The organism is Chitinophagales bacterium, assembly GCA_019694975.1.
In the GTDB taxonomy this organism is placed as follows: domain Bacteria; phylum Bacteroidota; class Bacteroidia; order Chitinophagales; family UBA10324; genus JACCZZ01.
The window spans coordinates 1-57,671 of the sequence record JAIBAY010000004.1 but is presented as its reverse complement, the minus strand read 5'-3'; the positions used below and the strand labels follow the sequence as shown (position 1 = coordinate 57,671).

Genomic DNA, 57,671 nt, shown 5'->3' with positions numbered 1-57,671 from the left:
GTTGAACCTTTTCCCGTTTCCGTTACATCAAATCCGGGTGGTGAAATGGTCCAGGCGCCTAAAATATATCCGCCGTCAGCCGTTTGCTGCACTGCATTCAACCGGTCATCATCAGTGCCGCCATAAGATGCATCCCACTGTTTATTGCCAAGGGCATCGGTCTTCACCACCCAGACATCGTATACACCATGATTGTTCTGAGATTTTTCACTCCCTATGGATGACCGTGATTCACCTGCAAGCAGGAATCCGCCGTCAGCCGTTTGTATCATGGCCCGCATCTCATCATCATCAGGTCCGCCGAATCGCTTGTCCCATAATTTAATTCCATTCGCATCTGTTCTTACAATCCAGTAATCACGTCCGCCGCGGCTGGCCTGCGTCTGATCGCCGTTGACATTTGATTGTGTCCATCCTCCCAGCAGGAAGCCATTGTCCGGCGTTTGTAATATGCTGTATAGCTCTTCATTAGAGTTACCCCCAAATCGCCGGTCCCATTGCTTATTGCCCAACGCATCCGTCTTCACGATCCAATAATCATTCAATCCCTGGGAACCCTGTGATTTATCTCCGCCAAGCGGCGAATCAGAGTCACCACCCAGCAGGTAGCCGCCGTCGTTGGTCAGGATGAGCATATACATGTCATCGCTCCTGATATTGCCATAGCTTTTATCCCATTCTTTAACCGGTGCTGTCTGGCTAAAAGCTGATGCAACGCAAATGCATAGCAGGCAACTGATAACCGAATTTGAAAAATGACGATGATGTATCACAAGCTGGCAGGTGTGGTATTGTTCCGGAAGTCATGCAGGCAGGCGGTAAGCAATCAGCAGTTGCCTGTGTTAAAAATAACTGCTTTTTTATATTAAAAATGAAAATTTCATATTGCCTTCATCAGGCATGAAATTGACAGCGAAGCGTCTGATATTTTATAGCCTTAGGATTATTCCGTTTTGAAAGGCGGGAATTGATCCGTGATACGCTTACCATGTGGCATCGGTGCCTTTAAGACAGAAGCTCCTTACCTCAGCCGGCAATTGAATCTTTCTTCCATATTTCCAGATGACGAATTATAGCTTATATTTGCAGCCTGTTTGATTAGAGGGGACCAACGTCCCCTCTTTTATTTTCGATACATGAACCATGATTGACCTGGAAGAACGGATCAGGGAATTGCTGGCAACACTGCTGCCTGAAAAGGACAGCTACCTCGTAGAACTGAAAGTACGAAAAGGGCAGCTCGTGCAGGTATTTGTTGACCGCGACCCGCATATCACCATTGAAGATTGTGCCTGGATCAGCCGCGGGTTGCAAAAGGAGCTCGACAAAGACTTTCCTTTTTCAGCACAACATACACTGGAGGTATCATCGCCCGGCATGGGCGAACCGCTGAAGGTACTGCGGCAATACAAGAAGTGTGTGGGACGGGAAGTTGACGTGCTGTTACTTTCAGGTAGCAAGAAAACAGGTACCCTGCTGTATGCTGATGAAGACAAAATCATCGTGGAAGAAATCAGCGGCAAACTGAAAGACAAGACGCTTTTGCAGACGGAGATTCCCTTTTTACAAATCAAATCAACCAACGTAATCATCAAATTTTAAATTTTAAACCGCTTGCCATGAACAGCCAAGGACTAGTTGAATCATTCTCAGAATTCAAGGATTTTAAAAACATCGACCGGCCCACCATGATGAAGGTGCTGGAAGATGTGTTTCGTACCCTGCTCCGGAAAAAATATGGTTCCGACGATAACTTCGATGTAATTGTAAACACCGAAAAAGGAGATCTTGAAATCTGGCGCCGCCGCACTATTGTGGAAGACGGCACCGTGGAAGATCCTAACATGCAAATTGAACTGAGCGAAGCCATACGCCTCGAGCCCGACTATTCCGTTGGTGAAGAAGCCATTGAAGAAATCACCCTGGAATCATTTGGCCGCCGCGCCATTCTTACTGCCAAACAAACACTGGCATCAAGGGTGTCTGAACTGGAAAAGGAAGAGCTCTATAAAAAATACCAGGATCGTGTGGGCGAAATCATCACCGGTGAGGTATACCAGGTATGGAAAAAAGAAACACTGCTGCTCGATGATGAAGGCAATGAGCTGGTGCTTCCGAAAAACGAACAGATACCCTCCGACTTCTTCAAAAAAGGAGATAACGTGCGGGCTGTGGTGAAAGGGGTTGATATGAAGAACAACACGCCATTGGTTATGCTGTCACGCAGCGACAATGCCTTCCTCGCAAAACTGCTGGAACAGGAAGTGCCGGAAATATTTGACGGACTGATCATGATCAAACGCATCGCGCGTGAGCCGGGCGAACGCGCAAAGGTGGCTGTTGAATCATACGATGACCGTATTGATCCGGTAGGTGCCTGCGTAGGTATGAAGGGTTCCCGCATTCATGGCATCGTGCGCGAACTGCATAATGAGAATATCGACATCATCAACTATACCAACAATACACAGCTTTTCATTACGCGCGCGCTGACACCATCGAAAATTTCCTCCATGGAAATCGATGAAGAAAATAAACGCGCCTATGTGTATCTGAAGCCCGACCAGGTTTCACTGGCTATCGGCAAAGGCGGCCTGAATATCAAACTCGCGAGCAGGATCACCGGCTACAACATCGACGTGTTCCGTGATGTGCAGGATGAAGAGTATGATATTGATCTCGATGAATTCTCAGATGAAATCGATGGCTGGATCATTGATACGCTGAAGGGCATCGGTTGCGACACTGCCAAGAGCGTACTCGAACTGAGCCGCGATGAACTGGTACGCCGCAGCGATCTGGAAGAAGAAACGATCAATGAACTATTACGAATCCTGCGTTCTGAGTTTGACACGGAAGGCAAGAAATAGCATGAAGTAAAGAAGATAAATAATGAATAGCGTGCGTAGCATTTAACCCGCGTAAAGTGGTTTTTTAATTCCATCTTTACCAACAAAATTTTGAGAGGAACAGCAACATAAATGGCTGAAGTAACAACATCAGAAGTACGCATACAGGCCGTCGCCAAAGAACTGAACGTTAGTTGGACACACCTGATTGAGCATCTCCAGAAAAAGGGTTTTACGGTGGAAAGCAAACCCACTATAAAAATCAGCAAGGAAATGCACAACCTGCTATTGCGCGATTTTTCGCAGGACCGTGCAGATAAGCTGCAGGCTGACAAGATCAGCCTCGGCTCCAAAATTTTCGAAAAGGAGAAAGAGAAAGAAGCTGTTGTTACGCCTAGAAAGAAGACGGAACCGGATGCGGAAGTGCTGATTAAAAACCTTCCTCCGGCCGACAAAAAAGCACCGGCTAAGGAATCCACCGAAACTATCACGCCTGCCACAGAGAAGCCGAAGGAACCCGCACCGGAAAAACAAGTGGCGGAACTTTCAAAAACGAAGGTAGAGCAGCTCGAAGGACCTAAAGTGGTGGGCAGCATCGACCTGGAGAAGTTAGATCAGAAAACAAAACCGGAGAAAAAGCGAGCCACGAAAAAGGGAAAAGAAAAGGCAGCGGAAGAAACCGATGCCACCGTTGCTCCCATAGAACAGTTGCCGGCTGCTGAAACACCTGTTGCCGACACGACGACACCTGATCTGCCTGCCGCAGATGCTGAAAAAGAAGCTGTATCACCGGCTGCTGAAACTAAAACGGATACGCCTTCCGTGGAAGTGAGAAAGACGGAATATGGTAAGCTCGACGGGCCCAAGGTAATCGGCAAGTTAGATCTGGATGCTATTAAGAGCAAACCGGCCGATTATTCCGATATCATTAAGGCAGGAAAAGAAAAACGTAAACGCAAGCGTATCTATACATCCGACAAACCGGATGCAGCAAAACCCGGCTCGTCAGCTACACCGCTGGCACCTCGCGGCGACAGGCCGATGATTAAAAGAGACGATCGCCGTCCGCCATTGCGCCGTGATGCAGGCAAGCGTACACCACTCACACCGAATGAACCGCAGGAGGTATCCACCAAAGAGATACAGGAGAAGATACGGGAAACCATGGCACGCCTCAGTGGCACCACGAAGGGTAAGAGTGCAAAAGCAAAGTATCGCCGTCTGAAGCGGGAAGAAGCCGCAACAGGCACCGAAGAAGTGCTCGATGGAAAAAAAGTGATTCATGTCACCGAATTTATTCCGGTGGCGGAACTGGCCAACCTCCTGAATGTGCCGGTTACGGAAGTCATCAAAACCTGCCTTAACCTTGGTATCATCGTATCCATCAATCAGCGTCTTGACGCTGAAATAATCGAACTGGTTTCGCATGAATTCGGAACAGATGTACAGTTTATCAGTATTGAAGAACAGGATGAATTTGATGAAGAGGAGGAAGATGATCCGGAAGATCTGCGGCCGCGTGCACCTATCGTAACGATTATGGGACACGTTGATCATGGCAAAACCTCTTTGCTCGATTATATCCGGCAAACCAATGTGGTAGCCGGTGAAAAAGGTGGTATCACGCAGCATATCGGCGCTTATGAAGTAATTCTTCCTAACGGGAAACGTATCACGTTTCTCGATACACCCGGCCATGAAGCTTTTACCGCGATGCGTGCGCGCGGTGCCAAGATCACTGATGTTGCGGTGATAGTTATATCAGCCGATGACAGTGTGATGCCGCAGACGAAAGAAGCCATCAGTCATGCACAGGCTGCCGGCGTGCCGATGATTTTTGCTTTCAACAAGATGGATAAACCGGGTGCCAACGCTGAAAAAATAAGGGAACAGCTTGCAGGAATGAATATACTGGTAGAAGAGTGGGGCGGTAAATTCCAGTCACAGGAAATATCAGCCAAGCAGGGAACCGGCGTTGACAGCCTGCTCGAAAAAATCTTGCTAGAGGCGGAACTGCTCGATGTGAAAGCCAATCCTGATAAGTTTTCCAGCGGAACGGTTATAGAAGCAACACTCGACAAAGGCCGCGGTTATGTGGCCACCTTGCTTGTACAGGAAGGAACCTTAAATACCGGCGACCTGATTGTTGCGGGCAGTCACTTTGGTAAAATCAAAGCGATGTTCAATGAGCGCGGGCTACGCATGAAGACTGCAGGGCCATCCTCTCCGGTGCTCGTGCTCGGACTTGATGGCGCTCCGCAGGCAGGCGAAAAGTTTAAGGAATTTGATGATGAGCAGGAAGCCAAACAAGTAGCCTATAAACGCCAGCAGATCCTTCGCGAACAAGGCATCCGTACCAAGAAACATATCACCCTGGATGAAATAGGGCGCCGTCTGGCACTCGGTAACTTCAAGGAATTGAATGTAATCGTGAAGGCAGACTTCGATGGTTCCGTAGAAGCACTCACGGATTCATTGCAGAAACTGTCGACCGCGGAAATTGTGGTGAATGTAGTACACAAAGCCGTAGGGCAGATCACGGAATCTGATGTGTTGCTGGCTTCCGCATCTGATGCCATCATCATCGGCTTCCAGGTACGCCCTTCACAAAGTGCCCGTAAGATTGCAGAGAAGGAAAATATTGAAATCCGCCTTTACTCGATCATCTACGATGCCATTGATGAACTGAAGAGTGCAATGGAAGGTATGCTGGAGCCAAAGATCGAAGAGAAGATCGTCGGTTATGCCGATGTGCGCGATGTGTTTAAAGTGACCAAGGTGGGAACGGTTGCCGGCTGCTTCATGACGGAAGGGAAAATCACACGGCATACAAAGGTGCGCCTCATCCGCGACGGTATTGTAATTTATTCCGGCGAACTGGCATCACTTAAACGCTTTAAAGATGACGTGAAAGATGTCACCAGCGGGCAGGAATGTGGTATTGCCATCAAGAACTTCAATGATATCAAAGCAGGTGATGTGATTGAAGGGTATGAAGAAACAGAGGTTAAGCGGACATTGTAGCGGAAAAAGATGCTGTAGGCTTTTACCGTTGCCCCTGCCGCGCGATTTGTTCTCTGTTTATTTCCGTTGATGGTACCAGGTTCAGATTCACCTTCGTTGCACCCTATTTGCTTTGCTTCGCCAGTTGCCCCGGGCAGTATCCAAAATGCTGTTCCTGAGAAAAAAGTTAGTCACTTTTCCTAGGCGTTTAAACGGGTATCCGTCATTCAAAAATCACCTTTCTCAAAATCACTTCTCCCTGCTTTGACTGGCCTGGTTCAGTTATCACCACTTTCAGAAAATAAAATCCGGCACTCAACCCATCGCGCTCCAACAGGATGTTGTGCGTGCCGGCATTAAGCTTACCGTCTAAGATGGTCTGCTTTTTACTGCCTGTGCCATCATACAGTGTTATCAGTATGCTGGCATCACGGATCATGGTAACGGACACCGTGGCCGATGTTTGCACCGGATTCGGATTTACCATCACGGATGTTTGCATTTGCCCGGCCTCAGTGCTCATCTTGCAACTGGTGTACACTACGGTAGCCTTCGAGGTATTCGAACATCCCGCACTATTCGTCACCTTCACTTTATATTCACCTGTTACAGTAGCATGATAGGTCTGAGCTGTTGCACCAGCGATGTTTGTTCCGTTAAGTTTCCACTGATATGTCTGGTTCGCGCCCGGGCTCGCCTGCAGATCAACAAATCCGGAAGTGCAGATGTCGAGGTTACCCAAGGCTGAGATCTTTGCCTTGGGAGAAGGATTTACCGTCACGGTAACAGGCGAACAAGTTGCTGCAATGGCACAGCCGCCTTCACCGAGTACGTAGTATTTAGTTGTTACATCAGGGGCAACTGAGACAGAAGTTCCGCTGCCGGCTACTGTTCCGCCACAGCTTTCAACATACCATGTCCAACTTGTTGCATCATTAAGCGTGCCTTCTACCTGCAGCGTGGTGGTGATGCCTTTACAGATAGGTGTGGCTGATGCACTGACGGAAGTAATCACCGGCATGTTGCATCCTGAAGTAAAATATACGGAAGCAGCATAACCGGACGAATCTGTTTTAGCAGGGTTACAATATGTCTGTGCCTGCACTTCATACAAAGTATTGGAAATATTATTGGTGAACTTTTTAAAATTTACGGGAGCGGTTGCAGATACATAACTCCAGGTTGAAGTGCCTACCGGTCGTTTCCTGATGCGATAGCTGTATGCATTGCTGCTGCCGGTCCAATGCAATATCGCTGTGGTGGATGAAATGTCGGTGATGTATAAATAGAGCGGCATAGCGCATTGGCTGCCGGCAGATAAAGCCGGCGTAAAATCCCAGCAGTCATTTTCTGCAGCGGCTGCGCTCCGTCCGGTAGTAATGTATCCTTTGCCTGTTATCGAAAATGCCGCTGCATTGACGCGGCCGGCTCCGCCAAAATCAGTTTGTTGTAACCAGCTGTCTGATTGAGCATCATACTCCCAGATATCGCTGCAATAGCCAGTGGTTCCATAACCGGTTGCAATGTATCCTTTGATGACGGAAAAAGCTACCGCTCCATAGCGCGCTGTGCCGGCGAAATCCGCCTTCATCTGCCAGATATCAGCGACAGGATCATATTCCCAAAAATCCTTCTTATACAATGATCCTTCCAGGCCAGTTCCTGCATATCCCTTTCCATCCATGGAAAATGCCGCAGCCGAATAGCGGCCACTTCCTCCAAAATCCGCCTTTTGCAACCAGCTGTCGGTAAGCGGATCATACTGCCAGAAATCTTTTCTGTAAGCCGCGCCATCCGTACCTGCACCTATATAGCCTTTGCCACCGGCAGCAAAGCCAAATGCGGCGCCCCTGGCTGTTCCGCCGAAATCGGCTTTCTGTAACCACTTGTTAAATGCAGGATCATATTCCCAAAAGTCTTTTCTGAAAACAATATCAGCACCGGTACCGATATACCCTTTGCTTCCAATGCAAAAGCCAACAGCAAGATGCCTGGCTGTACCCCCGAAATCGGCTTTTTGTGTCCATACATCTGTTGCCGGGTCATATTCCCAGAAATCATTAAAATAATGTTCGGTTCCATCATATAGGAAACCGGTGCCGAGATAACCCTTGTTGCTGATAGAAAATGCAACGGCACCAAGCCGTGCTGTACCTGCAAAATCATTTTTCGGTAAGGAAGTAGTTTGTCCCTGAGCCAAGATGGTGAAGAAGCCCAGTAAAACTGTTAAAACTTTTTTCATGATACTGCTTTTGTTGGGTGAGTGAGTTGCCGCGGCAACTACCGCAACTTTTCACCACAAAAGTCATTCAGTCATGCTGCGTAATCAATCCCATAAAAGTGGACGTTGAGCCGTACGATAAGGATTAAATGGATTGGCGATTGAATGGTTTCAATGGCAATAGACCGCTGATTTGCCGTTGAATAACCTCAACGGCAATGGATAACGGTATGATCAATTTCACCTCTTATCATTATACCCGGATTAATTGCTGCCGAAATGCTTTTGATACAACATCCATATGTGTTCATCCATTAAAAATTAGTCACAATGTTATCCCTTGCCGCCGGTTTCAACCGGTGGCAACATGCAACATCAGGCCACAACAATGACAATTCAATTAATATACCTTTGTTCATACATAAACCTTACGTCATGTTTCAGCATTCCATATTCAGCCCCGGCAGATTTCCGTCGCAATGTGCTCTTGTTTTGCTTTTGTTGTTTGCAGCCTGTAATACAGCAGAGAAAAAAACGACCCTGGAAAATTCCGAAGCGGCATTCAGCGCCTTCAGTGAAAGATTCCTGGATGCCTATTGGAAACAGAATCCCGCAGCAGCCATCAGTGTCGGTTATGGGAAATATTACGACTTGCTGAAGGTGCCCGACAGTACAGCATTTGCCGGTGATGTGGCGTTTTCGCGGCAGTATCTTGATTCTTTGAAGCAGTTTAATTACGACCTCCTTGCCGACAAGAACAAGATTGACTACAAAATAATGGAGAACCAGTTGCACAGCACTATCTGGTACATTGACACTTTTAAAATACAGGAATGGGATCCTTCAGCCTATAATCTCAGCAATGAATGCTATGAAATCATCCACCAGGATTATGCTCCGCTGAACGAACGGTTGCAAATGCTTTCCAGCCACCTGAAAGAGGCTGGTAAATATTTTGCCGTTGCCCTTCGCATGATTCACCAGCCAACTAAAGAATATACAGCGCTCGCCATCCATCAGAATACCGGTGGCCTGGATATTTTCGGACCATCCTTGTCGGACTCCATCAGGGCATCCACACTTAGCCAGGCAGACAAAGACACTTTGCAAAAACGGGTTGACCTCGCTGTCGCTGCTATTAAAAATTATGTGAGTGCATTGAATGTTATGCTGGCAGATAAAAAAACAACGTTCAGGAGTTTCCGCATCGGCGAAGCGCTGTACGACAGTAAATTCAAATATGATATAGTTACGGATTACCGGCCGAAGGAAATTTATGCGCTGGCCGTGGCAGCCAAACAGCAATATCACCACGAAATGTTTGCGATTGCCAATCAGCTCTGGCCAAAATACTGTGGCACGAAAACAAAGCCGGCAGACAGCCTGCTGCTGATCAGGACCGTGATTGACGCCGTCTCCTTACACCATGCAGCACCGGAAGATTTTGTTGATACCATTAAAAAGCAAATCGCCGCGCTCGAGCGGTTCATCATCAGGCAGGATCTTTTCAACTACGACACCGCTTATCCGCTGCAGGTGCGTATCATGCCTGCCTATATGAGCGGCGTTTCCCTGGCCAGTGCCAGCCAGGCACCGCCCTATCAAAAAAACGCCGTGACCTATTACAACATTGCCGACCTAACCGCCGTGCCCCGTGAACGTGCGGAAAGCCAGTTGCGCGAAAACAATTACTGGATGCTCAGTATCCTTTCCATTCACGAAGGCATTCCCGGTCATTGCCTGCAAGGTGTGTACAACAGTAAATCGCCGGATGTGTTAAAGGCCGTTTTTGCCAATGGCGCTATGGTGGAAGGATGGGCCGTATATACCGAACGCATGATGCTGGAGAACGGATGGAAGAAAAATGAACCGGAAATGTGGCTCATGTTTTACAAGTGGAGCCTGCGCGAATGCTGTAACGTGATTATTGATTACAACATGCAATGCACTGACTATTCAAAAGATGATTTTGTGAACCTGCTGACCAAAGAAGCTTTCCAGGAAAGTGCACAGGTAGAAGAGAAATATCACCGTGCCATGGTGTCGCAGGTGCAACTGTGTTCCTATTTTACCGGCAGCACAGAGATCAATGCATTGCGTGAACGATACCGGCAACAGCAGGGCAGCGCTTACTCGCTGAAAGATTTTCATGAAAAATTTCTCAGCTACGGAAGTGCTCCGGTAAAATTTATTGCCGAGCTGATGACCGGAGAGTGACAAGAAGCAACGGTGTGCCGTGCAGCATTCATTTTTTCATCCACCATTTCCAGTTTAAACAACCACTTGTGAAACATTGCTGTGTAACCCTGCTGTTTATCCTTTACAGTTCGCTCTCATCTGCGCAATACTGGACACAAAAAACAGATTTCGGCGGTGCTGCCAGAAGGTCTTCCATGGCATTTTCCATTGGCAATAAGGGTTATCTTGGTTGTGGCTATAACAGTAACTTTTATAAAGATCTTTGGGAATATGATCCCATGACAGATATATGGACTCAAAAGGCCGACTTTGGCGGAACAGCACGGTTTGCCGGTGTTGCCTTTGCTGTCGGAGGCAAAGGGTATATGGGCACCGGATATGATGTAAACAACAACTTCAACACCGCAGATTTCTGGTGTTATGATCCGCAAAGCAATGCATGGTCGCAGGTGTCAGCCATGCCCGTTGCCAGGAGATATGCCGTTGCATTCGCTGTCGGCAATACCGGTTATGTGGGCACAGGTGTGGGAGATGCCGGTTATCTCAACGATTTCTGGGCTTATGATCCCTCCACTGATACATGGACACAAAAACCGGATTTCCCCGGCGCACCACGATATGAATGTGTGGCCTTCGCAGTTTCCGGATACGGATATATTGGCGTTGGTGCATTTGCCGGAACACTATACAACGACTTCTATGAATACGCTCCCGAATCATCCACCTGGACACAGAGAGCAGATTATCCGGGTAATGGAAAAGATGCCTGTTTTGGTTTCGGATTAAAAGATAAAGGATATATCGGCGGGGGCAGCAATCAACAGTCATGGTTCAATGACTTCTGGGAATGGGACCAATCTTCCGATAGCTGGACAACGTTAGCAGATTTTCCGGGATCGTTGCGCGCTTTCGGAACCGGAATGGAAATACAATCGAAAGGCTATATGGGAATGGGTGAAGGGAATGGTTATTATCATGACTGGTGGGAATATACGCCAGACAGCACTTTCGGAACAGCCACTAATGATATAGTGCAAAATGAATTTATAGAGATGCCTGTTTTGATACATGAAGGTTCTATCGAAATTACTTTTCAGCTACAACAAACGTCGCGGCTATTGCTTGCCGGCATGAATGGCATGATGTACTATTCCACTGACCTGGTAAAAGGAAAAAACCGGTGCAGCATTTCCATTAAAGATTTAGATACCGGCATTTATTGCTATTGTGTTTATCGTTCGGGAAAAATGATTGCTTCCGGGAAAATGATCGTGGCCAGGTGAGGTCATATAAAAAAAATGTGCAAACATTCCTCGCAGACAAACCATGAAGGCATTGACGCTGAAGATCGTTTTTCCGCTTACGGTTATTTCCTTCGCCGTGTTTACGAAGTGGTGGTATGCTTTGCCTGTTGATGCGCGCGATACACTGTTCTGGGGTTTTCCGTTCGCGTATGTCGGCGAAGGATGGCATACTTCCATGTCGTTGCAGTTTTTTCTGCTTGAATTATTCATCGACCTGTTTATTTACTTTTTGTGTTGGTGCACGATAGTATTCTGTTTGAACATCCTGGCACCGAAAATCAAACCGCATAAAGTGCTTACACAATTATTGTGGCTGTTAGCGATAGTCACCATTGCCGGTTACGCTATCATCATCCGGAGTTCCGACAGTGTTTTCCACTTAAGGAGACCATACGACATGGAAATAATGGACAGCGGCTGCAAATTTATCTGGCAATCCACCAAACGGCCAGAGTACTATCAGTATCATCCTGATCCAAACAAGCTATGAAGCAAGCTATGTTTTTCTAAGGATGAAACAGTACTCTTCTGAGCTGTAACCTTCTTCAAAAATGAATATCGCGCCAGCATAAAATCATCCTGTAAAAAATTCAACGCCTGAATCATGCTGCCAGCGATCTCAAAACAGGCAATCAATGCGGTTATGCCGGATTTATTTCGGCATCTGTCAATGACTTGAAGAGAGCCAGATCAACCGGACAGGATGACTACAAGTATTTTATGATAGCTTCTTGTGATGCTTACCTGTAACATGATCTGCCTGCAACATCATTTATTCCACCAGTACATACTGCTTTGTGCACAATTGTAAAACGGCCTTAGCCTTCCTTTACATGGCACATTCCGCTCCTGATGTAATGGCCGCGTTTACGGAATGCTTGCCTGAATTTTATTAAGTTGCAGCATAGAGTACAAAACACATGCGCACTGTTTTTCAATTCGCCTTCATTACGGTTTGCCTGCTGCTGCCCGCAGCGGGCTTTTCACCAACCGTTGCGCAGGAACTGACCGATGCAGAAAAATACCGTATGGAATATCAAAGCGCAACCGACGATACGATGCGCATCAATGCCCTCAGGAAGCTGGGGACCACCTATGCAAACACGCATCCCGACAGTGCTATTCTGCTAACCCGCCAAGCGCTTGCCGCCGCAAAGCAAGCAGCATGGACGAAAGGGATCGCACAATGCGGCCTGAACCTTGGTGTCTACTTTCAAAATATCACCGCCTACGACAGTTCTCTCGCCTATACCAACCTTGCGCTGGAAGCTGCGCTGAAGCTGAATGATAATAACCGGCTGGCACTGATTTATATCAACAGGGCAACCATGCTGACCATCACCGCCCGGTATGAAGCTGCCTTTGCCGATTTGATGCAGGCAATTAAATTAAGTGAAGCCGAAAAGAATAAAGACCGGCTGGCACGTGCAAGCATCACGATGTCGCAGCTTTACATGTACCAGGAAAACTGGACAGCTGCATTGCCCTGGACGGAAAAAGCGCTTGCGTTGCAAACGGAGTTAGGCAATGAACAACAAATCGGTGTATGCAAGCTCAACCTGGGCGGCATATACCTGAAGCTGGGAGACAAAGATGCGGCTGAAACAACACTGCTCGATGCGCTTCGTATCGCCGAGCATAACAGTGACTTCGAAGGAATCGCCAACACCGCCATATCACTCTCTGAAGTTTACCATGAAACAGGCAACCGGCCACTGGCCATCAGCTACCTTAAAAAGTCGGTGGCAGCTTCAGCACAAATCGGCAATATGAACCTGCTGTCCACCGCGTCGTATAACCTTGGTAACCTCTATTTTGAAACAGGTGATCATAAGCAGGCGCTGCAGTCATTTTCAGCGGGCCTTGAATCCGTGAAGGGAATAAAAGAACAGGAATACGAACAACTCAACTGCCTTGAAGGAATCGCCAGGGCACAGTCTGCGGCAGGTGATTACAAAAGTGCTTATGCTGCACTGGCACAGGCCATGTTATTGAAAGACTCGGTAAATCAACGGCTGCAAAACAGGAAGTTGCTCGAGTTGCAGGCACAGTTTGAAACAGAACAGAAAGACAAAGCCATTGTATTACTGAACAAAGACAAGCTGCTTCAGGCGGAAGAAGTGCGCCGTCAGCGCGAACTGAAAAATATATTTATTGCCGGTGCACTACTGCTGCTGCTGATTGCTGCCCTGCTTTGGAACCGCTTCGTCATCAAACAACGCAGTGCCCGGGAACTTGCCGCTAAAAATATCCTGATAGAACAGGCCCGGCAACGTGCCGAAAAAAGTGAACAGTTCAAGTCGCAGTTCCTGGCCAACATGAGTCATGAGATCCGCACACCGATGAATGCCGTGATAGGCATGACGAACCTGCTGCTCGATGAACCGCAGGATGAAAAGAACCGCCACTATCTCTCCGTTATCAAACATGCTTCGGAAAACCTGCTGGTCATCATTAATGATATACTTGATCTCTCCAAGCTGGAAGCCGGCAGGATGGTAGCGGAAAAAATTCCATTCGTATTGCAGGAGATGGTTACCAGTGTAAGCGACACCTTGCAGCTGAAAGCGGATGAAAAAGGGCTGCTGTTCAGCACCGCAATAGCCGGCGATGTTCCTCCCGTACTGCTCGGTGACCCTTCGAGGCTTTCACAGGTTTTGTTAAACCTTGCAGGCAATGCAATCAAATTTACGGAAGCCGGCAGTGTAACGATTACCATTGAGAGGCCGGAGAAAAATGCAGCGCCGGTTTCCGGAAGCGGGCTTGTTGCCCTGCGCTTTTCGGTGACAGACACCGGTATCGGCATAGAACCGGAGAAGCGCCTGAAAATATTTGAAAGCTTCACGCAAGCCAATACAACTGATACACGCAGATACGGCGGCACAGGTCTCGGGCTCACCATCTCAAAAAACCTGGTGGAAATACTCGGTGGAAAACTGGAATTGGAGAGTGAGCCCGGGGCCGGTTCTGTTTTTTCGTTTGTGTTGCACATGGAACCGGCATCAGACGCGCAGCTGCATTCCTTTCAGCACCCGCAAGAAGGATATTCTGCAGATGATCTGTTCGGATTAAAAATTCTGCTGGCGGAAGACAATGAACATAATCAGATGGTGGCGGTGGATACCCTGAAAAAAATGATTCCGGAAGTGGAAATTAAAGTGGTGAATAATGGAAAGGAAGTGTTAGGCCTGCTAAGAAAGTACCAGGCGGAAAATGAGACAACTCCGGAGAAGCCGGCATTCTTCGACCTCATACTCATGGATATTCAGATGCCGGAAATGAACGGCTATGAAACAACAGAAATCATCAGGTCTGCCTTTCCTCCACCGCTTTCACAGGTGCCCATCATCGCCCTTACGGCCAGTGTTATCCGCAGCGACTTGAAGAAATGCCTGGAGGCCGGCATGAATAGTTATGTGGCCAAGCCATTCAGGAAAGAAGAGTTGCTGCAGGAGATTGGAAAAGTAATGCACCGCAATGCGATACAAATGACGCATGAAACGCAACCATCAATACTGGAGCATGAAACAAAAGGCAAGGACACCTTGCCACATGCATTCGCTGCGGCCGGAAGCATTGACCTCACACGCCTGCGTGATATATGTGATAATGATCCGGTGAAGCAGCAGGAATATTTCAGTCAGTTTCTGCGACTCGTACCGGAAAGGATACAACAATTGAAAACAGTATCCGCTGCGCAGGACCGTGAAAGCATCTGTGAGGCGGCACACCGGCTGAAACCACAGTTAAGTTTTTTCGAAATGAAAAAAGAAGTGCTGATCTTGCATGAAATTGAAACCAGGGCAATGGCGCTTACCGCGCAGGAACTGGAAGGCCTGATCACACAACTCAGCGAAGGTTGTAACTTGGCAGTAAGCAGGATTGAAAAGGAGCTTGAGAAAATTTTATGATCGGAAGAAAATAATCCCGGCATTAACTGTTGTCATAAAAAAAATGTCATCCGCGTAACATCAGCACTTACCGCGTAACTGATACGATATGAGCATTTACAAAGCCATTATTATTGATGATGATGAATTTACGCGCAAATCGCTGCAAGACTACCTGCAGCTTTTCTTTACCGATCTGCAGCTGGTAGCCAACTGCAGCGATGCCGCTTCAGGATTGCAGGCTATTGCACGCCATCAGCCCAATTTGGTATTTCTCGATATTGAGATGCCAGGCGGCAGCGGCTTCGATATGCTCAACAGGATTGATCCGGTTTCCTTTGAAATTATTTTTATCACCTCCTTTGATCATTATGCCATCAGGGCTATCCGCTACAGCGCACTTGACTACCTGCTGAAACCCATCAACCCGGATGAACTGAAGAATGCCGTGCAACGATTCAGGGATAAGAAAGGGAGTGCCCATACACCCGTTCCTGTTTTGCAGAATTTTATCAGCAACCTCCGCGCGAAAACAACCGATGACTTTAAGCTGGCCATCGCCACCACGGAAGGCACCCTCTTTCTTCCGATACAGGAGATAATACGGCTCGAAGCCGATGGCAGCTATACCCTGTTTCACTTGCGCGGGCATAAAAAGCTTTTGGCATCACGCACGCTGAAAGACTTTGCCGACCTGCTCGATGAACACCGTTTTCTGCGCGTGCACAAATCGCATCTCGTAAACAGGCGCTATGTGCGCAGCATCCTGAATACACACCGGCTCCTGATGGAAGATGACATGGAAGTGGACGTATCAAGGAGAAAATGGGAAGAAGTGAAAAACAAGCTGAAGGAATCGGCTTAATGATATCTTAGCGCTCAGTCCGTACGCACTGCTTTTACGCTAACGCTTTACCATTTAACTGGCTGATATCATGCATCAACTCTTTCATACCATTATAGCCGTCCTGCTGCTTTCTTTATCTGCCTGTCATGTTGCCAATAATGAACCACAACATAAACCGGAAAACACCTCCGGCACGCTTTTCATCATCGGCGGCGGCGACCGTGATGATACGCTGATGCAGCAAATGATCATACTGTCGGGATGGAAACAGGGAGACCTCATGACAGCCATTACACTGCCAAGTACCTATGACAGTTCCTACTTCTGGATCAATGATCAGCTGCAGCGCATGACCGGGCAACGATGCGTGAAGTTTGACTCCGCGGCCATACAGGATGTTGCGAAACTTGATTCGCTGAAGCGTTCCAAAATCATCTTTATCGGCGGCGGTGATCAGCTGCGGATGATGCAGCTGATTGCGGGCAGCACGGTGAAAGCAACCATACAGCAGGCGTACCGGATGGGAGCAACTGTTGGTGGCACGAGCGCCGGTGCTGCTATTATGAGCAGCCTGATGATTACCGGCAATCAGCTGATGGATACCGCATATGCGCCTACCTTTCCGGTGCTGCTCGATTCCAACATCGAGCTGAAAGAAGGCCTGGGCCTGCTCGACAGCGTAATCGTTGATATGCACTTCATTGCGCGAAGCCGTTATAACCGTTTGTTTTCCGCTGTGATCAGCCATCCGCATTATCAGTGTATCGGCATTGATGAAGCTACAGCCATCATTGTACACGATGACTCTGCGACGGTAACCGGCCTCAGTGAAGTGCTGGTGATAGAAACACCCGATCAGATCCGTAAAGGAAAAAATCACCTCGTTGGCGCCAATGATATTGATGTATCCGTTTATCTGCCGGGTGAAAAATTCAGCATTAAGAAGTGAGGTGGTTGTGTTGCAGATCAATTTTCAGTGAATCCGGCCGTTCATGAAATCAATGTATTCTTCATCATTGATATTTTTCCCGTTTTGCCGAAACATCCGCTCTTCATCTCAATCGATAATCACCACCGAACCAATGTATAAAATTTGATCTGCCGTGACTTTAATCAGGTAGGTTCCGGCCGGCATCACTGCATGCGCTAAAATGGGTTGATGCAGCATTCCGTCTTTAATGGTTGCCTCCGCAGCATATACCGTCTGTCCGTAGTAATTGATCACACTGATGCTGACTGCACCTTCATACTGTTGCGGAAGCTGCAGGTCCGCATAAAAAATTCCGTCAGCCGGATTGGGGTAAATATTAATTCCGGCTATCGCTGTCGCTTCAACGCCATCAAGCCGGCATCCTGCAACGGTTTTTTTGCCGGAAAAATCAGAACAGCCATTTGCCGTGGTGGCAAGGTATTTATACTTTCCTGCAACAGCAGCGGTAAAGCTCTCGCCGGTAGCACCGGCTATTACCGCATTATTTAAGTACCACTGATAGGTATAGCCGGCATTCACTTTCGCATTAAGCTGTACAGAACCGGTGCTGCATATATTCAGATCGCCTGTAACGGTAATCTTTGCGTTTGCGCCTGCATAATTCTGTAACGTAGTTACAGGAGATGCTTTGGTGCAGCCTGCGTTATTAGTGACCATCACCACATAACCGCCTGCTGACACAGCATTATATTCACTGCCTGTAGCACCTGTGACCGGTAGGCCTTCATACATCCATTGATAGGTGAAATCATTACCCGTGTTCGCTTTCAGCAATAGCGGCAAACCAGGACAAAGCTTAATGGTTCCGGCAGGTGTTATGGTTGATTTGGGTAATGCCTTACTGTTGACCGTTGTGCCTGGTGATAGCTGGCTGCAGCTGCCCGATGTGATCAGTACGGAATAGGTGCCGTCTTCGGTGGCAATGTAAGCAGCATCGGTTGCGCCATTTATAGCAGTGCCGTCTTTGATCCATTGATAACCGACGCTTGTGCTGACTTCCGCCTGCAACAATTGTCCAGATCCGGCACATATCGTGATGTTTCCCGTAGGGGAGATAACCGCCGGCACCACCTCCTCATCAACCTGTGTATCACAATCATCGTCAAGGCTGTTGCAGACTTCGGTGGCGCCCGGGAAAATTGTGGCCGCTCCATCATTGCAGTCTGCTGTGTTGGTGGCATAGCCTGATGGCGGGGTGGACTGGCAGGTGCTGATGAATCCTTCTTCTCTGCCATAGCCATCGGCATCATCATCCGGGTAATAAATAATCTGCACAAGTCCGTCATCGGATTGCATATTGCAATCATCATCGGCGTCATTGCAGGTTTCTGATGCGCCGGGATGTATGCCGGCATCGGCATCATTGCAATCGGTAGTATCCATAGAATAACCGGCAGGCAGCACACAGGAATAGGTTGTTTCATTCTTATTGCCATAGCCGTCAGCATCTGCATCCGCATAAAAAGTTATGCGCACATTCTCATCAATTGTCCCATCACAGTTATCATCCGCATCGTTGCACAGCTCCTCAGCGCCGGGATGCATGCTGGACACATTATCGTTGCAATCCGAAGCGTCAGCCACATAGCCTGCCATGGCATCACAAGCTCGCACCGTATCTATTACATTGCCAAATCCATCACCGTCTGCATCGGCATATAAACGGTATCCTGTTCCTTCATCCGTGAGGTTATTGCAGTTGTCATCGGCGCTGTTGCAGTTTTCGGTCGCACCGGGATGTATGCCGGCATCATTGTCGTTGCAATCATCACGATTGGTGACATAGCCCGCATAGGATGAACTTCCCATCAGCCATGATCCGGCATTGCCAAAACTGTCTTCATCTAAGTCTTCATACAGTGTATCCGTGGTCGAATACTGAAGCTGCAGCTGTATGGTGTCTTTATAAATCCTGATGCTGTCGAGGGTGATCAGGCCGCCACGGTAGAGTATTGATCCCGACTGACTGACCTGCTGCCGGTGAAATACTTTCCAGGTGACAATAGTATTTTCCGGGGGATGAAACTGCTGCAGCCGCCGCGGAGTTACAGACACTAATGCGGATTCGGGATAAACGACTAACTGACTGTCTGCACCGTAGAGATTCCGGACAAAACAACGCACCGTCCACGAGTTGATGCTGTCGCTAACATCTGCCGTCCAATCAAGCGAGCCGTTTACACTACCATACAGCTCGCCGCTTGTACGGCTGCCATTGCCCGGATCTTCGTCCAGCGAATTTTTGCTGAAAGCAGGGTATGAACAATTGCGCCGGTACCTGAACAGATCAAAATTCTCTATTGTCCAAAATCCTTCTGCTGCTCCATGGCTTCGCTGATCCCAGAAATAATAACCTCCTGCAGCATTCGCAGTAACGGAGTCATAGTAAACTGTTTTTTCCGTCCAGCCGACGGTTGAATCCATTTTGCCGTTGATGGCATAAATGGGAGGCAGGTCGCGCGTTTTATATTTATGCAGCAGCCATGCGCAGTTTACCACATCAAATGTATTGTCACCGAGGTTGGTGGGCAGATTCGTACTCACCTGCCCCAGGAGCCTGTCGACATCAATTCGGTTTTTGCCCCCTGCGTTAAACGAATTCGTTGTAACGGAATCATTCATAAATCCAACATTAAAGCAGGGAACAGAAATCGTTACTGCGGCAATCTTTTCCGGATATGTAACAGCTGATAATATGGCGCCGCATGCACCGGCAGAGGAACCATGGTAATAAATCCTGTTGGAATCGATATCCAAAGTTCGGATCGCCCAATCGATGGTGGATCTATATCGCGCCTGGTAATAATTATAGTTGATGCCGGAAACGGGAACAAACATCTCCTTCGTGTAAATATTATACCCGGAATTACCGCCCCAGTATCCTGATATTGCCCCGCTGGGGAACAATTGTTCAATATTCAGATTCATCTCATCCGAGGTGACCTGCGCGATATTGGCGAAAAAATCAGTGCCGCCGCCATGCCAGTATACTACAAGCGGCTGATGGCCGGTGCTGTTGTTTCTGTATAGCAGGAAATCAGTCGCAAGGAATCCTGCCGCATTAACCGGCGGTTCAGTCACGGAAATTTTAAAACTGATGAAATTTGCATACGCCTCCACCATGCTTCCGCCAATCACCAATGTTCGTTGAAAAACAGGCAGCGGTGTTGCTACTGTTTCTGTTACTGGTGTAGCGAGGGAATTAATGCCATACGTTATGGTGGTGTCTTCTGAGCCATTGAAAAGAATGGTAACAGCATAGTAATAAGTACCGGTGACCAGTGTAGTGGCTACCATCAGCCCTTTCGTCGGTGCGAGCGGTGTGCCACCCGAATCAATAGCCAGGTAATAATTTTGTTTGAAATGGGCAGTGAGATCAAAATCAATGGCACTCTTTTGAGATACCCATCCTAGATATTCGCAGCCTGCCAGCTGAGACCCATGCAATATGGGTGACAGGGAACGATACACCTTGTAGTAATTATTATTATTGGGATGGTTGTTCCAGGTGAGGAAAACCTGTCCGTGACGGTGTACTGCCGTCAGCGTACTTACCTGCTTCGCAGTCAGCTGCGGCGAAAGCAACAAGATCAATATACATGCTGCAGTGGCCATCCGCCATACCTGCTGAATAAACATTCTCTTTTGTTGCAGACATTGAAGCAACAGCATGTCATTCTTTGCCTGCTGCTGTTTATACTCCGGTACTGATTCTTCCTGCATCCCGATATTTATTTGGCCTGGTGGCTGCACCGTAATAAATGGTGGTGCCTGCAACAAGGTATGAATTTAAGTATAGTAACAGTTGACAGATGGTGGCTGATATCCGGTCATACGTTTGGATCATTATTTTGTTCCGTCAGCCCTTTTCCGCACAGACACCTTGAAGTCTGCCGTCCGAAGCAATCCGTTACCGATTGCAAAATAATGGCCGCTGTTATCATTTGATTTTACTTACTTCGCTATCACGCATGCCATTCAGCCATGCCTGCATTTCATGTACTGCCTTATAGATGCCTTCCGCTAGAAACATTCTCGGCCACCTGTTTTCATTCTTTGTTATCGCCATTGCTTTTCTATTGCCGGCATTTCCGCGGACTACCGGCTTTCTGATAGCAGCACTTACCATCATCTGGTTGGCGGATGGCAATATCATATTAAAGCTGAAGATCATTTTCCGGCAACCGCTGGCGCTGCTTTTTACCGGAGTATATGCTGCATACCTGCTAGGCATGATCGCGACGGTTCATTTGTCAGCAGGCACCGAAAACCTGCTCTTGAAGATATCCATGTTGCTGTTCCCTCTATTTTTTTTCGCACCAGGCAAATTGGTACTTCCGCCGATAAGGGTGGTCTTCCGTTTTTTTATGCTGGGTTGTTTGTTTTGCTGCCTCCTGCTTCTCTCCATCGCCACCGTCTCCTTTTTTTCAAACGGGACGAACCATTTTACCTACACCAACCTGACTGCCCCGCTGGCCATTCATCCCTCGTATTGCTCCATGTATCTGCTCTTCAGCATCATCACGCTGATGCTTCCTTTCCTGGAAAGAAAAAATAATCACCTGTTCGGCAATGCCGTAATTTCAGGAACCGCCATTGTTTTTTTCATACTCATGATCTTTTTACTTTCCGCACGGCAGGAAATGATTGCCCTGCTGTTGCTCTTACCTGCTTTGCTGCTGTATTATTTTGCACGGAGAACAAATCTGCTGACAGGCATTGCCATCAGTGCAGGGATGGTTGGCAGCTTATTACTGGTGATATTTTTTGTGCCGGAAGCAAAAATGCGGCTGGAGAAAATGCAGTCGCAACTGGAAGAGCCTTACACCAATAATGCCCCGAATAGCGTAACCATGCGAAAAGTTATCTGGCAAAGCTCGCTGCAGGTCATTCAGGAGCATCCCTTCGGCGTGGGCACCGGCGATGTTACCGATGCACTGCTGCAGCAATACAAAGAGAATAATCTCTTATCGCCGCTGAACGATAAACTGAATGCACACAATCAGTTCCTGCAGATGGCCCTCGCTATTGGCATTCCCGGGTTACTCCTGTTTATCATTTCCATTATTGCCGCACTCAGGGCCGCTGTGCCGGCGCGGCAACCGGTGTACACATTGTTTCTGCTGTTATTCCTTTTTTGCATGGTTACCGAAAGCATGTTAGAATCGGAAGCCGGTGTAGTTTTCTTCTCTTACTTCAATGCCCTGCTGGCAAGAGCAGCGCTGATGGCTGAAAACAATGAAAGCATTGGCAAGACGCTGCTGCTATGAGCGTCCGTCACTGTTCAGTTTTCTTAGTTTGGCATATTTCTGAAAAGTATAACCGGCACTGATGGTACAGACTTTCCAGCCCGTATTGCCATCGAGGAAGCCCAGCCGCAAAACATAATTCCGCAAAAAAGCTGCAGCTGTTTTTAGATAAAGCATTGGCAGGCTGATGGTTTTGTTTTGACGGTGCATTGCGGCTGCAGCAATGTCTGCATACCGTTCCATCTTGGCACGGTAGCCCGCTTCGGAGTCGGCTGTATAATGCAGCAGGTTGCCGCGTATCCTTCCTGAAGATGAACCGGCCTGCAACTCAAACCTGTCGTGCGGATTGGTGCCGCTGAATGTTCCTTTATTCCGGTCGAACAACCGCAGCTTTCTGTCGGGATACCAGCCACTGTGCCGCACCCAGTGCCCGCAGAAGCTGGTGAGCCGGTTGATAAAATATCCGTCATGCTGCCAGTTGCTTTTGAGGTGAACTATGGATTGTATTAATTCATCCGATAAACACTCATCGGCATCGAGTGATAGGATATGCGGATATGAAGCCAGTGAAACAGCAAGATTTTTTTGTGCAATGTGTCCGCCGAATTCCTTTTGAATAACCCTGGCGCCGTACTGCCCGGCAATCTGCCTGGTGTGATCCGTAGAGAAGGAATCCACCACCACTATTTCATCTGCCACCGCTTTCACCGACTGAAGGCAGTTCCCGATATTTTGCTCTTCATTAAACGTAATGATGACCACGGATAGCGGCGTCATGATTTTTCTGATTGAAGAAACACAACCATCAGTAGCAGAAACTGCAGGTAGAATGCAGTGCCCATTTGTTCTTCCACCGTTGCTTCCGTGAGGAAAGAAGAAAGCAGGATAATATTAAAGCATACAAACAGAATATTGCTGATCCTGTTTTTATTGAAGAGCGGAAGAAAAACGCCGAGGCAGAAAATAAATAATCCAATCAGCCCCGTGCCGGCGGCCACAAACACAAACTGATTGTGTGGCAGCAGATAGTCGCGCGGATGTTCCGGCGCTTCGCAAAGCTTCCTTGTCATCTCCTGTTTCAGGTCACCTATACCAACGCCGGTAAGCGGATGTTCCCGGATGAGTTGCATTCCTTTTTCAATGGATAAGATCCGTCCGCCATCTGAAAGCCCGGATGCATTATTGAACTGCCACAGCTGTCGCAGGTCGTATTCCATGTAATTCACCTTCGCTTTCACGGAAGGCAGCACGAGGTAAGCCAGCACGGGCAAAAGAATCAATGCGGCAGACAGCAGCAACGCTGATTTCAATTGTCTGCCCCGAAAAATAAAGTTAAAAATCAGGTAAATAACACAGGCATAAAATGCGGCGAGGCCACTTCTTACTGCCAACAGGTGAATGAAGAAAATCAGGTAGATGGTGAAGGCGCCGGTCAGCCAGCGTTCCCAGGCAAACAGGATGGTAGCCCTGCGAATGAACAGGTAATAGCCTGTAAAAATCGCAAACGAAACCATGAGTGAATACCGGATATGGCTGAAAGGTGTATCAATGACGCGTCCTTGTTTATACGCATTATTGATTTCCTCAAAATCCGCAGCATAGTTCACCGTGATGATCAGTGTTGTAATCACCACGATATAAAAGAAGAAACTGAGCAAAAGGCTGAACTGCCTTGCCGTTATATTGTTTTTGAAAACAGTGAAAGCAACAGGGAGGGCGAGAAAAGGCAATTTGAGCCGCAGGCGTTCAAGATAAAAAACCGGGTCTTCTGTTGAATTGAAATAGCTTGCTGCATAGAGAAAAAAAATCAGCGTGAGGGATACCAGCACAGGGTCACCGAAAAACAACCGGAACGTCTTACGCGGATCGGTGAGTATTACCGCATAACCTGCCATCACCATCATGCTGATGCTTACCATGGCACGTGCGATAAACATTCCCGCAATACCGGCGGCAAGTGCCAGAAAAGGGATGGCTTGCAGGAAGGTATTGAGCGCGGAATATGGCTTTCGCTGGTCCAATGGTTCAAAGGTAAACGCTAATAACTTTTATAGAACTATTTATTCACTTATTTTTAAAGCGTGGCAGAAGAGCTGAATACCATCGTAAACAGCAACAGTGAGCTGTTTGAAAAAGAATTCCTCCCGCATGCGGAGGCGCTCTATAATTTCGCCTATCACCTTACGTATAACGAAGAAGATGCGAACGATCTCGTTCAGGACACCTTTTTAAAGGCATATCGTTTCATTGATTCGTATGAACGCGGAACGAACAGCAAAGCATGGTTGTTCAAAATTCTCAAGAATGGCTTCATTAATGAATACCGGCGTAAATCACGGCAACCGAATGAAGTGGATTATGAAGACTTTGTTACCTACCAGGAGAGTGACACCGCCGCCGGCATCGGCAACATGGATTTGCGGGAAGATCTTTTCAAGGGACTGATCGGTGATGAAGTAACAAGGGCCGTGAATGGATTGCCGGTAGATTTCAGAACCGTGATTCTGCTGAGCGATGTGGAAGGATTCACCTATGAAGAAATTGCCAAAATAATTGACATACCAATCGGCACCGTTCGTTCACGCCTGCATCGTGCACGCAACCTCATGAAAGAAAAATTACGGGACTATGCAAAAAAAATGGGGTATAAAGAAAATCGCTGAAAGACTGGGGCTGAAATCCCGGGCTAAAAAAAACGTGTACGATTGCAAAGAGACCATGAAGCACGTGATGATGGCGCTTGACGGCGAACTGTCTGCAGATGAAGAAATAGCTTTTCTTTCCCACATCAATCATTGCTCTCGTTGCCTGGAAAAATATGAGATTGAAAAATCATTCAAGCAATTCCTGAATGAAAGAATATCCCGTCACCAGATTCCCGGCCAATTGGTTGAGCAGATCCGTTCGCGTATCTTGGGCAAAGCCGACCGCTGATGCCTGACATGACTGTCGTTTCCACCCTTTTACAAAAAATTGAAGCCGGAGATATCAAATCACTGGCAAGAGCCATTACACTGGTTGAAAATGATTTACAAGGCAGTGAGGAACTGCTCGAAAAAATTAATGCTCGGGTAATACCGGTGATCGGCATCACGGGGCCTCCCGGCGCAGGAAAGAGTTCATTGGTGAACGCAATTGTTCATCACCTGCTCAGGAATAAATGCATGATCGGAATCGTCGCGATCGACCCATCTTCCCCTTTTAATTTCGGCTCATTGCTCGGCGACCGCATCCGGCTGGCGGAACATTTCAATCATCCCAATGTCTTCATTCGTTCCATGGCAACGCGCGGTTCGCTTGGTGGTTTATCCGACAAGATCATGGAAGTAACCGATGTAATGCATGCCTTTCCCTTCGATTATATTTTTATTGAAACAGTCGGCGTTGGGCAGTCGGAAGTGGAAATTGCAGGATTAGCGGATACCACCATTGTGGTGATGGTGCCGGAAGCAGGTGATGAGATTCAAACCATGAAAGCAGGCCTGATGGAAATCGCCGACATTTTTGTGGTGAACAAAGCCGACCGTGCCGATGCTGATCTGTTTGCCAAAAACCTGCGCACCCTCGCCGCTTCGGTCATGCAACGGGAATGGATAATTCCCGTTTTGAAAACTGTGGCCACCAGCAATAACGGCATCGATGCATTGCTTGAGCAAATACAACAGCACAGGCATGCCGGTGTTTCCAATACCCGCCGGTTAATGCTGCTGGCGGAGAAAGCATGGCGTATCATTCAGAAAGAAAAAATGAAATCGGTCGACAAAAAAAAGCTCCAGGCCGAACTGGAAAAAGCAAGCTCCCGCGACGGGTTTAATGTGTATCGCTTCGCCAAAAATTTTTGACGGTGATATTAGCAGCTATCTCAAAACAGGCAATCGATGCGGTCATGCCGGATTTATTTCGGCATCTGTCAATGAATGGAAAAGATCCTGATCCCGATTAATCTGAACTGGATGACTCCAGGTATTTTGAGATAGCTTCTATCGTAGCATGCATATCCATCAGCCCTTTTGCCTGAGTTTGATATCCTCAAGAAACAGTGACAACGTTATTCGCAGACATTCAACAGTCACCTACATTACTTACGACTCAGGACTCACTACTTTCCCCCTCACTTCACCACCACCTTCCCCGCTCCCCAATAACTGTGATACTCTCCATTGTACATGGCATCAGCACTGACAGGCCCCATCTGAAACAATCCCTTTGAAACCGCACGCACCACATAATAATAATTCTTCTCAGCGCCGGTTGCCGTTGTAAAAAATGAAATGCGGTCGTCACGCACATCCATATAATCGTATGCCGCGGCATCTTTGATCCACGATAATTCGGGGATGGAACCAATGCGCGGATTTTCAATCTCCAGCCCCGCCGGCAGGATATCGGTGACGGCCACATTCTCAATGCTGTTCTTATAATCCAATGCCTGTAATGAAATCTTCACCACTACCAGGTCGTTCTGCCGGATAGAGGCAGTGTTTATCAGATGGCCGGAACGGTCATAAAATGATTTTCTCACTTTCAGATAGCTGTCTTCCTGCGTGTATGAGCCATCAAACGGAATGCCTTCCTGCTCCCAGAAATAGTACACATTGCCGCTGCCGTTAGCCTGTATGCTGACGGACTGATCTGCGATGCCCTGTGTAATCAAGACATCCGTTCCGTTGAAAGCAGCAAGCTCTTTTCCGTTCACCATCACTTTGGCCGTTACATTACTCTGTTGTGCCCGCCTGGCAACTTTTCCCAATGCAAGAAATGCAAATGAACGGTCCTGCGTAGAAAGCCAGCCTGCCGTCTTCAGTTTTTCCGACAGGTGTTTACTCATGATACCCACTTGCGGATGATCCGGATCAGCTTCCAGCAATACATACAATGCCAGCGCTTCATCCCGCACAGGCGAATAAAAACTGCCGCCCGAAGCGCGCTTTGATACCTCGCCGCTGAAAGCACCCGGCAGCAGACTGGTAAACGCTGCCTGATTGCCGGCAAGTGCAAAAGCACATGACAACATATATCTGCTGTCTAATGACAACAGTTCCATGTGTGCCTTATAATAATTCATGGCCGTCTGATCATATTTAGCGGCAAGGGCAAGCACAAAAATGGAATACGGAATTTCCCTTCTTACAATAACCTTCGAGCGGGCAATATTGTCTTCATCCCAATAATAGTAATCCTCCGTCTCTCTTGTTTTCATTTTCGTTTGCAGGTAATCATACATCTTGCCCAGGATATTTTCATTTACTTCAAATCCGGCCTTCTTCGCTTCTGACAAGAAATGTGCGGCATAAGCTGTTCCCCACCAGCTTTCGTAATCGCCGCCGGGCCAGTAGCTGACTGCTCCATTATACAATTGCATGCTCTCCACTTTTTTAATGGCCTGGTTTACGTTGTAATCCGGATTGTAACGGATCGCTTTGTTTTGCTGCCCGACAGCCTGTGCGACTTCGCGGTAATACAATTGCGGAAATGCAGCCGATACCGTTTGCTCAATACAACCGTAAGGATATTGCAAAAGGTATCTCAGGTCTTTTGAAAACTGAACGAGTGGCGATTTGCTTAACAACAGCCTGGCGGCAACGGTAGATGGAATCATCTTCGATTTTAAAACAATAGTCTCCGCTGCGCCGTCTTTCACCAGCCCGCTGCCGGTAACCTTGGTAAGCGTAGCCGGCGGACGAATGGATATCTCTGTTTTGTCATTGAACTTCTCACCAAGGCCGCTCACATTTACCGACACGGTGCCCGTGCCAACAGCCGGTTCAGTGACTACCGTGAATTCAACTATTGCCTCACTGTTTGCGGGAATGCTAACGGATTGTTCGCCCGCGCCGGCAATCTTTATCGCACCAGTAACCGACAATTGTGCATTCACCTGTGCCGCTTTTGAAGTGGTATTGGTAAGCGTCACCGGAACGCTGATGGTATCTTTTGGAGAAAGAAACCGCGGGAGTGATGTGCTGATTACAATCGGGTCGGCGACTTTGATTATTTTCTCAGATGAACCGAATGCCTTGTCTTTGTAGGCAACAGCCATAACCCGCAGCGCGCCTGAAAACTGTGGCACATTCACTGTAAAGGAAGCATTGCCGCTTCCATCCGTTTTTATAATACCGCTCCATAACGACACGAGGTTGAATCGTTTCGCCGTAAACGGATTCACGCGTTTCCCCATTTCCGCCAGGTCACCGCCCAGTGATGAATAGGATGTTTGCCATTCGGGAAACAGGAATGGATACAAATCATACGATTGCACCTGCAAGGCACGCTGCTGATAGAAATATTGATAAGGATCCGGTGTCTGGAAATTTTTCAGCTGAAGAATGCCTTCATCCACCACGGCAACCGTCAGTTCAGCATTGGGTGCCGTTTTCACACTGATGGTCTGCCTGGTGTTAGAACGTGCTTTTTCATTCGCGGAAACGGATACAGGCAGCTTATTCTCCGTTTGTTCCACGCGTAGTGGAATATAGCCGCGTGCTACAGAAAGCGGAACCTGATTGTCTGCAATTTTCCGGATCGCCGTGGCAGTGATGTACACGTTGGGCAGATACTCCGCTTTAACCGGTATGGAAATAGCCGCGGCTTTTTTATCTGTATTAACATAAAAATAGTCGAGCACACGGTCGCGCTCTACCGTTACAAGAATTTTTCCATTGAACGGAGACTTCAGTAAGATCTCCGCCTTATCACCCGGCTGATAATTTTCTTTGTCGGCCTGCATCTCCACTTCTCCTTCCGTACTTACTTCAAATGAAGTGTTTTGTGTGTCGCCCCATCCGTATGCATAAAAATTCTGCTGCACATAGGTGGCAGCACCGTTCCGGTGAATTCTTATTTCATATTCGCCTGAATTAATGGGCGTGAAGCTAACCCTGCCGCCATCCGCAGTCAGAGTGATGGTTTGCCTTGACATCAACTGATCTTTCCGTTGTGCATCATACACATATCTTCCGCCTTGCTTTGTCACTACATTTTCCCAGGTGTAACGGTATATCTCCACTTGCGCCGTTGTGTTCACCGGCACGCCCGATGTATTCACCGCGATAAACTGAAAAGCAAGCTGTTGCTTCGTGCTCAGCCAGTGATCAAAATTCCTGATGCCATAAAATATGTCCTGCGTATTCACCGAAAAATCTGATAGCCTGTTCACCGGCCTGCCTGACTCATCAAAAACCGTGGTGATCACTTTGCCCGACAGCACACCAACATCATGATAATCCGGAATGGTAAATTGTTCAACGGCATTTCCCTCATTGTCTGTCTTGCCCTGCCGCAGCACATCTTCAAAAGGTATTTCACCGGCAGTAGTGATATTGAAATTATAGTCAGTGAATTTTTTTGCATAGAAGGAATTCCGCCTCAATGTCATCTGCAGCTCGTAATTTCTGTTCGCTGCCGGCGGACCAAAAAGGTTAGCCGCATTTACTGCTGCCTTTACCATATCATTCGGTTTAACAACCGTTTTATCGAGGCTCGTGACAACTTTAATACGGTCAGGCACAAACTCTTCCACGCTGATACTGCGTGATTGAATAAGCACATCGTTGCCGGTATACAATTCAATAGTGTACAATCCTGTCACTACTGATGGCGGCAGGTAAAACGATGTTTCAAATGCACCCTGCTCACCCGGTGATTTTTTATACGACTGGTATTCTTTTCCCGAAGGCAACAACAATTTAATTTTCATCGGCACATCTCTTTGAATTTTCCATTCCGCAGTCCTGATCACCGCATTCACATGCACACTGTCGCCGGGCCGGTAGATATCGCGGTCACCATACAGGAAAGCATCGAGGTGTGCTTCATTGTCGTATTTGCCGCCCACTTCAAACCGTGAAGTCTGCACAGATGTGTTCTCCAGCAACAGGAAGTTGAAGTCATCGCCCATCGTGCACGTGATCATGCCAATATGAAACCGCCCGAGTGCCGCTTTCGCATTCCTGAATGCAGCAACGCCTTTATTGTCGGTGGTTGCGGATAGAATGGTCTGATTATTCGTGCTGATAAAATTCACTTTCACATTCGGCAACGGGTCGGCCGTCAGAATAGAATTGGCAAACACCAGCATCTCATCTTCCGACCCGCGCACAATAAGACCGATATCGGACAGTGAGATGAACTTTGATTCCTGGATGTACTGATGATCCACATCTTCCACTTTCACAACATACAGTCCTTTGAATTTTTCAGTGTATCCCACCTCTTCAAGGTTCAAGTTGAGCAGCCGCAAGTTGCCCTGTTTCGGCAGCGATTGTACGTCAATTACTTTTTCCTTCACCAGGTCACCATATTGATCATAATTATAGTATTGGTAGTTGTAATATTCATAGTCATCGCCGTTCTCTTCATAATAATAACCCCAGTTATTCCCTCCGCGGATAAAGTCAAGGATGTTGTTTTCATAGATTCTTATCACCGACACTTTAATTTTTTTAATAGCTGCGATGTTGATGGCCACATTGCGTGCACCGCGCGATGAAAGATAGAGCGACTTGCTGCCGGCAAATGCCAAAGCCGGTTCCAGCTCTCCGAAAGAAACAGGCTGTGTATAGTTTTCTTCCATTGTATAGCCGAAGATGCCCTTCAGTTCTTTCGTGATCGTAACGTCATAATTCTTTCCGGGCTCAAAGTCGCCTTTGAGATTAAAGCCATTGTCAATCAGTTCTGCCGAATAGGCTATCGCCGGAGAAATGGTGATGATGCTCTTGATGTTTTCATTGACAACAGGCTGATTGGTGAATACCGTGATGACACCCAGTCCATCAACAAACGACGCCGTCATTTCCGTGATCATGATTTTTTCCTTAACAGGAATCTCTGAGAGGAATTCCATTTTTTCCTTGCTTACATAAGCACTGCCAACGCAGGGAAGCCCTGCTTCCACCTGGATTTTTAAGGGCATGCTTTCCCTTGAGTCGCCGCGCACATCGGCAATGGCCACGCCGATGGAATAGTCAGCCTCGCCGCTCAGCAGGTTAAAGGGCACTTCTTTTTCATTTACAAAAAGATGCAGGTGACTATTGAGCTCAGCCGGTTGCACCTTGCAGTTAAAATTCAGGTTAACCCTCACTTCAATATTGCCGGCCATCTGTTGCGAGCGCGTATAAAACACCTGCGCTGTTGATAACAGCAGGTAAGGAGTATGAAACTTCACGCTTCTGTCCTTAGGCAAGGATGGTTTATCCTTCAGGTGCCTGGTAAGGTTTTCCGTAAGGGTTGCCTCAAAGTCGGTGCTGGCGGCAAATGGTGCCAAAGGCGAAAAGGTAAGTTCATTCGGGGCGCTCCATTTATATTTTCCGTGCACGGCAGGACTGAATGTGAGATAGGCCGTGGTATCCCATGTGTTGAGCAGGGAATCGGGAACGAGATTTTCAGCAAAAGTGAAAATAAGGTTCTGATCGGTGGCGATTTCTCCGGTAAAGTTGCTGTGCTCCAATTGCAGCACCTTGCCATTATTGACACATCCGGATAATACAAAAGCAATCAGTACATGGAATGGAACCTGTTTTATAAGTCCGCCCGTTATATGTTTCATGGTAAAAGGTTGTTAATAGAATAGAAATATAATGTGAATTCGCTACAAAGATTGCTTTCACTACTTAAATTATTTTGGTGCTGATTAATCTGTCGGAAATGAAAGATGCATTATGGTAAAGCAGGAAAAGTGATTGATCAGTTATCAGTTGCTGAAAGGAATCATATAAACATACACATGGCTGATACTTCTTACCTTTGACATCATGCATAAGATTGATATTCACACGCACATCATACCGGAACAACTGCCGGAGTGGGCCAGGCAGTTCGGCTATGGAGGATTTGTTCGCCTCGAGCACCACAAGCCCTGTTGCGCGAGAATGATGGTGGATGATAAGTTTTTCAGGGAGATACAGGATAACTGCTGGGATCCGGAAGTACGCATGAAGGAATGCGATCATCATCATGTTAATGTGCAGGTGCTCAGCACGATTCCTGTTATGTTTTGTTACTGGTCGCAGCCAAAGCACGGATGGGATGTGTCAAAATTTTTGAATGATCACATTGCCGGTATCACAAAAAAATATCCGCAACGATTTGTAGGCATAGGAACTGTTCCGATGCAGGATCCGGACCTTGCCATTCTTGAATTACAGCGTTGTGTAAAAGAGCTGGGCATGGCCGGTGTGCAGATCGGATCGAATGTTAACCAGAAAAACCTCAGTGACCCGTCATTCTTTCCTTTTTTTGAAGCAGCCGAGCAACTCGGCGCCTGCGTCTTTGTTCACCCGTGGGAGATGATGGGCCGCGAACACATGCAGCAATACTGGCTGCCATGGCTTGTGGGCATGCCTGCGGAAACTTCCCGCGCCATTTGCTCCATGATTTTCGGTGGTGTGCTGCAGCGGCTGCCGAAGCTGCGGGTGGCATTTGCACATGGCGGCGGCTCATTTCCTGCCACCATCGGCCGCATTGAGCATGGCTTTCAGGAACGCCCCGACCTTGTTGCCGTTGACAACCATGTAAATCCTAAAAATTACCTCGGAAAGTTCTGGCTCGATTCACTGGTGCACGATGCCGACATGCTGCAGTTTATTGTAAAGCTGACCGGCGAAGACAAAATTTGCCTCGGAAGTGATTATCCTTTTCCGTTAGGAGAGTTACAACCGGGAAAACTGATTGAGGAAGGAAACTTCCCTGCAGCCATAAAAGATAAAATATTGTGGGGCAATGCATGGGATTGGCTTGGAATGCCTCCGGCAATATAAACGAGAATCTGTTTTCGGTTGGTTAATCACCTGCAGCTGACGTTATACGAAGCGTATGATGATTCCTGCTGATCCGTTACTCTTTAGCATCGAGATAATGCAGTATCACCTTCGTCACAGAATCCTGCTGCGTCCACGGTATAAAATGATTCTCCTTCGGGAAAGCGGTGATCTGTAACGGCGCATTCACCAGCATCTTTTTCGCAAATTCAACATTTACCGGTGGCACAAGGCCGTCCTTCAAGCCATACATATACGTGCACGGTACCTTAATCTGCGACCATATTGGCAACAGCTTCCGCAGTTCCTCCACATGTGACAGCTTCTCATCATTTGCCACCCTCCATGAAGTGGGCACCATCCAGCGAAAGATCGTCCAGTCAGCCGGATAACTTATAGCAAAGATTTTCTCATGATCAGGGTCAATGGCAGGCGCCAGGAATATCAATGCGCCAATCTTTTCCGGATAGTCGGCAGCAAGACGGGCGATCACCGGGCCACCAAAGGAATGGCCAACGAGTATGGCCGGCCGGCCGGATTTGTTGGCGTCGAGTATGGGTTTTATCATGGCGGCCTGCGCTGCTATCGATGTTACCGAATTGCCGAAATCCGATTGCCCGTATCCGGGCCGGTCAACGCTTGCCAGCTGCGCCCGACGAAGCAGGGCAGTGTCGCCAAAGTATTTCATATAGTTATCCCACGAACCCGGAGCGCCATGAATAAACAAGACCAGCTGATTAGTGTCGCTTCCGGCAGCGGCATAAAACATGCTATGGTTCATGGCCGTGTAGGTACGGTAAACCGGCTGCTCTGGCTTATCCTTAAAAAAAGCATTCATTTCCGCCGGTGAAATTTCAAACCCTGCTTCCATAATCTTAAATGCCGCAACAGGTAATATGATCACCGCAAGCGTGATGATAATCCAGGTGCGGCGGCGCATAAATATTTTCAGCATGAATAAAAAACTTTCTCAAAAAAAGATAAAGTTACGTTTCAACGTCATACGTGCAAATACCGGTTGCTGATTCATCATCGTATGAGTTGCCTGCTGTCTTACTCCATCGTTGTGGTTTACTATGAATAGTCCGCGGTTTTGCAGGTACGATGTGTACGCTCCGCTTCCTGTTATTGATAGCATGACGCACGTTTTCATTTATTATTTTATTTTTAGCAGTACAGAATCACACACATGATTGAATTTATCAGGGACCTGTTTGGATTTGCCAAAGACTCCCGCGGTCTGGTTAAAGACGTACAGGATGAAAAGTCAAAGGCGCGGGGCGTTAAAAACAGGATCCTCTCGGAGATTGAATTCAACATAGACCTGATTTTCGATCATTATCTTCAGAAAGAAGTGCCGGTGGAAAAAGTGATTGAGAAGCTGAAGATTGAACAGCTCGCCAAAGCCATTGATGATGGTTTTGATTTCAAGAAAATGAAAAAAGGAAAGATTGACCTGGAAATGACGGGCGATAATCCATTTCTGAAAAAATACATCGGCTACGACTGCGAAACCTATATGCGAAAAATCCGCCATCATATCGAACAGATTAAACTGCTGCCGGAATTGTATAACCTCACCGATGAGAAAAAAGTGAATGCGAAACAACGGCTCGAAAATCTGGGCAAGCGATATATCCTGTTTACCCGTTACCTGAAATCCGGAACATGAACACTGACCTGCATATTACTTTTATTCAAAGTGCACTGCATTGGGAAAATCGTGCAGCGAATCTTGAGATGTTTGCCGGAAAAATCAATTCCATCAGTGAAGCAACCGATCTGATCCTGCTGCCTGAGATGTTCACTACCGGCTTTTCGATGCAGCCGGAGAAGTTCGCCGAGACCATGGATGGCGAAGCAGTGCAATGGATGGCTGCGATGGCCGCCGGAAAAAAAGCAGTGATTTGCGGCAGCCTGATGATGAAAGACGGAGAATACTATTTCAACCGCCTGGTATGGATGAGGCCGGACGGAACATGCAGTTATTATGATAAACGGCACCTGTTTGGTTTGGGAGAAGAAAATCAGCATTACACTGCCGGCAGCAAACGCATCATCGTTGAATGGAAAGGATGGAAATTTCTTCCGTTGATTTGTTACGATCTTCGTTTTCCTGTTTGGGCCAGGAATACAGAAAATTATGATGTGCTGTTGTATCTGGCAAACTGGCCCGAACGCAGAATCAATGCCTGGAAAACACTGCTGGAAGCCAGAGCAATAGAGAATCAGTGTTATGTGGTGGGCGTAAACAGGGTGGGAGATGAGGATTCCGGTATTCATTACACCGGAGAGAGTTCGGTGATTGATCCGAAGGGTGAAGTGCTGATCCGTGAGCACCGGCAGGAAGTGGTGAAAACCTTTGCCTTATCCGGCCGTCAACTTGCTAAGATCAGGGAGTCATTACCCTTTCTCAAAGACCGCGACAATTTTGAAATAGTGCAGGAATAACTTTGCGATAGTATGGCTTTTATCATTCGTTATCGCAGCAGAAAACGCAGTGACATGCTTCTGCAGCCTGATGATTTATTGTTATTGACCGGCCCTTGGCCATCAATTTACGGATATGGAAAGTGATGAAAAGGAATTGTTGCTGGCACGCGAACAAAAATGGCTGGCCCTTCGCAGGAAACTCAAAGAACAGTTTGGTAAAGCGCCCGACCTGAATGCTATCCTCTTCCTCATTGGCATCAGGGAATTAGGACGTTATCAAAAAAAATTCAATAAAGAGGAAAAGCAGGACCTGATGCATATCGCTACCTGCAGCGTACTGAGCCGTTCCGGTTATTATGCAATTCAAGGGCTTGATCAGGATGGCTGGCCACATTGGGTGGCTAAAAAGAAGCTGCCCATCATGAACCTCACAGAACAGGAAGACTTCCTGAAAGATCATATACTCCTTTACTTTGAGGAAATGGAGTATTAATCATTTCCTCCACGGGCATACCGCCTGACATGCCTTTCCATCGTATCCGCTTGCAAGATTAAGCCGGCCATTACCCGGAACCATCGCACAACACAGCATCACCTTCCGCAATTGCAGCCCTCACAACGAGGTTTGACAAACTGCGGGGCTGATCTTTCACATCTAAACTACCTGATTCCGGAATTTGGCCGCAAAAGCGGTCTTCATTGACATAACTCAATATGCATCATGATTTTCATCATAAAATGTGCGGAAAGCGGAATGTTAGTTTTGTCGGCATCATGAGACTCATCAACAGCCTGACGAACGCTTTTGATGCTTTATCAACTGCCAAAACCGGAGTAACAGCAATGGAAATGTTTATTAATGATGAAAGGAAGATCAGTGAATTGCAGCAGGAGTTCAGCCGTTGCTTTCCTTTTCTGAAGATCGAATTCTTTACGGTGGCACATACCAAAAATCAATTATCGTCGCTGAAAGATATGGTGCCAAAAGACCGTACGCTTGGTTCCTTCAGGGCCAAACACAACAGTGGCACTATTCAACTGGAGGAAAGCAAAACTGTGTCGGAACTGGAAGAAGAGTTCGATAAAAAATTCGGCATGAATGCACAGGTCTTCCGGAAAAGCGGATCGCTTTGGATCGAAACCAGCCTGACCGATAAATGGACACTTGCCCTGCAGAACAGTGAAGGTTACGAGATCAGCAAAGGGCTCGGGAAATCCTTTTCCATATTTGATAACGATATCAATACAACCGAATAGTCAACTCTTTTACCCTTTCATCCGGCTATCTTTTTATATCGGCAGCGGACACCGCCGTTTCTTCCGCATCAGTTAACCATCTTCCTCAGTTTCTCTTCATTCAGGATGGATATTTTTCCTTCCTTTATTTCTATCAGTTTCTCACTCTTAAATTCACTCAGGGTGCGTATGAGCGATTCGGTGGCGGTGCCCACTACATTGGCGAGGTCTTCGCGGGTGAAATGCAACACAGGGTTGCCCTGCTGTCCTGCTTTCTTGTAACTACTCTGCACGCGAAGAAGGCTGTCGGCCACACGCTTGCGGACAGAATTATATGCCAGCTGCAATAGCTGTTCTTCGCGTTCTGACAGGTTATCCGCCAGCATTTTAATAAACCGGCCTGACACTGTAGGATCATTACTCACCAGCTCAAAGAATTCCTCTTTGGGAATCAGCATGATTTCACAATCCTCCAATGCTTCTACAGTGTCTTCATACGGTCTTTCCTCAAACAACGGCGCGTAGCCGAAGTAATCTCCTTCCTTAAAAATGGCAGTAATCAGTTCTTTGCCATCATCATTGGTCCTGAAATTCTTCAGCTTTCCTTTCACAGTGAAAAACATACTCATCGGCCTTCCGCCGGCTTCATAGATCAGCTGTTTCTTCTTGTAGTGCCGCACTTCATGTTCATCCGAAAGGAGGTTGAGCTGCTGCACCTTTTTAGCGGCCGAAATAAATTCATTAAACCCTTCAATGCTTGTGGCAAAGTCCTTCTTCAGTGCATCCACCTTATTCAGCCTTGCCTCCACTGCATTCAGCAATTCAATGTCATCAAACGGCTTGGTGATATAATCATCGGCACCCATTTCCATGCCCTTACGCAAATCGCTGCGCTCTGTTTTGGCAGTGAGAAAAATAAACGGGATGGAAGCCGTATCCTTATTTCTGCTGAGTGTGTGCAACGCGCTGTAGCCATCCATTACAGGCATCATGATGTCGCATATAATGAGATCAGGGTGCTCCTGAATCGCCAGCTCAACACCTGCCTTGCCGTTCTCGGCGGTAATGACGTTGAAGTTTGAAAGTGTCAGAATCTCCGCTGTATTCTCGCGGACATCCTTATTGTCTTCTATTAATAAGATCGTTTTCATGATCCGGCAATTTTAAGATGATGATAAATTCTGTGCCTTCATTCAGGCGGCTTCTGCAGGTAATCTTTCCATTCAGCAATTCAAGGTACTTGGAAACTATATGTAATCCAAGGCCTGTGCCTTTTATGTTGGCCGCATTCCGGCCACGGAAGAAACGGTCAAACAGGTGTTCCTGGTCTTCTGCGGAGATACCAATGCCCTGATCTTTTACAGAAAAGCGAAAATGTTCCCACGTCAGTGACGACATGATGGTAACTATGCTTTCATTATCGGAAAATTTAATGGCATTGGAAAGCAGGTTGATTAAAATGTTCTTCAGCAGATGCTTGTCGGTGCTCAGCATATGATCGCCTTCGTGGGTATAGATAATCTTCTGTCCCATTCTTTTGATGTTGTCAAAATCGTGGATGACCTCAGCGAAGAATGCCGGCACATCAATCGTTTCCGGCTTGGTAAGCACTACGCCTTCTTCAATTTTTCCCAGCGACAGGAAGTCTTCGAGTATATCCGTCAGGTTTCTGACATTCTCCTTAATCCTGTTCACATGTTTCGTCCTGTTTTCCTGTTCTTCAGCGTGGGCATATCGCTCAATCAGCGCCGCGGAACTGAGAATGGTACTGAGCGGAGTACGGAACTCATGCGAAGCCATCGAAACGAATCTTGATTTCAGATCGCCCAGCTCACGCTCCTTCTCCAATGCCAGGCGAAGCTCTTCGCGGCTCAGCTCCAGCTGCCGGAGTGTCTCTCTCAATGCCAGCGTGCGCTCTTCCACTCTCCGCTCCAGCTGCACATTGAGTTGCCTTATCTCATTGGCCGACCGTACCAGCTCATCCCGTTGCATCTTAATGGCATCTTCATTCTGCTTGCGCACAGTTATATCTATCACGAAGGCAATCACAAAAACTTCTTCCTCAATCTTATAGCTGCTCAGGCTGATCTCTACCGGGAATTTTGTTCCGTCCTTTCGTTGTGCAAACAGGTTCCTGTCTTCGCCCATTGGCCTCGGCGTGGTATCCTTCATAAAGGAATGGCGGTGATGCACATGGTGCGCCCTGTAATCGGAAGGCATCAGCTGCTCTACTTTTTTACCCGCTAATTCTTCACTGGTAAACCCGAATATTTTCTCTGCCATAGCATTGGCCATGGTGATCTCGCCGCTGGCGCGTGCAACCACCACACCTACCGTGGCATGATTAAACAACGCTTCAAATTTCTGCTTTTCGCGCAAATTGGATTCGCGGTTGCGCACCAGTTGATCTACATTGGAGATACAAATAAGATACATGTCAGCCGCACCACCTTTTATATGTTTGATCTTTGATTCGCCCCAGAAAGGATTTCCCTTCGCGCTGGTAAATTCACGGATGACGCTTTGTGGATGCGGCGTCGGCTGATCCGGCGCCTTTGCCATTGTTTCTAAGAGTGGTTCGATGTCCTTCAGCAAGGCCGGAGAAAAATCATAAAATTCCTGTTCACTGCCCGTCTCAAACATGGCGACACCGGCATCATTCACCATAATAAAAGCACCCTCCTTCACCACACCGATGAAGTTGGGCGTGGCATTAAGAATGGTCTCCAGCAGTGCATTTTGCAAGGTGAGTGACTGCTCCAAGGACGTGGCGGTTATAGGATGTCGGATGTGCAAAGATAACGGCGGTTTATCATTAAATCGGCAAACTGCGATGCAGGAAAAATCTCCGGTAACTGAAGGCCACAACAGGAACCAATACCCTTACACCATGCTGCTATTCCTGCCGCCACGATCCGGCAATGACCTTCCCTGAAAATGCCGAAAGTAAAATCACCCTGAAAGCGGAAACATGATTTCTGTCAGCCCGCCGGTTGATGAAAGTCATGGTGTATAATGTTTGGGGAGTTGTGGAAGAGGGTGGATGGGGAGCTTAATGCTGTCTGGCGGCAATGCACTTATCAGCCGCAAGAATGCTTAATGCACCGTCACTTTTGGTATATGTTGTTGCCGCATGGCTTATACTCGGAGGGAAGATGTTATCCTTAAATCGGCATGAATTTGCTTTAGAAGCACATACTATCCCTTGGTTTTTTTTAGCAGGCGTGTGTTGTAATTTTATTAATATCAGTTTTAAGATGACTTCCAAAATTTTAACACAAAGGGCACGAAGGTTTGCACAAAGGTCACAAAGTGCCATTGATATTATTTGAAACTGGGATTGAAGTTTAAATCCGTTTTTCAGTGTTGGAATTGCTCGTTGCGAAAAAATGCTGTGACTCGTCCTGAAATAGCTTACCCTTTTACCCAGAAATCCGGCTAATCACTTACAATAGCAAAACGAATATTTTGAAAACTTACAAATCCTTACGGCTGAATTTTCGCAATGCAATGCCAAAAGGAACGATGATCCACAGCAACATGATGCATATAGAATAGTAGGTGCCGAATCCGTTCCCGAAAAAGTCTTTGAAAACGGCGCCGGTATATCCCATGAGTGCGGCAATGTCCATTTTCAGCAGGATAACGATCCTGGCCAGGTCAACCGGGTTGAGGGAACTGAGTATGATAGTCGGCTGCTCCAGCGGATAATCGCTGAACTGAAAAAGCAGGAACAGTAACAGCCCGTCATAAATAAGGGCGAAATAAAACCACAGCATAACGGCCACGCCGATTCCCTTGGCTTTATCACGTGTCATAACGGAAGCCAGCACGGCCAGTGCAACAAAAATAGCAGTGAGCGCACAACCGGCGAGCAGCAGGAAAATGCCGGTTTCCGATGCATTGAAAACCAGCACCGGAATACCCACGCCGATAAAGAAGGAGAGCAGCAGGGAGAAACACAGCCCTGAAAAAATGCTCAGCAGCAGCGTTGTGCGGCGGATGGGTTGCGCCAGCAGCAATTCAATAAACTCGGCCGCATTGTAAAAATAAATGGTGGCAAAGACGATGCTGATGAGCGGCACGATGATGAGAATGATATACAGCAGCGAGAGCAGTCCTTTCTCCGGATTATCTTCCAGGTTGAAAACACTGAACGATATCAGCAGCAACAGGAAGGTATAGGCCATCATGATGCGGTTGCGCATAATGTCTATCACCACATATTTCATGATCTTCTGCATCTGCCTATTGGTTTCTCATGACCACTGCAATGGCCTTCGATAACTTTGTTTCATCGGTATCGCTCCGCAGCTGCGCTACCGTTTTGTGGAATTTCAATTTCCCGTCCTGCAAATAAATCACCTCGGTTACCACTTCATCCAGGTCGCTGAGAATATGCGAGGTGATCAGTATCAGTTTGCCCTCTGCTTTTTCTTTCCTGATCTTTTCTTTGAGAATCTCCGATGACAGCGGATCCAGCCCCGCAGTGGGTTCATCCAAAATCATAACATCCGGATTGAACAGGAATGCCAGTGCCGCACCTACCTTTTGACGGGTACCGCCGGAGAGCGTGCGCATCCTTTTTTCCATAAGCGCCTGCAGCCCGAAGCTGTCAATCAGTTCTTCATCCAGGGTGGCGGCATCTTCCTTGCGCAGGTCTTTCATCATCATAAATACCTGCCGCATCGTCATGTTTTCCGGGAACCGTCCGCTTTGCGGCATATAGCCGATCTTCCTCCGGTACTTCCAGTCATTCGCTATGTTCTGCCCGTCAAATAGCAATTCGCCGCCGCCCGGCACCACCATGCCCAAAATACATTTGATGAGTGTTGTTTTGCCCGATCCGTTGGGCCCTATGAGCGCAATGCATTCCCCGCGTTCACAGCGAACGGAAACGCCATCGAGCGCTTTCAGTGATCCAAACGCCTTGGTAAGATTGTGCACGGCAATCATAGTTGCAGCGGATTCATCACGGGCTTGTCATCCGTAAAATTCTCCGGCGTTATGGTGGGAATGATTTTCTCCACATTATCGAGCAGCGTCACCATAAAGCTGTGCAGCAGCATCATGGCTTCAGGAACCTGTTCTGTAAGCATGCTGTATAAACTGATCGGATGATAAGGCACATCGCCGGTACCATCGCGGTCAAGGTCATACCCTGCATATTTATCCCAGTAGTTGCCGGAAAGCGTGTTGAGCATCAGCGACCCGTTGGTGGCCACATCAAATGTATTGGCCATAAAATTATTTGAATTGATGGAATTGCCATTGCAACTCGCCTGCATACGCATCGCCGTGCCGTTTTTCGTAAACGCATTGTGCACTACGGCGATGCGGTTGGTACCTTCCATATAGATGCCGGAAGTGTTACGGTTGAACTGATTGTCCTGCACATGGCTGTCTGAAATTTCTTTCATCAGTATTCCGTAGGACGCGCTGCCCCAGTTTTCAGAAAAAGTATTGTGCGTCATGACCACGTGATGCGAATACATGACGGCACAGCCGGAACCATTTCCGGAAAAAACATTGTGATCGAACCGGTTGCCGTGTGAAAACATAAAATGCAATCCATACCGCACATTCCGTATGCTTTGGTTGCGGGTGATGAATGAATTGGTAACGAACTCGAAATAAATTCCATCCCTGTGGCCGGTAATTATATTGTCTGCAATGGTCATGCTGTCGCATTGCCAGCAATGTATGCCATTGCCGGAGTTCATTTCTTCAATGCCTTTTGCCTTGAATGAATTGTTCAGGATAGCGCACTTGTTCGTATGCAGATTATATACACCGAAGTAAGTATCGTCGAAAAAATTATTGCGTATGGTCACATGGCTGACATAATAAATCTTAATCGCAGCCAGCTCGGTTATATCAGAATAGCCTGCACGGATAAAGTGAAATCCGTCAATCAACACACGGGCCGCTTTCACGGAAATGATCTCATACAGGTTTTCTCCGTCCAGCACCGGCTTGTTTTGCCCGATCAGCGATACCGCTTTGGTAATTTCAATATTTTTTTCGCTGTAGTGACCACCTGACACCAGGATGGTATCGCCCGGATGAGCCTGTTGCAATGCCGATTGAATGGATTGCAGTTTACCGCCAGGGCTGACCTGTAAGGTGGCCGCATGATCATTCATACTGACCAGAAGAAGGGAAATAAAAACAATAAATCTTGTTACACTCATTCCGTTCTGTTCCGTTGTATTTTCCTTAACGTCCTGAAAGCTCCTGCCAGGTTATAATTTCGCCCCCGGATTGTGCCTGCACTTTGCGCAAACTGTCCATAACTGAAAAGGCGGCCACATTGCCATTCATCGGCGACTGCAATTTACTGTTTGAGAGGAAATAAGCTTGCTCCACGTTCACAAAAGGATGCCCGCCGGAGAAATCCGTTACATAGATGCCGGCAATTTTTTGATTGTGCAATGCGCCGGATTGCATATAGGCCAGCACGCAATGCATATCATCGAATCGCAACACTTTCCCTTTTTGTGTGATCAGCTCACCGGCAAACTTTGCATCCATAATAGTCATCCTGCAATTATCACAGATATCCGATCCGTATTGGATGGGTTGTGGCGACTGGCTGCAGCCTTCCAGTGTTATGGAAGTGAAACCGATGAATGGCAACAGCATAAGCAGGGGAAGTTTATTTGTTTTTTTCGCCGCTTTTCTGCTTCTCAGAAAATCCCAGAAGGCCGCTCCGATGATGAGCGCACCACAGATCGCGAAAACAAATCCGCCGGTATCCGGGAATGAAAAGGCGTTGAAGTTCAATAACTGCTTATAGCCGATCAGCGGTGGCTGATAAGCCATTCCCGGAACCTGTATGGGAGCAGTCGGATCCAGGTTATGACCGTAGGTATATTCCCAGATATAAAAATCCGTTAAGGACGCCGCGGCAATAATCACAAACAACAATGCATATAACCGCAGGTAAATGCTCCTGTTCAGCAACAGAACCAATAGCCCCAGCACTGCGTAGCCGATGATGAGAAAGGGCAAAATTTTGAATTCGATAAAATCTTCTTCATGTAAAGTCTTCATTCCTATATAGTGATTCAGGCCGTTAATGACATCAACGCTGCCTGACAGTTTTGTAGCCCATATTTTCATAGTCAGTCCTTCCGGATATTGTGGTGCAATAAGTGATATTTTCCAGATAGGAAGAAAAAGCACGCTGGCCATGGCGATGCTCGAAACAAGCACAATCACCCTGATTACAGTTGTTAATTTATGCTTCATAATACCCTGTTTTATCATATGAAATCACGTTTGAGCAAAATGACTTTTCGGTTCACACCGGTTCTTAAAAAAAGGAGCAGCGCACGGCTAGTCGCTGCTCCTGCAACAAACCTAACCTCACCTCTTACGGATTTGTTTCCGGCTCACTCATGCCCGTACTGAAACTCAGCGGCAGGTTGCTGGAGGCCGGTGATACCCTGAGGTATCCCTGCATCTCCTGGTGCAATGCGCTGCAGAAGTCGGTACAATAAAAAGGTACAACCCCAACCTGGTCCGGTGTAAACTTCAGGGTCTGCGTTTCGCCCGGCATAATGAGTATTTCCGCCGTATTAGCTCCTTTGATGGCAAAGCCATGCGGCACATCCCAATCCTGTTCCAGGTTGGTCACATGAAAATAAACCACATCGCCCAGCCTGACGCCTTCAATATTATCCGGGACAAAGTGCGAACGAATAGAAGTGATGTAAACATCTATCCGGTTGCCTTTTCGCTCTACCCTTGCTTCTTTTTCTCCTTTCGCAACGAATGGATTTTGATTTTCTTCAATCTTGAAAAATTTTACCGAGTTTTTATTAATCACATCTGCTGCCACAGCCTGTGCATAGTGCGGTTCGCCCACCGTCGGAAAATCAAGTATCAGCTTCATCTTGTCGCCGCTGATATCAAATAACTGCGCGCTTTGTGCCAGTTCAGGACCCGTTGGCAGGTAGCGGTCTTTGGTAATCTTGTTGTAGGCAATTACATACTTCGCATTGGGCTTGCGTGAATCGCCGCCCGGAATGCAGAGGTGGCCAATGGAATAATAAGTAGGAGCCCGGTCAACAACCGTAAGGTCTTTGATATTCCATTTTACTATTTCAGAAGAAACAAAGAATGAAGTATAAGCATTGCCTTTACCATCAAACTCCGTATGCAAAGGGCCAAGGCCGGGTTTCTTCACTTCGCCGTATAAAACAGATTCATATTTTAAAACGGGAATGCTGTCATACCTGCCAATGAAATCCTTTTTTGAAATCGCATCCATCATCTTGGTGAAGGAAAATACGGGAATTAAAGCAGCCAGCTTGCCGCTGCCAACAATATACTCGCCGGTTGGATCAACGTCACAGCCATGCGGCGACTTCGGGCAGGGAATAAAATAGACAAGACCTTCAAGCTCCGTGGCATCCAGTACGGTTACTTCATTCTCTATGGATGAAGTGGCCATGTGCGTTTTGTCGCTGTAAACATTATGGGCATACTGCACTTTTTGCACTTTCCCTTTTCCGGCTTTCACATACTCTTCCGCCTTCTTCCAGTTCACGGCCATGATAAAGTCCTTATCCTTTTGGGAAGCATTCACTTCGAGAAGGGTGTTCGCCTGTTCCGTATTGTAACAGGAAAAGAAGAACCATCCGTGGGAAGGGCCTTTACCGGCATGGCTCAGGTCAAAATTCACACCCGGCAGCAGCAGCTGAAATGCAATTTTCATGTTGCCGCTTTCTTTATCCACGCTGATAAAACTTACCGTGCCGTGAAAATTCTTTTTATAGGTATTGATAGGAACATCGCGGTTATCGCCCATGGGAACACTGAACCTGGTACCAGCCACCACATACTCCGTGTTTTCGGTGATGAATGGCGAGGAGTGGTTGCCTGCGCTGTTGGGAATTTCAATGATTTCATCTGTCCGGAAGGTGGACAGGTTGATACGGGCAATGCGCGGCGTATTATTCCCGTTGCCAAAAACCCACCTGCCGTCTATTTCGCCATTGGTCTGTGATAATTCAGTGTGGTGCAGATCATCCCATGGTACAAATCCGTGCGAGGTATTCAGCATGGGTGTTGTATTCTCATTGAAGCCATATCCGCTTTCAGCAGATTGCGTGAAGACGGGTATGATACGGAGCAGCCTGCCCGATGGCAAGCCATATACACCGATCTGGCCGTTAAAGCCACCGGAAACAAAATTGTAGAATTCATCATATTTTCCGGGAGCAACATACACCTGCTGCGCGGCATCACCCGACACTGCCTGGGCGGCATTTTTGGTTTTACATGACTTCAGCAGAAAAGCCATGGCAATTACTGCGGCTATTGCCAGCAGGTATTTAACGGAAGTTTTCATGTGAATTGATTTGCTTTAACAATTGAAAAGAAAATATTATTTAACACCATCATTCTGGCGCATGAATTCGAGCACTTTCCTGGCATCTTCATCCGTCAGGTTCTGATTCGGCATCCTGATAAGACATGTTTCCAGCATGGCCTGTGCCTGGGCATCTTTATTCAGCATTTCATCGGTATTGGTGGAAAAGTTCATGATCCATTCCGGCGCCCTTCTGCCTGTAACTCCTTTCCAGCCCGGCCCTACAAGTCTTTCTTCGGTAAGCTTGTGGCAACTGTAACATTTCATATCATACACGGCTTTGCCTGCTGTGGCTAATTGTGCATCCAGCGTAGCCGGAAGATCCACACTTTTAAACTTGCCGATGCCCCGGTTGTTTTCGGCCTCATCCTCCAGTTCAGGATGTTCCGTTGCTTCCTTAGCGGGCTGATAGGTATCACCGGATTCATTATTTCCTGTATTGTCCTGTCCGTTGTTTGAACAGGAGAAGACAAACGCCGCTAACGCGCATGCGAGAAGGTAATTTTTCATGGGATGTCTGTTGATTGGTTACAAAAATCAATTTTCGAAAAATACCATTTTATGATATAAATCATGTTATTACCTAACCTAAATCATATTCCAGGGGTTGCTTTTGCTGAAAGGATTCCTTCCCTTTGCATATGCTGATCAGGGCAATGCGATATAAATCTTGCCCGGACCTCCGGTGTATGTTAAAGAAGCATGCCATCCATCTGAATCCTGCATCCGCTTCCTGCGCGGTATGTGCTTCACGGGGCGAATCCATCTTCTGTGCGCTGAAGCATAAAGAGTTACAGGAAATTGACCTTGAAAAAGGATTCAACCAATATGAAAGAAACCAGAAAATATTCCAGGAAGGGAATCGCCCGCTGGGCCTTTACTGTATATATAAGGGACGGGTGAAAGTGTATAAAAGCGGATTCAACGGCAAAGAACAAATCATCCGGCTGGCGAAAGAAGGAGATGTGTTGGGTTATCAGTCGCTGATCAGCGGTGAGAATTATATAGCCTCTGCCGAAACACTCACTGAATCAACCGTGTGCTTTATTCCAAGAAACATTTTTTTCGCGCTGCTCCATAAAAACGAGGACTTACTGCTGCAGGTTATGCAATTGCTCTCCCATGATCTGAAGATTGCGGAGAATAAAGTGGCTACACTTTCACAAAAGCCCGTTCGGGAAAGAGTGGCGGAAACCTTGTTGCTTTTAAAGGAAACATATGGCCTTGACGACGACCAGGCAACACTCTCCGTCGTACTCACACGCGAAGACCTTGCAAATATTACCGGCACGGCCACGGAAACGCTCATCCGGATACTGTCTGAATTCAGGCTCCATCATATAATAGAACTGAGCGGGAAAAAGATTAAGATACTGGATATGGAAGCCCTGCTGAATGCCGCAGCGGTTAATGACTGACCGGCAATAGTCACATTCGATGAAAGTTGATCCTGATCATTTTTTGGCACAATGAAGCAACGGTAATTTTACATGCCACAAAAAGCGGAGTATATGAATCAACGGCAACTTGTTACGGCGAAAGAAGCAGCAACCGGCCGAATGCATGCAACAGGTGACGCTGCTTTCATTATGGATTATTTTTCTAAAAAATCATATTATCAATATCTCCACAACCAGGTTGTATTTCATGAAAATCAACCTGTAGAGGAAATCGCTTGCCTGATAAAAGGAGCAGCCAGGATAACGAGAATCATCAATGAGAAAGAGTTCACGTTATCGATTGCAGGGCCCGGACAGATTTTCGGGCTGGAGATTTTTACCGACCGCGCCTGTTTTTCGCACACACTCACTACCATTGAACCCTCTCTTTTTTGTTTTATCCGCAAACAAGAATTCAAAACGGCCATCCGCAACGACGCGTCCTTTGCGCTGCAGCTGATGAAAATAATGCAGCGGGAAATCAGCCGTCTCGAAGACCGTTATAATCAGTTACAATACCAATCCGTGCAGGCAAATATTGCTGCATTGATTATTGAATGCAGCAGCAGGCGCCCTGACGATCTGGATAAACGCAACGGATACGGCGTTGATGTCAGCGACCTGGCAGATATGGCACGCATCTCTGAAAGCCACCTCTATCGCGTTCTTGATGAATTCAGTAAAAAGAAATACCTTCAGTTGGCACAAAAGAAAGTGGTTGTGCTCAATTTCGAGGGCTTGAAATCGGAATCCGTTTCAGGCAAATGATAAAAGTCATCATTTGATTGTTGCCGCTTTTTGCAAGTTTGCATCAAACTCCGCCATCTTGAATAACCCGCTCACAACGCAAAAGCTGCTCTGCTTTCACTGCGGCGATACCTGCAAGGATGAATCGATCAGCCATGGTGATAAAATATTTTGCTGTGAAGGCTGTAAGCTCGTGTATGAACTGCTCAGCGAAAACAATCTGTGTACATACTATCAGTTAGACAGTCATCCCGGGCAAAAGCCTACCTCACTGCAAAGCCGGCGGTTTGCCTGGCTTGATGATGAAACGGCTGAAACACGCCTGCTCACTTTTTCCGAACGGGATCGCGCATCCGTTAAATTCTCGCTGCCACAGATACATTGTGCCTCTTGTATCTGGCTGCTGGAAAACCTGCATACCATTCACCAGGGAATCATTCATGTATATACCGATTTTCTGAAAAAGGAAGCATCTGTTACATTCAACAGAAACAGGATTACACTCAGGCAGGTTGTGGAAATACTGGCAGACATCGGTTATGAACCCGACCTCCGGCTAAGCGATCTTGATAAAAAGAAACAGTCCGCCGTAAATCGCGACTTGCTGTATAAAATAGGTGTAGCCGGATTTTGTTTTGGCAATATTATGATGCTGAGTTTTCCCGAATACTTAACGGGCGTCAGCGACATAGAACCCGCACTGCGCCATTTTTTCAGCTATCTCAACCTGCTGCTTGCACTACCGGTATTCTTCTATAGTGCCGGCGATTACTTCGTGAACAGCTGGAAGTCGGCGCGCATGAAATATTTCAGCATTGACTTGCCCATTGCACTCGGGCTGATAGCTATGCTTCTCCGCAGTACGTATGAAATTGTTTCGGCAACCGGCCCTGGATTTTTTGATTCCATGACGGGCCTGGTATTCTTCCTGCTCACCGGCCGTTTTTTCCAGGATCTGACCTACAGAAATCTTTCCTTTGAACGTGACTATACTTCATATTTCCCGATTGCCACCACCGTGAAAAGAAACGGAATGGAAATTTCAACACCTATTTCCAATATCAGGCCGGGCGACAAGATTGTCATTCACAGCGAAGAGCTTATTCCCGCAGATGCCATGCTGCTCAGCGAAGAAGCAAGTATAGATTACAGCTTCGTAACCGGAGAAGCCTTGCCAGTTAAAAAGAAAGCAGGTGACTTGATTTATGCCGGCGCCAGGCAAAAGGGGGCCGCTATTGAATTAACAGTGAAAAAAACCGTGCAACAAAGCTACCTGACCCAACTGTGGAATCACCAGGGGTTCCAAAAAAACAAACATGCTTCTCTTTCCACGCTCTCTGATAAAATCAGCAAGTATTTTACTATCGCCATTTTGTCGATTGCAGGCTTCACTGCACTGTATTGGTTACCGAAAGATGTTCACCGTGCTGTAATTGCCTGCACTTCCATACTTATCATTGCCTGTCCCTGCGCATTGGCCATTACCGTCCCTTTTACTTTTGGCAATATCATCCGCATGCTGGGGAGAAATAACTTCTATTTAAAAAATGCCGCAGTAGTGGAATCGATTGCCGGAACGGATACAATCGTGTTTGACAAGACCGGTACCGTTACGGTGCAACAGGCAACACCACTGCAATATGAGGGTGAAGCGCTCACCGAAGAGGAATGGCGTATGGTAAAAAGCCTAACGGCACAATCAATGCATCCGCTCAGCAAAAAAATTAGCGGTTGGCTGTCAGGGTATCAACCATTAAAAGTGAGCCGTTTCACGGAAACTTCCGGCGCAGGTATCTTTGGTGAGTATGAAGGTACCGGCATAAAAGTGGGCTCGGCTTCATTTGCAGGCGCTCCGTCTGCATTGATGCATGGAGAAATTGATAATGATGCACGAGTTTACATTTCCTTTGATGATAAATATGCAGGCAGCATTCGCATGACCGGATCGCTGCGGGAAGGGTTCGCGCAGCAGATCGGACTTTTACGAAAAGAATTTCAGCTCTATCTGCTCAGTGGCGACAGGGACGGAGACCGCAACAGGATGGAAGCGATATTCCCCGACAGGCACAAGCTGCATTTTCAACAGACACCCGTCGACAAGCTGCATTTCATTGAACAGCTGCAACAGGAAGGGAAGCAGGTGATGATGATTGGAGATGGATTAAACGATGCCGGTGCATTGCAGCAAAGCAATGTTGGCATCGCAGTCAGTGATGACCTGGTACAGTTTTCCCCCGCTTGCGATGCAATTCTCAAAGGCAGCGAATTCATTAAACTTTCTTCCTTCATAAAATTGTGTAAGTCATCCGTCCGTATCATCTGGCTTACGTTCGGTATTTCTTTATTATACAACCTCGTGGGCATTTCCTTCGCCGTGCAGGGCGAACTGTCTCCCATGATAGCAGCGATATTGATGCCCGTAAGTTCCATCAGCGTGATCCTGATAACCACTCTAGCCTCAAGGTGGAGTGCCCGGAAGCTCAGCTTATAAATTGAATAAGGCATGCGGAAATTACCGATAATCGCCATGCTGCAGCACTAAGCATTTCATCTTTTGATCATGCTGATGAAAGGATACAGAAACAACACAGAGCGTGTTATTAATTTAAATTGAAATTGATCACGGTTTTCTTATAAAATTCTTCTATTTGTATAATGCAATCATATTTTACTGATAAATCTCATGCTTTCGCTTGATATTTATCATGCTGACGGCTGACTTCTGAAAATAGTTTTATGCCCTCTTTATGACCGCACTGATCCTCCTTATTTCCTGCAGTTTATTAGTGGCCGTAGGATTCCTGCTGAGTTTTCTCTGGTCGGTAAAAAACGGGCAATACGACGATACTTACACGCCGTCTGTCCGTATGCTTTTTGAGAATGAACTGAATGAGAAACAGCCAGCGGAACAAACGGCTTCAAACAATAAAGAACAAGAACCATACAATCATCCATCAACCTAAAAACGTTTCAACCGTGAACCAACCTGTGCAAATGGAGCGCTTTGATTACGACAATAAGATTGTACGTAAATTTTTAATTGCCACTGTCTTATGGGGCGCCGTCGGTATGCTGGTAGGGCTTCTGGCCGCCTTAGAACTTCCTTTTCCCTGGCTGAATGGCGGCATTCCATGGATCACCTTCAGCCGCATAAGGCCGGTACATACCAATGCAGTCATTTTTGCTTTCGTTGGCAATGGTATTTTCATGGGTGTCTACTACTCATTGCAACGGCTGCTGAAAGCGCGCATGTTCAGCGATCTGCTCAGCCAGCTCCACTTCTGGGGATGGCAACTCATTATTGTGCTGGCAGCGGTAACGCTTCCACTCGGCTACACCACAAGCAAAGAATACGCTGAACTGGAATGGCCGATTGATATCCTGATTGCACTCGTATGGGTAATATTCGCGATTAACATGTTCGGCACCATGATTCGCCGGCGTGAACGCCACTTGTATGTTGCAATCTGGTTTTACATAGCAACCGTAGTTACCGTGGCGGTGCTGCACATTGTTAACTCCATCGCCCTGCCTGTTACGCTGATGAAAAGCTATTCCGTTTATGCAGGCGTGCAGGATGCCCTCGTGCAATGGTGGTACGGGCATAATGCCGTGGCATTTTTTCTTACCACGCCTTACCTCGGACTGATGTATTACTTCCTGCCCAAAGCGGCCAACCGGCCGGTTTATTCCTACCGTTTGTCCATTGTGCATTTCTGGGCGCTGATCTTCCTCTACATCTGGGCAGGGCCACATCACTTGTTATATACCGCATTGCCCGATTGGGCTCAGTCACTCGGCACTGTATTCTCCATCATGCTGCTCGCACCTTCCTGGGGCGGAATGGTGAACGGCTTACTCACCTTACGGGGAGCATGGGATAAAGTGCGCGAAGAGCCGGTGCTGAAATTTATGGTGGTGGCTGTTACAGCTTATGGTATGGCTACATTTGAAGGTCCGTTGCTTTCCATTAAAAGTGTAAACGCCATTTCACACTATACTGACTGGACGATAGCGCATGTACACGTTGGTGCATTGGGCTGGAATGGCTTCCTGACCTTCGGCATGTTTTATTGGCTCATTCCCAAATTGTATGGCACTACAATTTATTCGAAGAAGCTGGCCAACAATCATTTCTGGATTGGTACCATCGGCATTCTATTTTATGCGATTCCGATGTATTGGGCCGGCTTCGCCGAAAGTTCTATGTGGAAAGAGTTTACGCCGGAAGGATTTCTCCGTTACCCTAATTTCCTCGAAACCGTCAGGAATATTATTCCAATGTATGATGCCCGTGCGATTGGCGGACTGATCTACCTCGTTGGCGTATTCATCATGATATACAACCTGTGGATGACTGCGCGCCAGGGCAAATTCATCGGCGATGAAACCGCGGAAGCAGCTTCTCTCAAAGCACAGGAATTACATGGCGGTCATACACACTGGCACCGCAAACTCGAGCGTACTCCCATCCGTTTTGCTTTTATCGCACTGATCGTTATCATGATCGGCGGATTAATTGAAATGATCCCAACCTTTATGATTAAGTCCAATATCCCTACCATATCCAGCGTAACGCCTTACACGCCACTTGAACTCGAAGGCCGTGATCTGTATATCAGGGAAGGTTGCAACACCTGTCACTCGCAGATGATCCGGCCGTTCCGCTCCGAAACGGAACGCTATGGCGAATATTCCAAAGCCGGCGAGTTTGTATATGATCATCCTTTCCTGTGGGGCTCTAAACGCACCGGTCCCGACCTGCAACGAGAGGGCAATAAATATCCGAATGCATGGCAATACAATCACCTTGTTGACCCAGGCAGCATGTCACCCGGCAGCATCATGCCGTCTTATGCATGGCTTTCAGAAAATAAATTGAGCACCGCGCACACTACGGATAAGATTCATGTGATGCGCAAGCTTGGTGTTCCCTATGCAGACGGATATGAAGCGGAAGCAGAAGCGGATCTGAAGAAACAGGCAGCTGCCATTGCAAAAGATCTCAATGATAACGGGGTACCGGTAAATGGCGATGAAGAAATCATAGCCATCATCTCTTACCTGCAACGCCTAGGAACTGATATTAAAAAAGCACAAACCGTAAACAACAATTAACCATGTTTCAGAATGTTCTTTCTTCCATCAATGGTGTAGTCATCTTTCCTTTGATCTCTTTTGTTGCATTCTTCCTGTTTTTCGGAGCAGTAGGCATCTATGCTTTCATGCAGGATAAGCAACAAATCAAAGAGCTCAGCGAGCTTCCATTCAGTGATCAGGTAACCGGTGAACACAAGAATAAATAACTCTTAACATTTATAGCAGACGTTTTAAGAAAAATTCCGCCATGAAAAAATTTAAAGCCAACTTATTCATTGCAGCAATCCTCTTCACGTTTTCCTTTCCCGCCGCTGCACAGGAAGTTGCAACAACAGCATCTTCTTTTCAGGCTTACCAGTCATTTTATTATGTTATTGGAGCATTGCTGATCGTGATGTTCTTTATGGTACTCACCATGCTCCGGCTGGCGAAGCTGATCAGCGAGCAGCATTACCACATCCTCCATGGCAAGCCCATGGAGACAGCATCTGCGGTGCAGCAACAGCAGAAAGAAGACTGGATGTCTAAAATGTGGAAGAACCTGACCGCTTCCGTACCAAAAGGCGTTGAAAAAGATGTGATGCTTGATCACAATTATGACGGTATCCGCGAACTCGATAACAGGATGCCGCCATGGCTGCAGTATATTTTTATTTCAACCGTCCTGGCAGCAGTATCTTATCTTTTTGTTTTTCATGTTTATCATATCGGAAAACTGCCACGGGAAGAATATGCCGCCGAGCTGCAGATGGCTGCAGATCAAAAATCCAAAATGTTGCTGACAGCAGGCTCTGCCGTTGATGAGTCGAGTGTGAAACAGCTGACTGACGCAACGGCCCTTGCCGGAGGAAAGTCGATTTTTATTGCAAAGTGCGCTGCCTGCCATGGACAGCTTGGTGAAGGTGGTGTTGGACCGAATCTGACTGACGACTACTGGCTGCACGGTGGTTCTATTTCCGAAATATTCAAAACAGTGAAATACGGTGTTCCCGCAAAGGGTATGGTGAGTTGGACCGGCATACTCAAACCCGAAGAAATGCAAACCGTGGCAAGTTTTATCATGTCGCTGCATGGAACAAATCCGCCAAATCCGAAAGCCCCGCAGGGAGATAAGCTGGTTCCGCAAATCACCACAACCGCCGATTCTGCTGCCGCATCAGTTGATACCACAAAAGTGAAGTCGTAAGGCTGACGGCAATGCTGCAATGTTGAGTACTCCTTATATTTAAGTATTAATGACGCATCCTGTAATAGAACCCGAATCATTCCGCGACACCCTTTCCATAGTTGATGAAAAGGGAAAACGCCGGTGGATGTATCCAAGGTTTCAGGCAGGCAGGGTATTCACGCGCAGAAATATTTTTGCATATCTCATGCTGGCGCTGCTGATTATCGGGCCGTTTCTGCAGGTTGACGGCCATCCTGTTTTTCTTTTTAATGTGCTGGAAAGGAAGTTTATCGTGTGGGGTATCGCTTTTTTCCCGCAGGATTTTTTCCTGTTTGGTCTCGCCATGCTCACCTTTTTTGTTTTTATCATTCTGTTCACCTCCGTGTTCGGCAGGTGGTGGTGCGGCTATGCCTGCCCGCAGACAATTTTCATGGAATTCGTTTTCAGAAGAATTGAATACTGGATTGAAGGTGATGCCTTGCAGCGCCGGCACCTTGATAAAGCAGAATGGACCGGAGAAAAAATCTGGAAGAAAACGACCAAGCATATACTTTTCTTCATCATTTCATTTTTTATCTCTAATATTTTCCTGGCTTATATCATCGGCCTGAAAGCGCTGGAAAAAATTATCACAGAACCATTGTCCGAACACTTCGTCGGCTTCCTTGCAATTATCATATTCTCCGGCGTGTTTTACTTTGTATTCGCATTTCTGCGCGAACAGGTCTGCATCGGTGTATGCCCTTATGGAAGACTGCAGGGAGTGCTCCTCGACAAAGATTCAATGGTAGTTACGTATGATCATGTGAGGGGTGAACCGAGAGGAAAACTGAACACTGCCGGAGCAGGTGACTGCATTGATTGCCATTTATGTGTAGCAGTTTGCCCCACCGGCATCGATATCAGAAATGGCACACAACTGGAATGCATCAATTGCGCGGCCTGCATTGATGCCTGTAATTCCATCATGCATAAAGTAAACCGACCGGGCGGACTGATTCGCGTTGCATCGCTTCGTCAAATTTTAACCAAGAAGGGGTTTACGCTCACGCAGCGCATGGTTGGCTATGCCGTGCTCTGGATAGTTTTGATTTCCATCTTAAGCTACCTGGTGTTCTCCCGTCCTGAAGTGCAGACCACCATCCTTCGCGCACCGGGACAACTATTTCAGAAACAGGAGCATGGTTTTGTTTCCAACCTGTATACGGTCAACCTCGTTAATAAATCATTCCACGATCATCAGGTAAAGCTGCAAGTATTGTCGCCGGCAAACGCCGGCATTACCATGGTAGGTAAAGAACTCTCCGCCAAAAGCGAAGAAATAAGCGACGGAACTTTTTTTATCACCCTGCCACAAAATGATATCAAGACTGTTAAAACAAAAGTGGAGATTGCTGTTTATTCCGGCGGGAAAAAAATTGATGAAGTAGAAACTACTTTCATTGGCCCCGTTTACAAAACTAATGCAGGGGAAGAACACGAAGAACCGGAGAAAGAGGAAAACAAAGAAGCTGATAATCACTGAAAACAAAATGATGAAATTAAACTGGGGCGCCGGAATTGCCATGGCATTTACACTCTTTGCAGCAGGAATGATGTTCCTGGTCTGGATGTGCGTGCAACAACCACAGGATCTGGTAAGTGCTGATTATTATAACAAAGAGCTTGCCTTTCAGCAGCAAATTGACCATGCTTCCAATGCCGGGAAATTATCAACGCCGGTTGAATTCACTTACAATGCGGCCGATCAGTCTGCAATGATCAGTTTTCCTCAGGAGTTCAATTACCAATCCATCAGCGGTACACTGCATTTTTTTAAACCGGACAATGCGGCATTGGATTTTCAATTACCGGTGCATCCCGACAGTACACTGAAACAGATGGTGCCTGTTGCTGATCTTAAAAAAGGCCTCTGGCATATTAAGGTAGAATGGAAATCGGGTGAAAAAAGTTTTTACAAAGAAGGAAGTGTTGTTATTAGATAAAACTCTTGCGGTAACATGATGATCTGGAGCGGCTTTTTTCTTGGTTTGCTGGGAAGTTTTCATTGCGTAGGCATGTGCGGGCCGCTTGCCATGTCATTGCCTGATAATGCCTCATCTGATACCGGTTTTATCAGCGGCAGAGTGCTTTACAACTTCGGGCGTGCTGTTACCTATGCTTTGATGGGTGCCGTATTCGGGCTCATCGGGTATGGATTTAATTTTTCCGGCATACAACAGTTTGTCAGTATCACTATTGGTATTCTTTTGATCGGAAGCGTCATGCCGCTTTTTGCCAAAGCAAGGAACCGGTGGTATTTCGGATTTTCCAATGTCTTAAAAAAAATGCTCGGACCGTTGCTGCTGAACGCATTCGCTTCCAATCTTTTTGTAATTGGATTGTTGAATGGCATGCTGCCTTGCGGATTCGTTTATATGGGCATTGCCGGTGCACTGCTCACCGGTACAGCAGTTAATGGTGCACTTTTCATGCTGCTCTTTGGGTTGGGCACATTTCCTCTGATGATGTTGCTTTCTGTAAGCCGCAGATTTGCCACACCGCAATTACGTTTCCGCATCAACCGTCTCATGCCTTATGCTGTCATGGCAGTGGGTGTGTTATTGATACTGCGCGGGTTGAATCTGGGCATCCCTTATGTTAGCCCTGATCTCACGATGGACGAAACACATGCTGCAAACTGCTGTCATAAATAAGTTTGCGTTGATACCGGTGTTTTAATCCACTTGTTTCGGGTATTCCCGAAAATGTTTTTAGATCTATACTACACATGAGCAAATTATGATACGGATGCTTTTTTGCAGTTCAATATTATTGTGTGGCAATAATGAATGGGGTTTCCTTTGTTGCTGGACATAC

The 57,671-nt window shown here is 47.0% G+C and carries 43 protein-coding genes (1 of these 43 running past the window's edge); 28 read left to right on the top strand and 15 right to left on the bottom strand.

The window, feature by feature from the left end:
* Positions 1-773, bottom strand: partial view of a hypothetical protein gene (locus K1X61_08865; GenBank protein ID MBX7108742.1) — the 5' portion only. Its footprint begins 1,579 nt before the window's first position; only the first 773 of its 2,352 coding nucleotides appear in the window; its start codon is at positions 771-773; the stop codon falls past the left edge of the window.
* A gap of 370 nt (positions 774-1,143) precedes the next feature.
* Between K1X61_08865 and K1X61_08860 the strand changes: the two genes are divergently transcribed.
* The 3 genes from K1X61_08860 to infB all read left to right on the top strand — a co-directional run bounded on the left by K1X61_08860 (position 1,144) and on the right by infB (position 5,873).
* On the top strand, positions 1,144-1,602 hold the full coding sequence (locus tag K1X61_08860) for a ribosome maturation factor (GenBank protein MBX7108741.1): 459 nt from the start codon (positions 1,144-1,146) through the stop codon (positions 1,600-1,602).
* 17 nt (positions 1,603-1,619) lie between these two features.
* Complete coding sequence (gene nusA, locus K1X61_08855) at positions 1,620-2,870, top strand: transcription termination factor NusA (GenBank protein ID MBX7108740.1); 1,251 nt, start codon at positions 1,620-1,622, stop codon at positions 2,868-2,870.
* A 111-nt stretch (positions 2,871-2,981) separates the two neighbouring features.
* Positions 2,982-5,873 carry a translation initiation factor IF-2 gene (gene infB, locus K1X61_08850; GenBank protein ID MBX7108739.1) on the top strand — a complete coding sequence of 964 codons (2,892 nt, stop codon included), beginning with the start codon at positions 2,982-2,984 and terminating at the stop codon, positions 5,871-5,873.
* A 202-nt stretch (positions 5,874-6,075) separates the two neighbouring features.
* On the opposite strand, the gene K1X61_08845 is transcribed toward infB, so the two are convergent.
* Positions 6,076-8,094, bottom strand: coding sequence for a hypothetical protein (locus tag K1X61_08845; protein MBX7108738.1), 2,019 nt, complete (start codon positions 8,092-8,094; stop codon positions 6,076-6,078).
* A gap of 414 nt (positions 8,095-8,508) precedes the next feature.
* Between K1X61_08845 and K1X61_08840 the strand changes: the two genes are divergently transcribed.
* From K1X61_08840 to K1X61_08815, 6 genes are all read left to right on the top strand, one after another.
* Positions 8,509-10,290, top strand: a complete 1,782-nt coding sequence (locus K1X61_08840) for a DUF885 domain-containing protein (protein MBX7108737.1) — start codon at positions 8,509-8,511, stop codon at positions 10,288-10,290.
* A gap of 68 nt (positions 10,291-10,358) precedes the next feature.
* The gene (locus K1X61_08835) at positions 10,359-11,555 is read left to right on the top strand and encodes a hypothetical protein (protein ID MBX7108736.1); all 1,197 of its coding nucleotides are present in this window, start codon (positions 10,359-10,361) and stop codon (positions 11,553-11,555) included.
* A gap of 43 nt (positions 11,556-11,598) precedes the next feature.
* On the top strand, positions 11,599-12,066 hold the full coding sequence (locus K1X61_08830) for a hypothetical protein (protein ID MBX7108735.1): 468 nt from the start codon (positions 11,599-11,601) through the stop codon (positions 12,064-12,066).
* A gap of 430 nt (positions 12,067-12,496) precedes the next feature.
* Positions 12,497-15,487 (top strand): tetratricopeptide repeat protein, encoded by a 2,991-nt coding sequence (locus tag K1X61_08825; GenBank protein MBX7108734.1) that lies wholly within the window; start codon positions 12,497-12,499, stop codon positions 15,485-15,487.
* Between the two features lie 88 nt (positions 15,488-15,575).
* Complete coding sequence (locus tag K1X61_08820; protein MBX7108733.1) at positions 15,576-16,331, top strand: LytTR family DNA-binding domain-containing protein; 756 nt, start codon at positions 15,576-15,578, stop codon at positions 16,329-16,331.
* A gap of 70 nt (positions 16,332-16,401) precedes the next feature.
* Positions 16,402-17,262 (top strand): cyanophycinase, encoded by an 861-nt coding sequence (locus tag K1X61_08815; protein ID MBX7108732.1) that lies wholly within the window; start codon positions 16,402-16,404, stop codon positions 17,260-17,262.
* A 108-nt stretch (positions 17,263-17,370) separates the two neighbouring features.
* Here K1X61_08815 and K1X61_08810 read toward each other — a convergent pair whose 3' ends face one another.
* Positions 17,371-21,027 (bottom strand): hypothetical protein, encoded by a 3,657-nt coding sequence (locus K1X61_08810; GenBank protein ID MBX7108731.1) that lies wholly within the window; start codon positions 21,025-21,027, stop codon positions 17,371-17,373.
* A gap of 290 nt (positions 21,028-21,317) precedes the next feature.
* Here K1X61_08810 and K1X61_08805 point away from each other — a divergent pair, with 290 nt between their 5' ends.
* Positions 21,318-22,574, top strand: a complete 1,257-nt coding sequence (locus tag K1X61_08805) for an O-antigen ligase family protein (protein ID MBX7108730.1) — start codon at positions 21,318-21,320, stop codon at positions 22,572-22,574.
* Here the strand turns inward: K1X61_08805 and K1X61_08800 are convergent.
* Entirely contained in the window at positions 22,569-23,330 is a 762-nt protein-coding gene (locus K1X61_08800) for a glycosyltransferase family 2 protein (GenBank protein MBX7108729.1), read from the bottom strand. The genes K1X61_08805 and K1X61_08800 overlap by 6 nt on opposite strands.
* The gene (locus K1X61_08795) at positions 23,327-24,574 is read right to left on the bottom strand and encodes an O-antigen ligase family protein (GenBank protein ID MBX7108728.1); all 1,248 of its coding nucleotides are present in this window, start codon (positions 24,572-24,574) and stop codon (positions 23,327-23,329) included. The genes K1X61_08800 and K1X61_08795 overlap by 4 nt, the downstream gene beginning before the upstream one ends.
* A gap of 60 nt (positions 24,575-24,634) precedes the next feature.
* Between K1X61_08795 and K1X61_08790 the strand changes: the two genes are divergently transcribed.
* The 3 genes from K1X61_08790 to meaB are packed head-to-tail and all read left to right on the top strand — an operon-like array spanning position 24,635 to position 26,395.
* Positions 24,635-25,216, top strand: coding sequence for a sigma-70 family RNA polymerase sigma factor (locus tag K1X61_08790; GenBank protein ID MBX7108727.1), 582 nt, complete (start codon positions 24,635-24,637; stop codon positions 25,214-25,216).
* Positions 25,182-25,487, top strand: a complete 306-nt coding sequence (locus K1X61_08785; protein ID MBX7108726.1) for a zf-HC2 domain-containing protein — start codon at positions 25,182-25,184, stop codon at positions 25,485-25,487. The genes K1X61_08790 and K1X61_08785 overlap by 35 nt, the downstream gene beginning before the upstream one ends.
* An 8-nt stretch (positions 25,488-25,495) precedes the next feature.
* Positions 25,496-26,395 (top strand): methylmalonyl Co-A mutase-associated GTPase MeaB, encoded by a 900-nt coding sequence (gene meaB / locus K1X61_08780; protein MBX7108725.1) that lies wholly within the window; start codon positions 25,496-25,498, stop codon positions 26,393-26,395.
* A gap of 269 nt (positions 26,396-26,664) precedes the next feature.
* Here meaB and K1X61_08775 read toward each other — a convergent pair whose 3' ends face one another.
* Complete coding sequence (locus K1X61_08775; protein ID MBX7108724.1) at positions 26,665-32,097, bottom strand: hypothetical protein; 5,433 nt, start codon at positions 32,095-32,097, stop codon at positions 26,665-26,667.
* Positions 32,098-32,302: 205 nt separating this feature from the next.
* On the opposite strand from K1X61_08775, the gene K1X61_08770 reads away from it, so the two are divergent.
* Positions 32,303-33,307, top strand: coding sequence for an amidohydrolase (locus K1X61_08770; GenBank protein ID MBX7108723.1), 1,005 nt, complete (start codon positions 32,303-32,305; stop codon positions 33,305-33,307).
* Between the two features lie 76 nt (positions 33,308-33,383).
* Here the strand turns inward: K1X61_08770 and K1X61_08765 are convergent, their stop codons facing one another.
* Positions 33,384-34,262, bottom strand: a complete 879-nt coding sequence (locus tag K1X61_08765; protein MBX7108722.1) for an alpha/beta hydrolase — start codon at positions 34,260-34,262, stop codon at positions 33,384-33,386.
* Positions 34,263-34,496: 234 nt separating this feature from the next.
* Between K1X61_08765 and K1X61_08760 the strand changes: the two genes are divergently transcribed.
* From K1X61_08760 to K1X61_08745, 4 genes are all read left to right on the top strand, one after another.
* The gene (locus K1X61_08760) at positions 34,497-34,979 is read left to right on the top strand and encodes a hypothetical protein (GenBank protein MBX7108721.1); all 483 of its coding nucleotides are present in this window, start codon (positions 34,497-34,499) and stop codon (positions 34,977-34,979) included.
* Positions 34,976-35,758, top strand: a complete 783-nt coding sequence (locus tag K1X61_08755; protein MBX7108720.1) for an amidohydrolase — start codon at positions 34,976-34,978, stop codon at positions 35,756-35,758. Before K1X61_08760 ends, K1X61_08755 begins: the two co-directional genes overlap by 4 nt.
* A gap of 115 nt (positions 35,759-35,873) precedes the next feature.
* The gene (locus K1X61_08750; protein MBX7108719.1) at positions 35,874-36,233 is read left to right on the top strand and encodes a hypothetical protein; all 360 of its coding nucleotides are present in this window, start codon (positions 35,874-35,876) and stop codon (positions 36,231-36,233) included.
* A gap of 281 nt (positions 36,234-36,514) precedes the next feature.
* Positions 36,515-36,997 (top strand): hypothetical protein, encoded by a 483-nt coding sequence (locus K1X61_08745; protein ID MBX7108718.1) that lies wholly within the window; start codon positions 36,515-36,517, stop codon positions 36,995-36,997.
* 68 nt (positions 36,998-37,065) lie between these two features.
* On the opposite strand, the gene K1X61_08740 is transcribed toward K1X61_08745, so the two are convergent.
* The 8 genes from K1X61_08740 to K1X61_08705 all read right to left on the bottom strand — a co-directional run bounded on the left by K1X61_08740 (position 37,066) and on the right by K1X61_08705 (position 46,868).
* The gene (locus K1X61_08740) at positions 37,066-38,127 is read right to left on the bottom strand and encodes a response regulator (GenBank protein MBX7108717.1); all 1,062 of its coding nucleotides are present in this window, start codon (positions 38,125-38,127) and stop codon (positions 37,066-37,068) included.
* Positions 38,096-39,412 (bottom strand): PAS domain-containing sensor histidine kinase, encoded by a 1,317-nt coding sequence (locus K1X61_08735; protein MBX7108716.1) that lies wholly within the window; start codon positions 39,410-39,412, stop codon positions 38,096-38,098. The genes K1X61_08740 and K1X61_08735 overlap by 32 nt, the downstream gene beginning before the upstream one ends.
* A 1,040-nt stretch (positions 39,413-40,452) precedes the next feature.
* Complete coding sequence (locus tag K1X61_08730) at positions 40,453-41,220, bottom strand: ABC transporter permease (GenBank protein ID MBX7108715.1); 768 nt, start codon at positions 41,218-41,220, stop codon at positions 40,453-40,455.
* Between the two features lie 4 nt (positions 41,221-41,224).
* Positions 41,225-41,932, bottom strand: a complete 708-nt coding sequence (locus K1X61_08725; protein MBX7108714.1) for an ABC transporter ATP-binding protein — start codon at positions 41,930-41,932, stop codon at positions 41,225-41,227.
* On the bottom strand, positions 41,929-43,170 hold the full coding sequence (gene nosD, locus K1X61_08720; GenBank protein MBX7108713.1) for a nitrous oxide reductase family maturation protein NosD: 1,242 nt from the start codon (positions 43,168-43,170) through the stop codon (positions 41,929-41,931). Before nosD ends, K1X61_08725 begins: the two co-directional genes overlap by 4 nt.
* A gap of 25 nt (positions 43,171-43,195) precedes the next feature.
* On the bottom strand, positions 43,196-44,230 hold the full coding sequence (locus tag K1X61_08715) for a nitrous oxide reductase accessory protein NosL (GenBank protein ID MBX7108712.1): 1,035 nt from the start codon (positions 44,228-44,230) through the stop codon (positions 43,196-43,198).
* Positions 44,231-44,354: 124 nt separating this feature from the next.
* Positions 44,355-46,337 (bottom strand): Sec-dependent nitrous-oxide reductase, encoded by a 1,983-nt coding sequence (gene nosZ, locus K1X61_08710; GenBank protein ID MBX7108711.1) that lies wholly within the window; start codon positions 46,335-46,337, stop codon positions 44,355-44,357.
* 36 nt (positions 46,338-46,373) lie between these two features.
* A complete protein-coding gene (locus tag K1X61_08705) occupies positions 46,374-46,868 on the bottom strand; it encodes a cytochrome c (GenBank protein MBX7108710.1) in 495 nt (164 codons plus the stop codon).
* A 179-nt stretch (positions 46,869-47,047) separates the two neighbouring features.
* On the opposite strand from K1X61_08705, the gene K1X61_08700 reads away from it, so the two are divergent.
* From K1X61_08700 to K1X61_08655, 10 genes are all read left to right on the top strand, one after another.
* Entirely contained in the window at positions 47,048-47,776 is a 729-nt protein-coding gene (locus K1X61_08700) for a Crp/Fnr family transcriptional regulator (protein ID MBX7108709.1), read from the top strand.
* Positions 47,777-47,848: 72 nt separating this feature from the next.
* Complete coding sequence (locus K1X61_08695) at positions 47,849-48,565, top strand: Crp/Fnr family transcriptional regulator (GenBank protein MBX7108708.1); 717 nt, start codon at positions 47,849-47,851, stop codon at positions 48,563-48,565.
* Positions 48,566-48,623: 58 nt separating this feature from the next.
* Complete coding sequence (locus K1X61_08690; protein ID MBX7108707.1) at positions 48,624-51,035, top strand: heavy metal translocating P-type ATPase metal-binding domain-containing protein; 2,412 nt, start codon at positions 48,624-48,626, stop codon at positions 51,033-51,035.
* 256 nt (positions 51,036-51,291) lie between these two features.
* Positions 51,292-51,507 carry a cbb3-type cytochrome oxidase assembly protein CcoS gene (gene ccoS / locus K1X61_08685; protein MBX7108706.1) on the top strand — a complete coding sequence of 72 codons (216 nt, stop codon included), beginning with the start codon at positions 51,292-51,294 and terminating at the stop codon, positions 51,505-51,507.
* A 25-nt stretch (positions 51,508-51,532) separates the two neighbouring features.
* On the top strand, positions 51,533-53,662 hold the full coding sequence (ccoN, locus tag K1X61_08680; protein MBX7108705.1) for a cytochrome-c oxidase, cbb3-type subunit I: 2,130 nt from the start codon (positions 51,533-51,535) through the stop codon (positions 53,660-53,662).
* A 2-nt stretch (positions 53,663-53,664) separates the two neighbouring features.
* Positions 53,665-53,850, top strand: a complete 186-nt coding sequence (locus K1X61_08675) for a CcoQ/FixQ family Cbb3-type cytochrome c oxidase assembly chaperone (protein ID MBX7108704.1) — start codon at positions 53,665-53,667, stop codon at positions 53,848-53,850.
* Between the two features lie 41 nt (positions 53,851-53,891).
* Positions 53,892-54,830, top strand: coding sequence for a c-type cytochrome (locus K1X61_08670; protein ID MBX7108703.1), 939 nt, complete (start codon positions 53,892-53,894; stop codon positions 54,828-54,830).
* Between the two features lie 49 nt (positions 54,831-54,879).
* Positions 54,880-56,337 carry a cytochrome c oxidase accessory protein CcoG gene (gene ccoG / locus K1X61_08665; GenBank protein MBX7108702.1) on the top strand — a complete coding sequence of 486 codons (1,458 nt, stop codon included), beginning with the start codon at positions 54,880-54,882 and terminating at the stop codon, positions 56,335-56,337.
* A gap of 7 nt (positions 56,338-56,344) precedes the next feature.
* The gene (locus K1X61_08660) at positions 56,345-56,797 is read left to right on the top strand and encodes a FixH family protein (GenBank protein ID MBX7108701.1); all 453 of its coding nucleotides are present in this window, start codon (positions 56,345-56,347) and stop codon (positions 56,795-56,797) included.
* A 15-nt stretch (positions 56,798-56,812) separates the two neighbouring features.
* Positions 56,813-57,508, top strand: coding sequence for a sulfite exporter TauE/SafE family protein (locus K1X61_08655; protein ID MBX7108700.1), 696 nt, complete (start codon positions 56,813-56,815; stop codon positions 57,506-57,508).
* Positions 57,509-57,671: the final 163 nt, after the last annotated feature.

Bases quoted from the DNA above. Each gene is read 5' to 3' on its own strand.
- K1X61_08860 (MBX7108741.1), top strand. From the start codon at position 1,144: ATGATTGACCTGGAAGAACGGATCAGGGAATTGCTGGCAACACTGCTG.
- nusA (MBX7108740.1), top strand. From the start codon at position 1,620: ATGAACAGCCAAGGACTAGTTGAATCATTCTCAGAATTCAAGGATTTT.
- infB (MBX7108739.1), top strand. From the start codon at position 2,982: ATGGCTGAAGTAACAACATCAGAAGTACGCATACAGGCCGTCGCCAAA.
- K1X61_08845 (MBX7108738.1), bottom strand. From the start codon at position 8,094: ATGAAAAAAGTTTTAACAGTTTTACTGGGCTTCTTCACCATCTTGGCT.
- K1X61_08840 (MBX7108737.1), top strand. From the start codon at position 8,509: ATGTTTCAGCATTCCATATTCAGCCCCGGCAGATTTCCGTCGCAATGT.
- K1X61_08830 (MBX7108735.1), top strand. From the start codon at position 11,599: ATGAAGGCATTGACGCTGAAGATCGTTTTTCCGCTTACGGTTATTTCC.
- K1X61_08825 (MBX7108734.1), top strand. From the start codon at position 12,497: ATGCGCACTGTTTTTCAATTCGCCTTCATTACGGTTTGCCTGCTGCTG.
- K1X61_08820 (MBX7108733.1), top strand. From the start codon at position 15,576: ATGAGCATTTACAAAGCCATTATTATTGATGATGATGAATTTACGCGC.
- K1X61_08815 (MBX7108732.1), top strand. From the start codon at position 16,402: ATGCATCAACTCTTTCATACCATTATAGCCGTCCTGCTGCTTTCTTTA.
- K1X61_08810 (MBX7108731.1), bottom strand. From the start codon at position 21,027: ATGCAGGAAGAATCAGTACCGGAGTATAAACAGCAGCAGGCAAAGAAT.
- K1X61_08805 (MBX7108730.1), top strand. From the start codon at position 21,318: ATGCCTTCCGCTAGAAACATTCTCGGCCACCTGTTTTCATTCTTTGTT.
- K1X61_08800 (MBX7108729.1), bottom strand. From the start codon at position 23,330: ATGACGCCGCTATCCGTGGTCATCATTACGTTTAATGAAGAGCAAAAT.
- K1X61_08785 (MBX7108726.1), top strand. From the start codon at position 25,182: ATGCAAAAAAAATGGGGTATAAAGAAAATCGCTGAAAGACTGGGGCTG.
- meaB (MBX7108725.1), top strand. From the start codon at position 25,496: ATGACTGTCGTTTCCACCCTTTTACAAAAAATTGAAGCCGGAGATATC.
- K1X61_08775 (MBX7108724.1), bottom strand. From the start codon at position 32,097: ATGAAACATATAACGGGCGGACTTATAAAACAGGTTCCATTCCATGTA.
- K1X61_08770 (MBX7108723.1), top strand. From the start codon at position 32,303: ATGCATAAGATTGATATTCACACGCACATCATACCGGAACAACTGCCG.
- K1X61_08765 (MBX7108722.1), bottom strand. From the start codon at position 34,262: ATGCTGAAAATATTTATGCGCCGCCGCACCTGGATTATCATCACGCTT.
- K1X61_08760 (MBX7108721.1), top strand. From the start codon at position 34,497: ATGATTGAATTTATCAGGGACCTGTTTGGATTTGCCAAAGACTCCCGC.
- K1X61_08755 (MBX7108720.1), top strand. From the start codon at position 34,976: ATGAACACTGACCTGCATATTACTTTTATTCAAAGTGCACTGCATTGG.
- K1X61_08750 (MBX7108719.1), top strand. From the start codon at position 35,874: ATGGAAAGTGATGAAAAGGAATTGTTGCTGGCACGCGAACAAAAATGG.
- K1X61_08745 (MBX7108718.1), top strand. From the start codon at position 36,515: ATGAGACTCATCAACAGCCTGACGAACGCTTTTGATGCTTTATCAACT.
- K1X61_08740 (MBX7108717.1), bottom strand. From the start codon at position 38,127: ATGAAAACGATCTTATTAATAGAAGACAATAAGGATGTCCGCGAGAAT.
- K1X61_08735 (MBX7108716.1), bottom strand. From the start codon at position 39,412: ATGTATCTTATTTGTATCTCCAATGTAGATCAACTGGTGCGCAACCGC.
- K1X61_08730 (MBX7108715.1), bottom strand. From the start codon at position 41,220: ATGCAGAAGATCATGAAATATGTGGTGATAGACATTATGCGCAACCGC.
- K1X61_08725 (MBX7108714.1), bottom strand. From the start codon at position 41,932: ATGATTGCCGTGCACAATCTTACCAAGGCGTTTGGATCACTGAAAGCG.
- nosD (MBX7108713.1), bottom strand. From the start codon at position 43,170: ATGAGTGTAACAAGATTTATTGTTTTTATTTCCCTTCTTCTGGTCAGT.
- K1X61_08715 (MBX7108712.1), bottom strand. From the start codon at position 44,230: ATGAAGCATAAATTAACAACTGTAATCAGGGTGATTGTGCTTGTTTCG.
- nosZ (MBX7108711.1), bottom strand. From the start codon at position 46,337: ATGAAAACTTCCGTTAAATACCTGCTGGCAATAGCCGCAGTAATTGCC.
- K1X61_08705 (MBX7108710.1), bottom strand. From the start codon at position 46,868: ATGAAAAATTACCTTCTCGCATGCGCGTTAGCGGCGTTTGTCTTCTCC.
- K1X61_08700 (MBX7108709.1), top strand. From the start codon at position 47,048: ATGTTAAAGAAGCATGCCATCCATCTGAATCCTGCATCCGCTTCCTGC.
- K1X61_08695 (MBX7108708.1), top strand. From the start codon at position 47,849: ATGCCACAAAAAGCGGAGTATATGAATCAACGGCAACTTGTTACGGCG.
- ccoS (MBX7108706.1), top strand. From the start codon at position 51,292: ATGACCGCACTGATCCTCCTTATTTCCTGCAGTTTATTAGTGGCCGTA.
- K1X61_08675 (MBX7108704.1), top strand. From the start codon at position 53,665: ATGTTTCAGAATGTTCTTTCTTCCATCAATGGTGTAGTCATCTTTCCT.
- K1X61_08670 (MBX7108703.1), top strand. From the start codon at position 53,892: ATGAAAAAATTTAAAGCCAACTTATTCATTGCAGCAATCCTCTTCACG.
- ccoG (MBX7108702.1), top strand. From the start codon at position 54,880: ATGACGCATCCTGTAATAGAACCCGAATCATTCCGCGACACCCTTTCC.
- K1X61_08660 (MBX7108701.1), top strand. From the start codon at position 56,345: ATGATGAAATTAAACTGGGGCGCCGGAATTGCCATGGCATTTACACTC.
- K1X61_08655 (MBX7108700.1), top strand. From the start codon at position 56,813: ATGATGATCTGGAGCGGCTTTTTTCTTGGTTTGCTGGGAAGTTTTCAT.